Origin of the sequence: Methylobacterium sp. WL64, assembly GCF_008039945.1 — a bacterium.
Lineage (GTDB): Bacteria > Pseudomonadota > Alphaproteobacteria > Rhizobiales > Beijerinckiaceae > Methylobacterium.
This window is the reverse complement of record NZ_VRVA01000029.1, coordinates 1-53548: the sequence shown is the minus strand read 5'-3', so window position 1 is coordinate 53548 and position 53548 is coordinate 1. Positions and strand designations below refer to the sequence as shown.

48 protein-coding genes are annotated in these 53548 nt (G+C 70.3%); 24 read left to right on the top strand and 24 right to left on the bottom strand.

The features are described from left to right. The first annotated feature begins 78 nt into the window (after positions 1 to 78). The 3 genes from FV242_RS14880 (at position 79) to FV242_RS14870 (ending at position 2411) form a co-directional block, all read left to right on the top strand. Positions 79 to 1509, top strand: a complete 1431-nt coding sequence (locus FV242_RS14880) for a protein adenylyltransferase SelO (RefSeq protein ID WP_147939456.1) — start codon at positions 79 to 81, stop codon at positions 1507 to 1509. Positions 1510 to 1819: 310 nt separating this feature from the next. Further along, positions 1820 to 2047 (top strand): hypothetical protein, encoded by a 228-nt coding sequence (locus FV242_RS14875; protein WP_147897275.1) that lies wholly within the window; start codon positions 1820 to 1822, stop codon positions 2045 to 2047. 7 nt (positions 2048 to 2054) lie between these two features. Beyond that, positions 2055 to 2411 (top strand): hypothetical protein, encoded by a 357-nt coding sequence (locus FV242_RS14870; protein WP_147906495.1) that lies wholly within the window; start codon positions 2055 to 2057, stop codon positions 2409 to 2411. Here the strand turns inward: FV242_RS14870 and FV242_RS14865 are convergent. The 4 genes from FV242_RS14865 to FV242_RS14850 all read right to left on the bottom strand — a co-directional run bounded on the left by FV242_RS14865 (position 2383) and on the right by FV242_RS14850 (position 7872). After that, positions 2383 to 3546 carry a GNAT family N-acetyltransferase gene (locus FV242_RS14865; RefSeq protein WP_147939455.1) on the bottom strand — a complete coding sequence of 388 codons (1164 nt, stop codon included), beginning with the start codon at positions 3544 to 3546 and terminating at the stop codon, positions 2383 to 2385. The genes FV242_RS14870 and FV242_RS14865 overlap by 29 nt on opposite strands. Before the next feature lie 10 nt (positions 3547 to 3556). Then, complete coding sequence (locus FV242_RS14860; protein WP_147906497.1) at positions 3557 to 4972, bottom strand: lipopolysaccharide biosynthesis protein; 1416 nt, start codon at positions 4970 to 4972, stop codon at positions 3557 to 3559. A 104-nt stretch (positions 4973 to 5076) separates the two neighbouring features. Then, positions 5077 to 6576 carry a 2,3-bisphosphoglycerate-independent phosphoglycerate mutase gene (gene gpmI, locus FV242_RS14855; RefSeq protein WP_147939458.1) on the bottom strand — a complete coding sequence of 500 codons (1500 nt, stop codon included), beginning with the start codon at positions 6574 to 6576 and terminating at the stop codon, positions 5077 to 5079. Positions 6577 to 6792: 216 nt separating this feature from the next. Beyond that, positions 6793 to 7872, bottom strand: a complete 1080-nt coding sequence (locus FV242_RS14850) for a glycosyltransferase family 2 protein (protein WP_147939454.1) — start codon at positions 7870 to 7872, stop codon at positions 6793 to 6795. A 433-nt stretch (positions 7873 to 8305) separates the two neighbouring features. Here FV242_RS14850 and FV242_RS14845 point away from each other — a divergent pair, with 433 nt between their 5' ends. The 3 genes from FV242_RS14845 to FV242_RS14835 are packed head-to-tail and all read left to right on the top strand — an operon-like array spanning position 8306 to position 12039. After that, entirely contained in the window at positions 8306 to 9124 is an 819-nt protein-coding gene (locus FV242_RS14845; RefSeq protein ID WP_246692058.1) for an ABC transporter permease, read from the top strand. After that, positions 9124 to 10356, top strand: coding sequence for an ABC transporter ATP-binding protein (locus tag FV242_RS14840; protein WP_147906500.1), 1233 nt, complete (start codon positions 9124 to 9126; stop codon positions 10354 to 10356). Before FV242_RS14845 ends, FV242_RS14840 begins: the two co-directional genes overlap by 1 nt. 15 nt (positions 10357 to 10371) lie before the next feature. After that, a complete protein-coding gene (locus tag FV242_RS14835) occupies positions 10372 to 12039 on the top strand; it encodes a glycosyltransferase (RefSeq protein WP_147939453.1) in 1668 nt (555 codons plus the stop codon). A gap of 168 nt (positions 12040 to 12207) precedes the next feature. Here the strand turns inward: FV242_RS14835 and FV242_RS14830 are convergent, their stop codons facing one another. Genes FV242_RS14830 through FV242_RS14800 form a run of 7 tightly spaced genes read right to left on the bottom strand, consistent with a single transcriptional unit; the run spans position 12208 to position 18803 of the window. Then, positions 12208 to 13176, bottom strand: coding sequence for a glycosyltransferase family A protein (locus tag FV242_RS14830; RefSeq protein WP_147939452.1), 969 nt, complete (start codon positions 13174 to 13176; stop codon positions 12208 to 12210). Next, entirely contained in the window at positions 13173 to 13973 is an 801-nt protein-coding gene (locus FV242_RS14825; RefSeq protein ID WP_147939451.1) for a polysaccharide deacetylase family protein, read from the bottom strand. Before FV242_RS14825 ends, FV242_RS14830 begins: the two co-directional genes overlap by 4 nt. After that, positions 13970 to 15106, bottom strand: coding sequence for a DegT/DnrJ/EryC1/StrS aminotransferase family protein (locus FV242_RS14820; protein ID WP_147939450.1), 1137 nt, complete (start codon positions 15104 to 15106; stop codon positions 13970 to 13972). Before FV242_RS14820 ends, FV242_RS14825 begins: the two co-directional genes overlap by 4 nt. Further along, the gene (locus tag FV242_RS14815) at positions 15103 to 16086 is read right to left on the bottom strand and encodes an SDR family NAD(P)-dependent oxidoreductase (protein WP_210248934.1); all 984 of its coding nucleotides are present in this window, start codon (positions 16084 to 16086) and stop codon (positions 15103 to 15105) included. The genes FV242_RS14820 and FV242_RS14815 overlap by 4 nt, the downstream gene beginning before the upstream one ends. 31 nt (positions 16087 to 16117) lie before the next feature. Continuing rightward, positions 16118 to 17233: a DegT/DnrJ/EryC1/StrS aminotransferase family protein gene (locus FV242_RS14810; protein ID WP_147939448.1), complete on the bottom strand. Its 1116-nt coding sequence runs from the start codon at positions 17231 to 17233 to the stop codon at positions 16118 to 16120. Further along, the gene (locus tag FV242_RS14805) at positions 17230 to 18258 is read right to left on the bottom strand and encodes a Gfo/Idh/MocA family protein (RefSeq protein ID WP_147906507.1); all 1029 of its coding nucleotides are present in this window, start codon (positions 18256 to 18258) and stop codon (positions 17230 to 17232) included. Before FV242_RS14805 ends, FV242_RS14810 begins: the two co-directional genes overlap by 4 nt. Positions 18259 to 18272: 14 nt before the next feature. Beyond that, a complete protein-coding gene (locus tag FV242_RS14800; RefSeq protein WP_147939447.1) occupies positions 18273 to 18803 on the bottom strand; it encodes an acyltransferase in 531 nt (176 codons plus the stop codon). 350 nt (positions 18804 to 19153) lie between these two features. On the opposite strand from FV242_RS14800, the gene FV242_RS14795 reads away from it, so the two are divergent. The 4 genes from FV242_RS14795 (at position 19154) to FV242_RS14780 (ending at position 26032) form a co-directional block, all read left to right on the top strand. After that, the gene (locus FV242_RS14795; protein ID WP_147939446.1) at positions 19154 to 20464 is read left to right on the top strand and encodes a polysaccharide biosynthesis/export family protein; all 1311 of its coding nucleotides are present in this window, start codon (positions 19154 to 19156) and stop codon (positions 20462 to 20464) included. A 137-nt stretch (positions 20465 to 20601) separates the two neighbouring features. Further along, complete coding sequence (locus FV242_RS14790; RefSeq protein WP_147939445.1) at positions 20602 to 23010, top strand: polysaccharide biosynthesis tyrosine autokinase; 2409 nt, start codon at positions 20602 to 20604, stop codon at positions 23008 to 23010. 59 nt (positions 23011 to 23069) lie between these two features. Next, positions 23070 to 24248 carry a glycosyltransferase family 4 protein gene (locus FV242_RS14785; RefSeq protein ID WP_147939444.1) on the top strand — a complete coding sequence of 393 codons (1179 nt, stop codon included), beginning with the start codon at positions 23070 to 23072 and terminating at the stop codon, positions 24246 to 24248. Between the two features lie 956 nt (positions 24249 to 25204). After that, complete coding sequence (locus tag FV242_RS14780; RefSeq protein ID WP_147939443.1) at positions 25205 to 26032, top strand: response regulator transcription factor; 828 nt, start codon at positions 25205 to 25207, stop codon at positions 26030 to 26032. A 104-nt stretch (positions 26033 to 26136) separates the two neighbouring features. Here FV242_RS14780 and FV242_RS14775 read toward each other — a convergent pair whose 3' ends face one another. Further along, positions 26137 to 27495 carry a UDP-glucose/GDP-mannose dehydrogenase family protein gene (locus tag FV242_RS14775; RefSeq protein ID WP_147939442.1) on the bottom strand — a complete coding sequence of 453 codons (1359 nt, stop codon included), beginning with the start codon at positions 27493 to 27495 and terminating at the stop codon, positions 26137 to 26139. A 320-nt stretch (positions 27496 to 27815) separates the two neighbouring features. Here FV242_RS14775 and FV242_RS14770 point away from each other — a divergent pair, with 320 nt between their 5' ends. Both FV242_RS14770 and FV242_RS14765 read left to right on the top strand, forming a co-directional pair. Further along, positions 27816 to 28037 (top strand): hypothetical protein, encoded by a 222-nt coding sequence (locus FV242_RS14770; protein ID WP_147906513.1) that lies wholly within the window; start codon positions 27816 to 27818, stop codon positions 28035 to 28037. 72 nt (positions 28038 to 28109) lie between these two features. Next, positions 28110 to 28331 (top strand): hypothetical protein, encoded by a 222-nt coding sequence (locus FV242_RS14765; RefSeq protein ID WP_147939441.1) that lies wholly within the window; start codon positions 28110 to 28112, stop codon positions 28329 to 28331. A 154-nt stretch (positions 28332 to 28485) separates the two neighbouring features. On the opposite strand, the gene FV242_RS14760 is transcribed toward FV242_RS14765, so the two are convergent. After that, positions 28486 to 30183 (bottom strand): methyl-accepting chemotaxis protein, encoded by a 1698-nt coding sequence (locus FV242_RS14760; RefSeq protein WP_147939440.1) that lies wholly within the window; start codon positions 30181 to 30183, stop codon positions 28486 to 28488. A 483-nt stretch (positions 30184 to 30666) separates the two neighbouring features. On the opposite strand from FV242_RS14760, the gene FV242_RS14755 reads away from it, so the two are divergent. After that, a complete protein-coding gene (locus FV242_RS14755; RefSeq protein WP_147906516.1) occupies positions 30667 to 30942 on the top strand; it encodes a hypothetical protein in 276 nt (91 codons plus the stop codon). A 431-nt stretch (positions 30943 to 31373) separates the two neighbouring features. After that, the gene (locus FV242_RS14750; RefSeq protein ID WP_147906517.1) at positions 31374 to 31682 is read left to right on the top strand and encodes a hypothetical protein; all 309 of its coding nucleotides are present in this window, start codon (positions 31374 to 31376) and stop codon (positions 31680 to 31682) included. A gap of 22 nt (positions 31683 to 31704) precedes the next feature. Here the strand turns inward: FV242_RS14750 and FV242_RS14745 are convergent, their stop codons facing one another. After that, a complete protein-coding gene (locus tag FV242_RS14745) occupies positions 31705 to 32730 on the bottom strand; it encodes a glycosyltransferase family 2 protein (protein ID WP_147906518.1) in 1026 nt (341 codons plus the stop codon). A gap of 200 nt (positions 32731 to 32930) precedes the next feature. Here FV242_RS14745 and FV242_RS14740 point away from each other — a divergent pair, with 200 nt between their 5' ends. Then, positions 32931 to 33767, top strand: coding sequence for a family 16 glycosylhydrolase (locus FV242_RS14740; protein WP_147906519.1), 837 nt, complete (start codon positions 32931 to 32933; stop codon positions 33765 to 33767). Between the two features lie 367 nt (positions 33768 to 34134). Here FV242_RS14740 and FV242_RS14735 read toward each other — a convergent pair whose 3' ends face one another. Beyond that, on the bottom strand, positions 34135 to 34872 hold the full coding sequence (locus FV242_RS14735; protein WP_147939439.1) for a sugar transferase: 738 nt from the start codon (positions 34870 to 34872) through the stop codon (positions 34135 to 34137). A gap of 187 nt (positions 34873 to 35059) precedes the next feature. On the opposite strand from FV242_RS14735, the gene FV242_RS34560 reads away from it, so the two are divergent. Together FV242_RS34560 and FV242_RS14730 are read left to right on the top strand one after the other, a co-directional pair. Next, positions 35060 to 35212 (top strand): hypothetical protein, encoded by a 153-nt coding sequence (locus FV242_RS34560; protein ID WP_187193450.1) that lies wholly within the window; start codon positions 35060 to 35062, stop codon positions 35210 to 35212. 385 nt (positions 35213 to 35597) lie between these two features. Next, complete coding sequence (locus tag FV242_RS14730) at positions 35598 to 36677, top strand: acyltransferase (protein ID WP_147939438.1); 1080 nt, start codon at positions 35598 to 35600, stop codon at positions 36675 to 36677. Between the two features lie 3 nt (positions 36678 to 36680). Here the strand turns inward: FV242_RS14730 and FV242_RS14725 are convergent, their stop codons facing one another. Next, positions 36681 to 37934: an acyltransferase gene (locus FV242_RS14725; RefSeq protein WP_187278427.1), complete on the bottom strand. Its 1254-nt coding sequence runs from the start codon at positions 37932 to 37934 to the stop codon at positions 36681 to 36683. A gap of 801 nt (positions 37935 to 38735) precedes the next feature. On the opposite strand from FV242_RS14725, the gene FV242_RS14720 reads away from it, so the two are divergent. Continuing rightward, on the top strand, positions 38736 to 39482 hold the full coding sequence (locus FV242_RS14720; RefSeq protein WP_147939436.1) for a hypothetical protein: 747 nt from the start codon (positions 38736 to 38738) through the stop codon (positions 39480 to 39482). Here the strand turns inward: FV242_RS14720 and FV242_RS14715 are convergent. Further along, positions 39454 to 39693, bottom strand: coding sequence for a hypothetical protein (locus FV242_RS14715; protein WP_147939435.1), 240 nt, complete (start codon positions 39691 to 39693; stop codon positions 39454 to 39456). The genes FV242_RS14720 and FV242_RS14715 overlap by 29 nt on opposite strands. Before the next feature lie 405 nt (positions 39694 to 40098). Between FV242_RS14715 and FV242_RS14710 the strand changes: the two genes are divergently transcribed. Both FV242_RS14710 and FV242_RS14705 read left to right on the top strand, forming a co-directional pair. Beyond that, positions 40099 to 41148 (top strand): glycosyltransferase family 2 protein, encoded by a 1050-nt coding sequence (locus FV242_RS14710; protein ID WP_147939434.1) that lies wholly within the window; start codon positions 40099 to 40101, stop codon positions 41146 to 41148. Between the two features lie 5 nt (positions 41149 to 41153). Continuing rightward, positions 41154 to 42086, top strand: coding sequence for a glycosyltransferase family 2 protein (locus FV242_RS14705; protein WP_147939433.1), 933 nt, complete (start codon positions 41154 to 41156; stop codon positions 42084 to 42086). Between the two features lie 484 nt (positions 42087 to 42570). Here the strand turns inward: FV242_RS14705 and FV242_RS14700 are convergent, their stop codons facing one another. From FV242_RS14700 to FV242_RS14675, 7 genes are all read right to left on the bottom strand, one after another. Next, a complete protein-coding gene (locus FV242_RS14700; protein ID WP_246692443.1) occupies positions 42571 to 43647 on the bottom strand; it encodes an alpha/beta hydrolase in 1077 nt (358 codons plus the stop codon). A 312-nt stretch (positions 43648 to 43959) separates the two neighbouring features. Further along, complete coding sequence (locus FV242_RS14695) at positions 43960 to 44784, bottom strand: heme ABC transporter ATP-binding protein (RefSeq protein ID WP_147939432.1); 825 nt, start codon at positions 44782 to 44784, stop codon at positions 43960 to 43962. Then, the gene (locus tag FV242_RS14690; protein ID WP_246692712.1) at positions 44777 to 45775 is read right to left on the bottom strand and encodes an iron ABC transporter permease; all 999 of its coding nucleotides are present in this window, start codon (positions 45773 to 45775) and stop codon (positions 44777 to 44779) included. Before FV242_RS14690 ends, FV242_RS14695 begins: the two co-directional genes overlap by 8 nt. 132 nt (positions 45776 to 45907) lie before the next feature. Further along, the gene (locus tag FV242_RS14685) at positions 45908 to 46798 is read right to left on the bottom strand and encodes a hemin ABC transporter substrate-binding protein (RefSeq protein ID WP_147939431.1); all 891 of its coding nucleotides are present in this window, start codon (positions 46796 to 46798) and stop codon (positions 45908 to 45910) included. After that, complete coding sequence (gene hemP / locus FV242_RS14680) at positions 46795 to 47037, bottom strand: hemin uptake protein HemP (RefSeq protein ID WP_147939430.1); 243 nt, start codon at positions 47035 to 47037, stop codon at positions 46795 to 46797. Before hemP ends, FV242_RS14685 begins: the two co-directional genes overlap by 4 nt. 378 nt (positions 47038 to 47415) lie before the next feature. Beyond that, positions 47416 to 47574: a hypothetical protein gene (locus FV242_RS34555; protein ID WP_187278425.1), complete on the bottom strand. Its 159-nt coding sequence runs from the start codon at positions 47572 to 47574 to the stop codon at positions 47416 to 47418. Between the two features lie 205 nt (positions 47575 to 47779). After that, on the bottom strand, positions 47780 to 48832 hold the full coding sequence (locus FV242_RS14675; RefSeq protein WP_147939429.1) for a PAS domain-containing protein: 1053 nt from the start codon (positions 48830 to 48832) through the stop codon (positions 47780 to 47782). A 622-nt stretch (positions 48833 to 49454) separates the two neighbouring features. On the opposite strand from FV242_RS14675, the gene FV242_RS35480 reads away from it, so the two are divergent. The 4 genes from FV242_RS35480 to FV242_RS14660 form a co-directional block, all read left to right on the top strand. After that, positions 49455 to 49694, top strand: coding sequence for a hypothetical protein (locus FV242_RS35480; protein ID WP_246692711.1), 240 nt, complete (start codon positions 49455 to 49457; stop codon positions 49692 to 49694). A gap of 45 nt (positions 49695 to 49739) precedes the next feature. Further along, on the top strand, positions 49740 to 51386 hold the full coding sequence (locus FV242_RS14670; protein WP_246692710.1) for a methyl-accepting chemotaxis protein: 1647 nt from the start codon (positions 49740 to 49742) through the stop codon (positions 51384 to 51386). 31 nt (positions 51387 to 51417) lie between these two features. Next, on the top strand, positions 51418 to 53016 hold the full coding sequence (locus FV242_RS14665) for a chemotaxis protein CheW (protein WP_147939428.1): 1599 nt from the start codon (positions 51418 to 51420) through the stop codon (positions 53014 to 53016). A 64-nt stretch (positions 53017 to 53080) separates the two neighbouring features. Next, positions 53081 to 53548: response regulator (locus FV242_RS14660; protein ID WP_147939427.1), on the top strand; the 468-nt coding region annotated here is incomplete at its 3' end.

Sequence of the window (53548 nt, the reverse complement as noted above, 5' to 3'; positions counted from 1 at the left end):
ACCGGCTTGATTGGGGCGGGGCATCATGGGGGCGGGTCCTCGGCAGCACCCGCGCCGCCAGCCCGGGAGACGCGCCGCGTGACCGAACCCAGACCCTACCGGCCGTCCCGGCGCCACGCCGATCTCGGATCCGCCTTCTACGATCCCGTGGCGGCCGCGCGCGTCCCGGCCACGATCCTGCGCTACCGCAACCAGGCCTGGGCCGCACGCGTCGGCCTCTCCGGCTTGTCGGATGAGGACTGGATCGCCCATTTCGGCCGGTTCGCGCCGCTGCCCGGTAGCTTCGAGACGCCCCTGGCGCTGCGCTATCACGGCCACCAGTTCCGCTCGTACAATCCGGAACTGGGCGACGGCCGCGGCTTCCTGTTCGCGCAGCTGCACGACCTGGAGGACGGGCGGCTGCTCGATCTCGGCACCAAGGGCAGCGGCACGACGCCGTGGTCCCGCGGGGCCGACGGGCGGCTCACCCTCAAGGGCGGCGTGCGCGAGGTGCTGGCCACGGCGCTGCTGGAGGCGCAGGGCGTCTACACGTCGAAGAGCTTCAGCCTGATCGAGACCGGCGAGGATCTGGTGCGCGGCGACGAGCCTTCCCCGGCCCGGTCCAGCGTGCTGGTGCGGCTCTCGCACGGGCATATCCGCGTCGGCAGCTTCCAGCGCTTCCTGGCGCTGGGCGAGCCGGACAACATCGCCCGGTTGCTCGACCACACCATCGAGACCCACCGGCCGGACCTCTGGCGCGAAACCCTGGAGGACCGGGGCGTCGCCTTCCTGGAGGATGTGGTCGCCCGGGTCGCCCGGCTCGGCGCGCAATGGGCGGCCGCGGGCTTCGTCCACGGAGTGCTCAACTCCGACAACATCAACGTCACCGGCGAGAGCTTCGATTACGGCCCCTGGCGCTTCCTGCCGCATTACGACCCGGACTTCACCGCCGCGTATTTCGACGAGACCGGGCTCTACAGCTTCGGCCGCCAGCCCGAGGCGCTGTTCTGGAACCTGGCCCGGCTGGCCGATTGCCTGCTGACGCTCAGCCCGCAGGCGCGCCTGGAAGCGGCCCTGTCCGGCTTCGGCCCCGCCCTGCAGGACGGGTTTGCGCAGGCGCTGTTCGGCCGGCTCGGGTTGGCTGAGGCGCCCCGGCCCGAGACCGACCGGCTGGTCTCGGCGGTCTGGCGGTTCCTGGCCGAGACCCGCGCGCCGTTCGAGCGCTTCTTCTTCGACTGGTACGGCGGCCCGGCGAGCGCCGGCCAGGCGGAGGCCGGCCCGAGCGCCGGTCATTACCGGTCGGAGGCCTTCGCGCCGGTGCGGGCGGCGCTCGACGCGCTCACCCCGGCTCCGGGCGCGCGGCTCGACCATCCCTATTTCGCGGGGGAGCCCTGCACGATGCTGATCGAGGAGGTCGAGGCGCTCTGGGCCCCGATCGCTGCGGCCGACGACTGGTCGCTGTTTGCGGCCAAGCTCGCCGCGGTGGCGCAGATGGCCGAGGCCTGCGGCACCGCGCCCTCGGCCGCCTGAGCCTCCTCTTCGGCCAGCCGCCGCTGCTCCTCGGCGTAGCCGCCCGCGATCGCCATGTCGACGAGGCGCCGGGTCAGCCGGAAGGCCAGCCAGAACAGGACGAGGCAGACGGCAGTCGCGGCGGCAGCCTTGAGCGGGTCCACGGGACTCCTCGAACAATCTCCCCTATGTCGGGGCGGGCCCCTCTTAGAGCCGCCCCGGATCGCGTGGCAATCGGACTTGGCTCCGAGGCCGTCTCCCGGGACGGGTTTCACCCTGCGCCGAACCGGGCCCGCTCCGGCGGCGGGCGCTCACGATCAGGCAGGTGCCGTTGCGCGAGACGTTCCATATCGAAGTCCTCGGTCCGGAATCCGGCGAGGTCCAGACGCGGATCTCGGTGCGCGTCGGCAGCCTGGAGACCGCCCAGGAGCGGGCCCTGCGCCTGTTCGCCCGCGCCCGGGTGCCGCAGCGGTCCGGTGAGCCGGCCGAGGCCGTGCGGGTCATCGACGGCGCCGGCCGCGAGGTGTTCTTCCGCAGCCGCTTCGACGCGGCGGATTGAGGGGCCGATGCGCGCCGCCCTGATCCTGCCCGGGCTCGTCCTGCTGAGCTGCGGCCTATTCCTGCGCAGCTACACCCTGGCGCCCGCCCCCGACCGGCGCGGCGGCACGACGCTCCAGCTGACCTGGCCCAACCGCCCGGCGTTCGGAAGCCCGCGGGCCGACTGCCTCGGAACGCCCGCGGACGAGCCGGTCGTCCCCTGCCTGATCGCCTCGGTCGCGCGCGCGCGGAGCGAGGGCATCCCGGTGATCCAGTTGCCGTTCTGCGCGACCTGCTACGGTCTGTCCGAGCGGATCGCACGCATCGGCCGCGACGACGCGGCGGTGCAGGCCCGGCTCACGCAGATCGCCCGCTTCGGCTGGTGAGGCGCGCCCGCGCCACGCGCTCGCGGGCGCGCTCCAGAGTGCGGGCCAGGGGGAACAGCGGGTCGCGGCCGGCCTCAACCAGCAGGTGGGCGATCGGGCGCCGTTCCGTCCAGAATGTCGAGCCGAGGGCGAAATCCGGCGGGGCGCAAGAATCGATCCGATCGATCCGGTCGATGCCCTCGCGGGCCAGCACCGTCTCGGTCAGGCGGTGGACGAGTTGCACCCCGGGGGCGGCCTCCGGGTCCGCCTCGTCGTGGGCGATCTTGAGGACCCAGGCCTCGGCGCCGGTGATCGGCAGGATCGCGGAGGCCAGGACGCGGCCGTCCCGGCGCAGCCGCACCACGCGTAGCCGCCCCTCGGATCCGAGATCGGCCAGCACGGCGCGCAGGAACGCCACCTCGTCGGGCCGCTCCCCCAGGCCGGTGCCGGCCCGGCCCTTCCAGCCCGCCGCCTCAAGGGCGACGTGGTCGTCCAGGGCGCGGTCGAGCGCCGCGGGGGCGTCCAGGATCTCGAGCGCGACCGGCCCCGCGGCCTCCAGGCGCTGCCGGGCGAGGCGCAGCTTGCGCCGCCGCTTGCCGGATAGGTGGTCGAGATACGTCGCCCGTGCCTGCATCGACCGGCCGGTCACGTCGAGCAACCCGCGTTCGTGCGGCCAGTAGGCGGCCCGTCGCACCCCGCACGCGGACAGCAGGTCGGCCAGGGGGCCGGTTGCGGGCGCGTTCGGCAGCAGCAGCCGCGGCGGCAGGCCGAGCGCCCGCGGCGCGGCGAGCAGTCCCGCGAGCGCGGCCCCCGGGTCGGCGGCGTCGAGCAGCGGCGCGCCGAACGGGCCGTATCCGTGGGTCCAGCCCATCAGCACGGGCAGCGGCAGGCCCCAACGGCGCCACAGCCGGCGGAACGGCCAGGCGGCCAGGATCCGCGCCCCCGGCGCCTCGGGGGGACGGTCGGCCACGATCAGGAGCCGCACGCCGTCGCCGAAGGGGGCTCGGGCCTCCAGCGCGTAGCCGGCCTCGTAGAACGGGTTGCGGACCGCGGCGCGCGCACCGAGCGCCCGCCAGGCCGGGATCCAGGCGGCGGCCGGATCGAGGAGACGGACCGCCGCCACGAGGCCGCCGGCAAGGGTCGCAGTGTCCGGCATGGCGCGCCCCTCAGGCCGCGAGCCGGTGGCGGATCGCCCCGGCGAACCCGAGCACGTCGTAGCGCCACGCGGTCGCCCCGGCCACGGTGAGGAGCAGGACCAGCCGCAGGGCCTGGCCGGGCGGCATCAGGCCACCCGGGATCAGGCCGATCCCGGCCATCACCGCGCCGCAGACCAGGGCCGCGCCGGCGATCCCCGTCATGTCGGCGAGCGGCAGCGGCATCGTGGTGCCGGCTCGATAGGCGCCGAGCACCAGCACCAGGCAGGCCGCAGCCTGCCCGCCCGCGAAGGCCAAAGCCGCCCCGGCGGCGCCGAGCGTCGGGATCAGCAGCAGGGAGAGTGCCGCCACCGCCGCCAGGGTGGCGAAGGCCGCCCCCGCCTCGAGCCGGCTGGTGCGGGTGAAGTAGATCACCTGCCCGAAATAATAGGCGCGGAACATCATCAGGATGCTGGCCAGGATCAGCACCGGGGCGAGCGCGCGGGCCTCCGCCCGGTAGGCCGGCCCGAGCAGCACCGCGACGACGAGGTCGTCGAAGCAGAGGAAGAACACCGCCCCGAAGGCGGCGATCAGGGTCATCGCCCGGGCGGCGTCGCTCAGCACCCCGGAGGCCGCCGCGATGCCACCGACCCGCGCCTCGCGCTTGGCGATGGAGATCAGCGACAGGGCGATCGCCTCGCCGAACACGATGAAGCTCTGCTTCAGGAAGTCGGCCAGCGCCCCGTAGGCGCCCAGCCCCGCGGGCCCCACGGTCTTGGCGATGATCAGCCGGTCGAGGCTCTGGGCCAGGGCCGCCGTCCCGAAGGACAGCACCAGCGGCCAGCCATAGGCGAACAGCCGCAGAGCCTCGGCGCGGCTGCCGCGGCCGGGCATCATCGGGGCGATGGTGATCGCGGCCGGCAGCGCCGCCAGGGCGTTGGCGGCGGCCACGGCAAAAGCGAGGTGCAGCGGATCGGTCGACAGGTGCAGCGCCAGGCTGCCCAGTGCGAGCATCAGCACGGCCCGGCTCATCACCGAGGCCGCCACCGCACCGGCCTTCAGGCGCGTGCGGGCGATCTCGGTGGAGCCCTCGAACAGGGTGGTGCCGAAGGCGAGCGCCAGGATCGCGGCCGCCATATCGGCCGGGACCAGCCCGAGCCCGGCCGCGAGCGCGCTGCCGAGCCCGGCGAGCAGCAGCGTGCCGCCCAGGATCCGCACCACGGTGCCGACCTGCGCCGGCTCACGGGCCTCGTCGTAGAGGGCGAAGAACGCGAATTTCGGCCACTGGCAGGTCGCCCCGTAGAGCACCAGCGCCCAGGACAGGACGTACAGGTAGATCCCGTAGCTCTCCACCGGCGCGAGGCGCGTGAACACGGCCACGGAGGCCATGTTCAGGGCGGCGGCGAAGCCGCGCGAGCCGACATAGATCAGGCTGTGCCGGGCAATCATGTCCTACGCATCATGCGCCATCCGGGTCGCCGCTTCGGCGATATCCCTTATGCGGGCGCAAGCGTTAGGGCATCGTTCCGGCGGGTGCCGTGTGGTCGGCCCGCTCAGCGGCGGATCAGCGACCGCCCGGTCATCTCGGCGGGCTGTTCGAGGCCCATCAGGTCGAGGAGGGTCGGCGCGACGTCGGCCAGGCGGCCGTCGGCGAGCGTCACGCCATCGACGCCGACCAGCATCGCCGGCACCGGGTTGAGGGTGTGGGCGGTGTGCGGCTCGCCGGTCTCCGGATCGCGCATCATCTCGCAATTGCCGTGGTCGGCGGTGACGAGCAGCGCGCCCCCGCTGGACCTGATCGCGTCGACCACCCGGCCGAGGCAGGCATCCACCGTCTCCACCGCCTTCACGGCGGCGGCGAGGCTGCCGGTATGGCCGACCATGTCGGGATTGGCGAAGTTCAGCAGGATCATGTCGTAGCGGCCGGAGCCGATCGCCTCCACGGCGCGGTCGGTCAATTCCGCGGCCGACATCTCCGGCTGCAGGTCGTAGGTCGCCACCTTCGGGGACGGCACCAGGATCGCGTCCTGGCCCTCGAACGGCGCCTCGCGGCCGCCGTTCATGAAATAGGTGACGTGCGGATACTTTTCGGTCTCGGCCATGCGCAGCTGGGTGCGCCCGGCCCGGGCTACGGTCTCGCCGAGGCCGTTCGGCAGGTCGAGGGGGCCGAACAGCGTGTCGGCGAAGGCGTCGATCTCGACGCTGTACTGGACGATGCCGAGGGCTGCGGCGAACCGGACCGTCCGGGTCCGCACGAAGCCCGCGAAGGCCGGATCGAGCAGGGCCTCGAGGATCTGCCGGGTCCGGTCGGCGCGGAAATTGAAGCTCAGCACGCCGTCGCCGTCCTGCATGCCGGCATAGTCGCCGATGATGGCCGGCCGCAGGAACTCGTCCGACAGGTCGAGCACATAGGAGGCGGCGATCGCCTCCAGGGCGCTCGCGAACCGGGCGCCGCGCGCCGCGGTCATCGCGTCGTAGGCGATCGAGACCCGCTCCCAGCGCCGGTCGCGGTCCATCGCGTAGTAGCGGCCGCACAAGGTGGCGATGCGGGCGCCGTCGGGGAGTGCGGCCTCGACGGCCTCCAGGCAGCCGGCCGCGGAGCGCGGCGGCATATCGCGCCCGTCCGTGAAGGCGTGGAGGCGGACCGGCACGCCGGCCTCGACCAGCACCCGCGCCAGCGCCACCGCGTGGTCCTGGTGCGCGTGGACGCCCCCGGGCGACAGCAGGCCGACGAGGTGGCAGGTCCCGCCGCTCGCTCGCAGCGCGTCGATGAACCGGGTCAGGGCCGGGTTGCTGGCGAGCGAGCCGTCCGCGACGGCGGTATCGATGCGTGGCAGGTCCTGCATGACCACCCGGCCCGCGCCGATGTTCAGGTGCCCGACCTCGGAATTGCCCATCTGCCCCTCGGGCAGGCCGACATCGGCCCCGAAGGTCTGCAGCCGCGCCCGGGGACCCTCGCGCATCAAGCCGTCGAAGACGGGCGTGCGGGCCTGGTGGACGGCATTGTCGGCGACCGCGTCCCGGAGTCCCCAGCCGTCGAGGATCACGAGCATCACGGGGCGCGGGGTCCTGTCGGGCACGGTCACAACACTCCAAGGCCTGCACGGCACGGCGCGGGTACTCCGGACCCTCGAGGTCCGGAGAGATGCGCGTGTCGATAATCGGCTTGGCCGCGCGAGACTACAGCCCAGGGTAGGAATTGGCGACGGAAGGGGAACGGCGACCGGTATCTGACACGGGATTCGCGGGGCCCGTTCGCAGAATCCCGGTCAGTTGACGCTCGCCGGATCCGATCCGGGTGCGACGCCGAGCAGGGGCGGCTTCCGGCGCAAGGCGGTCCGCAACAGGGTCCGGCGATAACCACGATGCGACAGGAAGCCGGCGGCCCAGGCCAGGTGCATCGCGATCGCCGCCGGGCCGCTCATGACCAGGCCCGGCTCCCGCGCCTTCAGGGCCAGCGCGAGGCCGCTGAGGCCGCAGCCCCCCGCATAGACCGCCAGCAGGATCAGCAGCATCGGGGCAACCGTGACGAGGGCCAGGGCGGCAACGCCGTAGAGCAGGACCAGGGGCGGCAGCATCTGGCGCATCCGCGGCAGGCTGGCGTGCTTCTCCAGGGTTCGGGCGCAGCCACGGCCGTACAGGAAATATTGCCGGGTCAGGCTGAACAGGGTCGCGCGGGGGTAGTAGGTCACGACGAGGTCGGCCGCGAGATAGATCTTGCCGCCGGCCGCGCAGAGCCGGCGGTCGAGTTCGGCGTCCTCGTTGTGCGAGAAACTCTCGTCGTATCCGCCGACCCGCAGGAACTCGCGCCGGTCGAAGATGGCGTGGTGGCCGTGGGCGACGTAGCCCGAGATCCCGCCCAGGCGGTGCGCCGAGCCGCCGTTGCCGAGCCGGCTGTTCTGGGCGGCCGCGATGGCACGCTGCAGCGGCGTCACCCCGATGGTCCGCAGGGGCACGACCACCGAGACGGCGTCCCACTGGCGAATCGTCCGCATCAGGTCCTGCACCCAGTTCTCGGGATAGGCCGCGTGGCAATCGGCGCGCACGAGATAGGTCGAGCCCGGATGTGCGAGGCGGGCCGCTAGGTTGAGCGCCGAGGCCTGGATGCGGCGGGCATTGTGGATCAGCTGGATTCGCGGATCCTTGTCGCTGAGCGCCTGGACGATGGCGCAGGTCGCGTCGCTGCTGCCGCCGTCCATCACCAGCAATTCACACGCGAGCGACCCTGGGGCCGGCATCACCGAGCGGATCGCCTCGGCGATGTGCTGGGCCTCGTTCAGGGCCGGCATGGCGATCGTCACCAACGGGATGCCCGCGCCGTCCGGGCCGTCGACCGAAGCGTCCTTCATGGCGGTTCTCCTGAGACCCGAGCCCGATCTTGCGCCGGCCCCGCGGTGGCCCCGTTCCGGAGGAAGCCCAGCGCCTCGGTGAGGACGGCTCGTTCGCCCGGCACGCGTGTCCGGGCCGGCCGAGCCGGCATCGACAGAGACGACGTCCCGCGCCCGGGGTCTCTTCTGTCCTCATAAGCAATCAATACGGTGGTCAACGACAACCACCTCTTCAGTCGGGAGGCTCGGTACGACGAAAGATGTAATTCGTGCCGGATGACCGCGGTGATAGCCCGGCTCAGTGGGATCGCCGATCCGGCAGCTGATGCCGCGAACGGATCCAGCAAGCACCGATCGTCGTGCGGGATCGCTTCGAATGATGGACTCTTTGGACGCGCTTGCGCTCGATGCGCCGAAACATGGCCTTGGCGGGCCCAGATCGGAACCGACCGCGATGCCGGTCACCGAAATCCTTCCCGACAATCAACTCGTCGCCTTCGATGCCGCGGGGGTCTGGCAGTATCGCGGGTTGCTGTGGGTCCTGATCCTGCGCGACCTGAAGGTGCTCTATCGCCAGACCGCCCTGGGCGCCTGCTGGGCGATCGCGCAGCCGCTTTTCACGGTGGCGATCTTCACCGTCATCTTCGGCCATTTCGCCAAGATCCCCACCGACGGGGCGCCCTATGCGCTGTTCGCCGGCAGCGCGATCATCCTGTGGACCTACTTCGCCGAGTCGGTACGCCGGAGCGCCACCGGCCTCGTCACCGAGGCGGAGCTCATCCGCAAGATCTACTTCCCGCGCCTGGTGATACCGCTCGCCACCGTGGTGTCGCCGATGGTGGACTTCGCCATCGCCCTCGCGGTGATGCTGGTGCTGATGCTCTGCTACGGGGTGATGCCGAGCTGGCACATCGTCCTCGCGGTGCCGACGCTCGCGGTCACCGCGATGCTGGCGCTCGGGGTGAGCCTGTGGCTCGGGCCGGTCAACGTCCGCTTCCGGGACGTCAAGCACACGCTGCCGTTCCTCATCCAGATCTGGATGTACGCCTCGCCGATCGTCTACGCGGCGAGCATCGTCCCCGACTCGGTGCGCTGGCTCTACGCGCTCAACCCGATGGTCGGGCTGATCGAGGCGTTCCGGTTCGCGATCCTCGGCGGTACCACGCCCGACCTGTTCGCCCTCGCGGTCTCGGTCACGGTGTCGTCGCTGCTGCTGTTCACCGGACTGATCTTCTTCCAGCGCATGGAGCGCTCTTTCGCGGATATAATCTGATGTCGATGGCGATCAGCGTACAGGATATCGGCAAGCAATACTGGCGTGCCCCGCGGGCCACGCACGACAACTCCCTGCGCGAGGCGCTCATCGACGGCGCGCGGGGCCTGCTGACGCGCCGGTCCGAGGCACGCCCGACCAAGGAGGGGTTCTGGGCGCTGAAGGATGTCAGCTTCGGCATCAAGCACGGCGAGAACGTCGGCATCATCGGGATGAACGGGGCGGGCAAGAGCACCCTGCTCAAGCTGATCTCGCGGATCGCCGCCCCGACCACCGGCAGCATCCGGCTGGTCGGCCGGGTCGGCGCCCTGCTCGAAGTCGGCACGGGCTTCCACCGGGAGCTCACCGGCCGCGAGAACATCTTCCTCTACGGCTCGATCCTGGGCATGCACCGCCATGAGATCGCCGAGAAGTTCGACGCGATCGTCGAGTTCTCGGAGATCGGCGACTTCATCGACATGCCGGTGAAGCGCTATTCCAGCGGCATGTATGTCCGGCTGGCCTTCTCGGTCGCCGCCCATCTCGAGCCCGACATCCTGCTCCTCGACGAGGTCCTGGCGGTCGGCGACTACACCTTCCAGAAGAAGTGCATCGACTTCGCCCGCCGCCTCCAGAGCAAGGGCTCGACGATCCTGCTCGTCTCGCACAACATGTTCAGCGTGAAGACCATGTGCGAGCGGGTGATCTACATCAAGAACGGCCGCGTCGCCTTCGACGGCCCCACCGACGAGGGGCTGCACCACTACGAGCGCGACAGCTACCTGGCCGACGCACCCTGGTTCCGGCCCGAGGGCGGCCACCACCCGGTGGAGATCCAGGACGTCACGGTCGCCGACGAATCGGGCGCTCCGAAGACGCTGTTCCGGCACGGCGAGCGGATGCGGATCACGGCGCGCTACACCGCCTCGGAGCCGATCACCGACCCGCATGTGCTGTTCTCGATCACGCGATCGGACGAGCTGCTCTGCTGCAACTTCAGCACGATGACGGATCGCGCCAAGCTGCAGACCCTGTCGGGCGACGGCACGATCGAGCTGCTGACGCCGCCGCTGACCCTCACCGCGGACACCTACAAGGTCTCCGTGGTGGTCCGGCAGCGGGGCTTCGAGCGCCTGCTCGCCGCGCGGATCGGCGCCCGCTTCCACGTGGAGCACCCGGTCTTCGCCCCCGACGTGTTCGGTGTCTTCCACACTCCCGGCACCTGGACGGCGGATCCCGCACCGCATCGCTGAAGCCCGGAGGGCACGATGGCCATTGTTGCGTCAGAGCTCCGCCATGACGGACGCCGAGACATCGACGACGAGACCGCCCGGCGCGCCGGGCGGATCCAGGCGAATTTCTCGGCCTTCGATGCCCGGGTGCGGGAGGCCGAGCGCCGGGCGGCTGCGGGCGACCTCGAAGGCGCCGCCGTCGAAGCCGCCATTGCGGCGACGATGGCGGCCCATCGCCATTGCGGCGTCTTCGCGAGCCCGCGCCTGGAGCGTCTGACCGCCGAGATCGGCCGGCGGCTCGAGCCGGAGGCCGGCCCTCGCACGGCCCCGGAGCCGGCCCCGTTCCGGCGCGTCCTCCACGTCTGCACGCAGCTCGCCCCGGTGGGCGGCCTCACCAAGATGCTGGCGTTGTGGATCGGCGCCGACGCCCACCGGACCAACGGCCTCGCCCTGACCCAGCATCGCGGCCCGGTCGATGGGCGGATCGCCGAGGCGGTCCGCGCCAGCGGCGGCGCGATCCACCACCTGAACCACCGCCAGGGCGGCAAGCTCGCCTGGGCGCGGGAGCTGCGCCGGGTCGCGCGGGATTACGACGTCGTCGTCCTCCACATCCATTGCGAGGACGTGGTCCCGCTGATCGCCTTCGCGGATCCGGGCAAGCACCCGCCGGTCCTCCTCCTCAACCACGCGGATCACCTGTTCTGGATCGGGACCCGGATCAGCCACGCGGTGATCAACTTGCGCGAGGCCGCCCGCCGGCTCGCGATCACGCGGCGCGGCGTCGATCCGGCCCGGAGCTTCCTGCTCCCGACCCTGATCACGCTGCCCGAGCGCCAGCGCAGCCGTGCGGCCGCCAAGCGCGCCCTCGGGATCCCGGACGACGAGGTCCTGCTGGTCTCCGTGGCGCGCGGCGCCAAGTACCGCAACGTGGGCGACGTCACCTACGCCGACCGCCACGTCGATCTGCTGGCTGCGCATCCGAAGGCTCGCCTGATCGTGGTCGGCGCGGGCGAGCGCGCGGACTGGGCCCGGGCGCAGGCCGCGACGGACGGGCGGATCGTGGCCTATGCCGAGCAGTCGGATCCGCGGGCCTTCTTCGAGGCGGCGGACATCTACGTCGATTCCTACCCGTTCGTCTCGTCGACCTCGATGCTCGAGGCCGCCGCCTATGGGCTGCCGCTGGTGACGCGGTTCGAGGCGCCCGCGGCGGCCGAGATCGTCGCGATCAACCATCCCGGGCTCGACGCCACGGCTCGGGTCGCCCGCGACCAAGCGGAATACGAGGCTCACCTCACCGCGCTGATCACCGACGCGGAGGACCGCCGGACCACGGGGGCCGAGATCAGCGCCGCCATCGCGCGCCTCTACGCGCCGGCGAGCTGGGCCGCCGGGCTCGACGCGGTCTACGCGCAGGCCCAGGCGCTGCCCCGGCTCGCGCCGGGTGCCGGGCCGGTGACGGTCGAGGCGCCTCATCTGGGCGAACCGGACCTGCGCCATCAGGACATGTTCGGCTCGGACTTCCCGATCTCCGGCATGACCAAGAACTACATCGGCATGCTGCCGCTCCGGCAACGCGTCGCCTCCTGGGCGGCCCTGCGCCGCGCCGGCGACTTCTCCAGCCCCTGGGAGCGGGTGCGCCTGCTGCTGCCGGAATGGCTGGTGCGCAACGTGAAGGACCGGCCGGGGCTTCTGCGGGCCGGTTGAGAAGGCGTATCCATCGGATCACGCAAAAACAGGCCCGGGAAACCCTGCGGTTTCCCGGGCCTGTTTTCTTCTCCGTTCCAATGCCCTCGTCAGGTCAGGAACCCGCAGCGGCGCCCGGAATCACGGGTTGGATGCCTGGACGTCCCTGCGACGGGCAAGCCCGATCCGTCAGCGCGTCCCCGGCCCGGCCGCCGCGAGGGGGCGGCTTGCCTGGGCGACGGCCACCAGGGCCGCGCGCAGATGGGTCGGCCGGATCGCGTCCTTGACCGCCCGGTGCGGCATCAGCCGGAAGGCGGAGAGCAGCGCGCCGGCGGCGGCGCGCCGGTCGCCCCGGGCCGCATGGGCCTGGGCGCCGTCCAGGAAGGCGTCGTAATACCCCTGCACGGTCGCGAAATAGAGGCGCAGGGCCTGAAGGCGCGAAACGCCGAGGGCCGGCGCGTGCCGCCGGAAGACCAGCCGCGTGAAGCGGATCCGGCGGGCGATCAGGCTGTCGAAGGTCCCGGCCGGCCGTTGCCGGAAATGGACACCGGGCACGGCCACGAAGGCGGCCCCGTGCCGGCGCACCGCCCGGATCTGCCAATCCCAATCCTGGTCGCCGAGCAGCGCCTCGTCGAACAGGCCGACGCTGTCGACCAGGCTCCGGCGCACCACGGTCGCGCCGACCTGCGGGAAGTAGCCGCTCAACATCCGGCGCAGCAGCGCGGCCCCGTCGGCCGGGAGCTCCGCCGGCCAGGGACCGTAGACCGGCTCCAGTTCCGGGGAGGTGGTGATCACCTGCCCGAAGACGATGCCGAGACCGGGCTCCGCTTCGAGCCGGCGGAGATGGGGGCGGATGTGGCCGGGCAGCCAGACATCGTCGTCATCCAGGAACGCCACGAAGGGCGCGCTCGCCCGCAGCAGCGCCGCGTTGCGGGCGGCCCCCGCTCCGGCACGCGCGACCGGCACGTGGATGGCGCCGAACGCGGCGGCGACCTCGGCGGCCGGACCCGCCTGACCGTTGTCGCCCACGATGATCTCGAAGGCGAGATCGGGCGCCTCCAGGGCGCGGATGCTCGCGAGGGCCTCGCGCAGCAGGGCGGGCCGGTTGCAGGTGGGGACCACCACGGAAACCGTGGCGCGGGGCGCGGGCTGCATCATGTCCATTCTTCCCAGGCGTCGTAGACGCCGTTCAGGAGGGCCCCGAAGACCAGGTCGTTGTCGAAATGCGTGACGAAGCTGCGCCCGATGGTCCCGAGCGGCCGCGTCTCCACGGCCTGCGCGTAGACGATCCGGTAGCCGGCCTGCTGGGCGGCGCGGGCGGCAGCCGGTGTCCAGTTCGCCGACTGCCCCAGCGGGATCGCGAAGCTGTCGGGCCGGATGCCGAGCCGGGCTGCGATCGCCCGGCGCGAGCCGTCGAGCTCCTCGGCCGCCCGCTCGGCGCTGAGGCCCCCGAAATTCGGATGGGTGATGGAATGGCTGCCGATCTCGGCGCCGGCCGAGGCCAGGGCCTCGACCTCGCGCCAGCCCAGGATCCCGCGCGGGCCGGTCCCCGGCCGGTCGAGCCACCCGGAGACAACGAACAGCGTCCACGGAATCCCGTGATCCCGCAGGATCGGCTCCGCGGCGTCGAGCACGCTGCGCCAGCCGTCGTCGAAGGTGATCGCGAGGTCACAGGGCTCGCCGTTTCCCTCCGCGATGGCGGCGGCCGGCACGAAGCGGTAGCCGAGGCGCAGGGCCAGCTCGATCTGGTGCCGGAAGCGCTCGGGTGTGACGTCGTTGACGCCGCATTCGGGCTGCCCGAGCGAGTGGTAGCAGAGGATGCGCCCGCCCGGCCGCTCACGGCGCGTGCCGGCAACCGCCAGGGTGGTGCGTTCGTAGGCCATCCGGGCGGCCGCGAACCGCGGACGGGTGAGCCCCACGGTGCGGGCGAGGCTCTTGACCGGTCCGGGGATCATCGCAGGGCGTCGCGCAGGCCGGCGACGACCTGGTCCTGCATCGCGTCGTCCATGCCGGCGTAGAGCGGCAGCAGGATCGCATGGTCGCGCGCCCGCTCCGATGCCGCCAGGGCGAAGCGCCGGGGCGCCTCGGCGTAGGGCGGCTCCAGGTGGGCGCACATGATGCCCCGGCGGGTGGCGATGCCCTGATCGAGCATCGCCTGCATCACGGCGCCCTGGTCGGCCGTCTCCGGCAGGCGGATGCAGAAGCTCTGCCAGTTGCTGCGCGAGCCCATCGGCTCGGGCGGCGGCGTCACCTCCGGCAGGTCCGCGAGCCGCGCCCGGTAACCGTCCGCGAGGGCGCGCCGACGGGCGATCAGGCCGGGCAGCCGGGTGAGCTGCGCACGGCCGATGGCCGCCTGCACGTCCGTCATCCGGTAGTTGAAGCCCGCGACCGTGTATTCCTCGGCCACCACCCGGGCGCTGCCGTGGCGCGCCACGTCGGACACGCTCATCCCGTGCTGGCGCCACAGCCTGAACTTGCGGTCCCATTCGGGATTGGCCGTCGTGATCATGCCGCCGTCGCCGGTGGTCAGGACCTTGCGCGGGTGGAACGAGAAGCAGGCGACGTCGCCTGCGGGTCCGCCGATCGGCCGCCAGACGTCGCCCTGGAGCCGCTCGGAGCCAATCGCGCAGGCCGCGTCCTCGATCACCGGGATGCCGGACCGGCGCCCGAGCGCCACGATGGCCTCGAGGTCGCAGGGCATGCCCATCTGGTGGACGCAGACGATCGCCCTGGTCCGCTCGGTCACCGCCGCGGCGGCGGCCTCCGGGGCCATGTTGAAGGTCGCCGGGTCGATGTCGACGAAGATCGGCGTCGCCCCGCACTGGGCGATGGCGTTGGCGGTGGCGATGAAGCTGTGGCTCACCGTCACCACCTCGTCGCCGGGTCCGACCCCGGCGGCGAGGAGCGCGAGATGCAGCGCGGTGGTGCAGTTCGAGACCGCGCAGGCATGGGGCGCGCCGACGATCGCGGCGAACTCCGCCTCGAAGGCCGCGACCTGCGGCCCCTGGGTCAGCCAGCCGGACCGGACGACGGCGGCGGCGGCCTCCGCTTCCGGCTCGCCGACATCGGGTTTCGCGATCGGGATCATGCCAGCGCCCGCCTCAGGTGATCCGAACCGGCCTCGTCGCTCCACCAGGACACCAGGTCGGCGAGGCCCTCGGCCGCCCCGATCTCGGCCTCGAAGCCGATCAGATCCCGGGCGAGGCTGGTGTCGCACAGGCGCCGGGGCACCGGGTTCACGGCGCGCTCGGCCTCATGGATCAGCGGGGTGCCGTCCCGGCCCATGATCCGGGTGAGATGGCCGGCGAGATCGACCAGGGAGGTCTCCACGCCGGTGCCGACATTCAGCACCACGTCGGTGGCCGGTGCGGTCGCCGACAGGATGTTGGCCCGGGCGATGTCGCGGACATGGACGAGGTCCATGGTCTGCAGGCCGTCACCGAACACGATGGGGGACTGACCCTCGGCCAGGCGCTGCATCCAGCGCACCATCACCTCGGTGTAGCGGCCGGTCAGGTCCATGCGCGGCCCGTAGGCGTTGAAGTAGCGCAGGGCGACGTAGTCCAGGCCGTACATGTCGTTGAACGAGCGCAGCAGGCCCTCGCCGAACGACTTGGCCGCCCCGTAGAGGGTGCGGTTGTCGTATGGGTGGTGCTTCTCCGTGGTCGGGAAGCTCTCGGCCATGCCGTAGACCGACGCGGACGAGGCCATCACCACCTTGGCGACGCCGGCCTCGACGCAGCGCTCCAGCAGGTCGAAGGTCGCGGTCGCCATCACCTCGAAGGCCTGACGCGGCTCGGCGGCGCATTGGGTGATCCGGAGGGCCGCCTGGTGGAACACCACGTCGGAGCCCTTGACCAGGCCGTCCATCAGGGCCCGGTCGCGGATGTCGCCCTGCACCAGCCGGACACGGCCCGAGCCGAGGGCGTCCTTCAGGTTCTCGGGCCGCCCGCGGACCATGTTGTCGACGGCCACGATCTCGTCGCAGCCGGCCTCGACCAGCAGGTCGATGATGTGGGATCCGATGAAGCCGGATCCGCCGGTGACGAGGATCCGGGTCCCGCGCAGGTCGCCGGCGAAGCGGCGTCCCTTGCTGACATCACGCAGCTTTTGCATCGGCGACCTCGCAGTAGCTCGAGACGGCCCGGCAGACGCTGTCGATCTGGCTGGACGTCAGTTCCGGGAACATCGGCAGGGACAGGGTCCGGGCGGCCAGGCGCTCGGTGACCGGCAGGCGGCCGGTCCCGTCGTCGAGGTGGCGGTAGGCGGGCTGCCTGTGGACCGGGACGGGGTAGTGGATCCCGGTGGCGACGCCGGCCTCGGCCAAGTGCTGGCGCAGGCCCTCGCGGTCGGGGGTGCTGACCGCGTAGACGTGGAAGGCGTGGTCGCGTCCGGCCGCGCCCGGCAGGTCGAGCCCGAGGCCTGCGAGCCGCGCGCCGTACTCGGCCGCCACCGCCTGCCGGGCCCGGGTCCAGCCCTCCAGGTAGGGGAGCTTGGTGCCCAGGACCGCGCCCTGGACCCCGTCCATGCGCAGGTTGAAGCCGTGCCGGACGTGGTTGTACTTGCCCTGCTGGCCCCAATCGCGCAGGCACCGCGCCGCCTCGGCGAGGTCGTCCCGGTCGGTGACGATGGCACCGCCCTCGCCGTACGCGCCCAGGTTCTTGCCGGGATAGAAGCTGAAGCAGCCGATATCCCCGATCGTGCCGGCTTTCCGGCCGCCGCGCTCGGCGAGATGCGCCTGCGCGGCGTCCTCCACCAAGGCGAGGCCGTGGCGCCGGGCGATAGCCCCGAGCGCGTCCAGATCGGCCATGCGGCCGTGGAGGTGCACCGGCAGGATCGCCTTGGTGCGGGGCGTGATCGCCGCCTCGACCAGGGCCGGATCCATGGTCCAGGTCACCGGGTCGATGTCGACGAGGACCGGCGTCGCGCCGGCGTAGAGCACCGCCGCTACGGTGGCCACGAAGGTGGCCGAGACCGTGATCACCTCGTCGCCCGGGCCGATATCCAGGGCCAGCAGCGCGAGATGGAGCGCCGCGGTGCCGCTGCTGACGGCGACCGCGTGCTTGGCGCCGCAGGCCTCGGCGAAGGCCGCCTCGAACGCGGTGACCGCCGGTCCGAGGACGAAGTCGCCGCTGCGCAGGACGTTGAGGACGGCGGTCTCGACGTCGCCGCCGATGGCCGCGTATTGCGCCTTGAGGTCGAGAAACGGGATCACGAGGCCCTCGCAAGTGGCATGAGGTCGATCGGGTGGCCGTTCTGGCGCAGGGAGCGCATCGCGGCCTCGAGGAGTTCGACCACGCGCAAGCCGCTGTGGCCGTCGGTCTTCGGCGCCTTGCCGGTCTCGATGCAGTCGACGAAGTGCTCGATCTCGACGACGAGCGCCTCGCGGAAGGAGAGGTGCGGCGACCACATGTCCCCGGTCCGGTAGGAGACCATCAGCTCGGTGATGTCCCCGGAGCCGTCGCCGACGGTGACGCCGCGGTCGTAAACCTTGACCTTCTCGATCGGGTCCAGGTCGTTGTAGACGATCATCTTCTTGCTGCCGCCGATCAGCGTCTGCCGGACCTTCACGGGGGCTAGCCAGTTGACGTTGATCTGCGCGACGACGCCGCGCGGGTAGAAGATCGTCAGGTGGGCCATGTTCTCGGGGCGGCCGCTGAAATGGCCGGTGCCGCTCGCCGAGATCGCCACCGGGGCGAGGTCCAGGACATGGTCGAGGATCGCGAGATCATGGACCGCGAGATCCCAGATCACGTTCACGTCGCGCTGGAACAGGCCGAGGTTCACCCGGGTCGAGTCGTAGTAGAAGACCTCGCCGAGCGCGCCGTCCTTGATCAGGTCGTTGATCTTCTCGACCGCGCCCGTGTAGACGAAGGTGTGGTCGACCATGAGGGTCAGGTTGCGCTTGGCCGCCTCCTCGATCAGCAGCCGCGCCTCGAAGGCCGAGGACGTGATCGGCTTCTCGATGAATACGTGCTTGCCGGCCCGGAGCGCGTTGATGGCGATCTCGAAATGCGAGCTCACCGGGGTCGCCACCATGACGGCGTCGATCTCGGGATCCGCGACGAGGTCGCGCCAATCCTGGTGAAGCTGAGCGGCGGGATACCGCTTGCCCGCCCGGGCGAGCGCCGCGGCCGACTGGTCGGCGATGGCCGCGAGCCGGCACTGCTCGGTCTCCGAAGTGCAGCGGGCAAGGTTGGGCCCCCAGTAGCCGTAGCCGACGATTCCGATGGCGATCATGTGCGTGTGTCCCCTCAAGCAATCTGCAGAGGCTCGGCCGCCGCCGGCCGGGACGGCCGTTGGGACCGCGCGCGCTTCTGGCGCGTGTCGCCGATGACCCGGGCGGGGCATCCGGCGACGATGGCGTAGGGTGGGACGTCGCGGGTCACGACCGCGCCTGCGCCGACGAGGGCGCCCTCCCCGATGGTGATGCCGGCCACGATGGTGGCGTTGGAGCCGATCGAGGCGCGATCCCCGACCAGGGTCTCGACGAGCTCCCAGTCGCCGTCGCGCTTCAGGCTGCCGTCCGCGTTCGTGGCCTCCGGATAGCGCTCGTTGGTGAAGACCACGCCGTGCCCGACGAAGACTTCCGCGCCGATCGACACGCCTTCGCAGATGAAGGTGTGCGAGGAGATCTTGCAGCGGGGGCCGATGGTGCTGTTGCGCTGGATCTCGACGAAGGGCCCGATGCGCGACCCGGTCTTTATTGCACATCCGTAAATATTAACGAGATCCGGGTAGAAGATACCCACGTCTCGCTCAATATCCGCATCGGTAATCGGCATCCCCGCAACTCCTTCTGCCGAACTTCTGTGCGGCAAAACTGCGCGGACCTGCGGACGATCGGGAACCCAGGCTTTCGATACCCGTCCCTCCCCCGAAAGGTGCACCGCCCTTCCCCGGGGCGGCGCGGCCCCCGGGGGCCTACCTCGAAAGGCGCAAGGCGCCGCGCCGGAGCGGAACGCCGGCCTCCTTTTGGACGAGTCCCGGCGAACTGCGCCGCTGCGCATCATGCCGGCTGAGCTGTGCCCGAGCATGAAGGGACGACGCGTTGAACACCTGGTCCCATCCGGCCTGCCCCAAAGTCTTCGCGGCCAGTGCGCTTGCCGCCGAAGCGGATACCGGTTCGACGACAGTGAGCGCGTCGAATCACAGACCCAGAGCCGTCCGCAGGGGGGCGTCGCTGCGAAGTGTCTTCGCAACGGGCGCGGCGATCCTGCTGACGCTGGCCGCGCAACCGGCCTTCGCCGAATACCGGATCGCGGCGGGCGATTCCCTCGAGGTGACGGCGCTCAGCATTCCCGGGTTCAAGCAGGAGGCCACGGTCGGGATCGACGGCACCGTCATGGTGCCGCTGCTCGGCGAGGTGCCGGCGGTCGGGCTGACGGTGTCGGAGTTCCGCAAGACCCTGCAGAAGGCGCTGCCGGCCAAGGCGGTGCGGCAGCGCAACGCGGAGGGCAAGGAATCGATCGCCGTGATCGAGCCCGACGAGATCGGGGTGCGGATCGCGAAGTACCAGCCGGTCTACCTGAGCGGCGACGTGACCAAGCAGGGCGAGCACCCGTTCCATCCCGGCATGACCGTCCGGCAGGCGGTGGCGCTGGCGGGCGGCTACAACCTGCTGCGCTTCCGGATGGAGAACCCGGTCGTCGAGAGCGCCAACCTGCGCGCCGAGTACGACAGCGTCTGGGCGAGCATCGCCCGGGAGAGCGCCAACGTCTGGCGGCTCAAGGCGGTCATCGCGGCGGCAAGGGCCGACAAGGCGGCGCCGGCCGGGGCGGACCCGAACGTCCCGCCGGTCCGGGCGAGCGTCGCGCAGAAGCTCGCCGAGCAGCAGCTGCGCGTGCAGATGTCCGACGTCGCCAAGGAGAAGGAGTACCTGCAGCGCTCCCTCACCCGCTCCCAGAACCAGCTGGTCAGCCTGACCGAGCAGCAGGCCAAGGAGAAGGAAGGCGTCACCGCCGACGCGGACGATTACGACGCGGTGCGGGCACTGTTCCAGCGCGGCGCCGTCGTGACGACGCGGCTGACGGATGCCCGGCGGGCGGTGCTGCTGTCCTCGACCCGGGCGCTCCAGACCACCGTCCAGGTGGCGCAGCTGGAGCGCGACAAGGGTGAGCTGACCCGCAAGCTCGAACGGGTCGACGACCAGCAGGCCATGGATGCCATGGAGAAGCTGCAGGTTTCGGAAGACAACCTGACCGCGCTCCGCTCGCGCCTGAACAGCATCAACGACAAGCTGGTCTATACCGGCGCGCTGCGCAGCCAGCTCCTGTCCGGCAGCCGCGCCCGGGCGTCGATCGCCGTCTTCCGCCCCAACAGCACCACCCCGAACGCGGTCGACGCCGCCGAGGACATGGAGCTTCAGCCGGGCGACGTCGTGGAGGTGGTGCTCAAGCCGGACCCCGCCATGCGGGGGATCGGCGACGGCGCCGGCCAGAACTGACGCCACCGGACGCCCATCGCGCCGGACGGCGACCGCCGGCCTTCGGGAAAAAATATTCCAGAACAAACGCTTAGCCCGTCGTTCAGGATCCGGGATCCGAGACGATGCGCAAACCCCGCCCCGGTGAGGGACACGCCATGAACAGACACTCGACCAGCGCGGCCTTCCTGCGGGCCGACCCCGTGGGCACCGGCGCCGGCAGGCCGTGGCGGGACGCGCCGCGGACGCCCGATCCCGATTCCCAGGTCGCGATCCTGACGATCATGCGGCGGAACTGGCGGTCGATCCTGGCGCTTAGCGGCGTCGGGCTGATCGCCGCGATCATCTACGTCGCCACCGCGCCGTCGATCTACACCGCCAGGGCGCGGGTCTACATCGAGAGCCGGTCGAGCCCGGTCACGGCCCGCGACACGCCCGGCGCCGCGACCCCCCTGGAGATCCCCGAGGTCGAGAGCCAGGTCGAGTACATCCGCTCCGAGAAGATCGCCCTGGCCGCGGTGCACCGGCTCGGCCTGGCGCCGACGCAGGACCTGTCGGTGCCACCGCACCCGCTGGTGGCACGGGTCCGGGAGGGCATCGGCGCGGTCAAGCTGTTCGTCGCCGGCCTGATCGGCCTCTCCCCCGCTCCCAAGCCGGGCGTCGCGGTGGGCCCGGACGAGCGCCAGGCCGCGACCGTGCGGGAGAACCTGGAAGCCGCCCGCATCGGCGCGGCCTACGTCATCGAGGTCGGCTACAGCCTCGACAACCCCACGACCGCGGCCGCCGTCGCCAACGCGGTGGCGGACGCCTACGTGGCCACGCAGCTGGAGAACCGGTCGCAGATCTGGAAGGTCGCCGGCGAGTGGATCCTGCCGCGGCTGAAGGAGATGCAGCAGCGCGCCAGCGCGGCCTCCCGCGAGGCCCAGACCTACAAGGCCGAGCACGCCATCATCGATCTCGGCAAGCGCGGCCTGGTGGGCGAGCAGCAGCTGGAGGAACTCAACACCGCGGTCGCCTCCGCCCGATCCAGGACCGTGGACGCCCGCTCGACCCGCGACCAGATCCGCGCGCTGCTGGCCTCCGATATCGCCGATCCCGGCATCACCGAGGCCTTCAAGGACACGGTGATCATCCAGCTGCGCAAGCAGTATATCGATCTGGTGCAGCGCGCCGACGACCTGCAGCGCCGCCTCGGCCCCGGCCACGACGCGGTCCTGGCGGTCCAGAAGGACGTGCTGGCGGCCAAGCACACCCTGCGCACCGAGCTGGAGCGCCTCGCCGCCTCGCTGGACCGCGACTACGAGGTCGCCAAGGCGCGGGAGACCAGCATGTCGACCACCTTCGACCAGCTGATCTCGAAGACGCTGGTGACCAGCGAGGCGCGGGTCAAGGCGAAGGAGCTCGACCGGGCGGCCGAGACCTACGACCAGATCTACACGAACCTGCTCAGCCGCTACATCGACGCGGTCAACCAGCAATCCTACCCGCAGCCCTCCGCGCACGTGATCACCCCGGCGAGCGTCCCCGAGCGCCCGAGCGCGCCGCGCGGCGGCCTGATCGTGATGCTCGGCATGCTGGTCGGGGCCGGCCTCGGCGTCAGCGGCGCCTTCGCGCGGCACTGGTTCGACCGGACCCTGCGGTCGCCCGGGCAGATCACCGGCCAGGGCCTGTCCTGCCTGGCCGCCCTCCCCGAGCTGCGGCGCGAGCCGGGCTACCGGGCCGCCCTGGCGCTGGCGCAGAGCCACGCCGACGAGGCCCTGCGGCCGGCCAGCGTCGAGGCGTTCAAGGCCGGCGCGGTGCGGTACATGCCGCAATCGATCTTCGTCGAGCGGCTGCACAGCCTGAAGTCGCACCTGATCGGCAACGACCGCCGCGGCCCGGTCTTCGCCATCGGGGTGACCTCGGTGGGGGCCGGCAGCGGCAAGACCACCTTCGCGAGCAACTTCAGCCAGTTGCTGGCCCGGTCGCGCGCAGCCTCCGCGAGCCGGATCCTGCTGATCGACGCCGACGTGCGGCAGGCGACCCTGTCGCGGCTCAGCCAGGCCTCGGACCAGCGCGGGCTCCTCGACGTCCTCGCCGGCCGCTGCTGCGCCGAGGAGGCCGTCCGGCCCCAGCCCGGGGACGTGCGCCTGCTCGCCTGCGGCAGCCTCCACCCGGGCGACCCGCATTTCAGCGACCTGATGACCCCGGAGGCGATCGCCAGCCTGGTCCGCGACGAGCGCACCAACCTCGACCGCATCGTGGTGGACCTGCCCCCAGCCGACGATCTGCCGACCCTGCGGCCGCTCCTCGATATGCTGGACGGGGTGATCCTCGTGGCCGAGGCGGGCAAGACCAACATCGACGACGTGATCGCGGCCGTCCAGGACCTGGAATCGAGCGGCTGCACCGTCCTGGGCGTCGTGCTCAACAAGACGAACGCCACGCCGGCGGTCCGGCGCGGCACCCTGGTGGACGCCCTGGTCCGCCGCGCCGCGGCGATGCGGCCGTCCGCCCAGCCCCGGGTCGCCCGGTCCTGGCGCCGCCGCCCGGGCGCCGAGGCGACGGATGCAGGAGCCTCCGTGTGACGGCGTTTCGCGCGGCGTCGGGTTCGCGGTCGCAAGGAAGGTTGAATGGGCCGCGCGCCATGACGCCGATTGCGCCGGATGCCGCGTTGCCCGGCGCCGGGCCGGTGGGCCGGGTCGCCTTCTTCGGCCACGACCGGATCGAGCCGACGATCCGGAAGCGGGTCGGCGCCATCCGGGAGACCGGCTGGTCGGTGGTCGAGTACATGTTCGTGCGGGCGCGGGTCGGCCTCGCCGATCCCGGGACCGCCGGCGACGTGGTGCCGCTCGGGCAGACCGTGGATCGGCAGTACGGACGGCGTCTCCCGATGCTCGCGCTCGCGATCGTCCGGGCGCTCGCCCGGTGGCGGGACCTGCGCGCCGCGGACGTGGTCTACGTGCGCAACCTCGACATGGCGCTGGTGGCCTGGGCCTCGACCCGGCTCGCGGGCAGCCGGGCGCCTCTGGTCTACGAGGTGCTCGACATCCAGCGCCTGATGGTGCGGCCGGACCGGGTCGGACGGGTCGCCCGGGCGGTGGAGCGCTGGATCCTGGGCCGCAGTGCGCTGCTGGTCGTTAGCGCGCCGGACTTCGTGGGCCGCTACTTCGGGCCGGTCCAGGGTTTTTCGGGCCCCTGGCACCTCCTCGAGAACAAGGTCATGGCGCACCGCCTCGCCGAGGTGGCGCACCGGATCGACCGCGACCGCAGCGCCGGGCCGCCCTGGGTCATCGGCTGGTTCGGCACGCTGCGCTGCCGCCGGAGCCTGACCATCCTGGCGGCGGTGGCGCAGGCGCTGGGCGACGCGGTGCGGGTCGTGATCGCCGGCCGGCTCTCCGAGGAGGATATCGACCCGCAGGCCTTCGCGGAGACGCTGCGCCGGCATCCGAACATGTCGTTCCGCGGCCCCTACGCCAATCCGGAGGAGCTGCCCGACATCTACGGCGGCGTCCACTTCAGCTGGGCGGTCGATTACTTGGATGACGGCCTCAACTCGGACTGGCTGCTGCCGAACCGGCTCTACGAGGGCGGCCTGTGCGGGGCGCTGACGCTCGCGCGCGCCGAGACCGCCACGGGCCGCTACGCGGTGGCCGAGCAGCTCGGGTGGGCCTTCCCGGAACCGCTCGAGGACGCCGTCATCGCGTTCCTGCGCGGCCTCGACGGGGCGACCTACGCGGCGATGCACGGCGGGCTCGCTACCCGGGCGATCACGGACTTCGTCGACGTCCACGGCATGCGCGACCTGCTGGCCCGGGTCGCCTGATTGGTTTTCTCGCGCGCCGCGGCGATTTACGCCGCGCCGCCGGACGCGGGCTGGGGCCGGATTCGGGCGCATCGTCTCCGCCCCGCGACCGGGCGCTGACGGACTCACACATCCGGTGGTGCGCGACGGCCGCACGAGGAAGCGCGGATCCTCGCCCGTTGCGGGAAATGGGGCCTGTCGCGCTCTGAAAGCGAGACTGCCTCGAGCCTGTGGGGCCCGCAGCGGACGGGCACGCCCGGATCGGGGGGCGCCGGTTACGTAGTTCCGACAGGCGCCCCGCGCGGGGGCGAATCGATCGGCTCAGGATGCGGCGTGCCGGCCACCGAAAGCCCTGATTCGGGGGTGATTCGCCATCGGACCGGCGGTTCGAGCCTCCAAACCGTCATCATATCTACAAAATCAGTCCATCAACTCAGTTTCAGCGGCGAAAACTGGATTCGCCACCGTGCTGGAGCGCGAGATAGGCGGGGCAATTAGACATCAGTCGAATAGGCTAAACAATTTGGCCAAGGCCGCATCCGGTGACGGAATCCGATCCCCGAACCGGCAGGCCGCCGAGGCGGAAATAGCCGCCGCGACATTTCAATTCTTTGGTTGCCAAAAACTTGCGATCGACCGCCTGGATACGGTCGATCGACCGCAATGAACCGGGCCAGACACCAGAAGATCGCACGGATGCAGGACGAGATCTACGATCCGGATCGGCGGCCACTGCATCAGTAGCTACGTACGTAGTTTGTGACTGTTTTGATATGCGTTGAAATTTAATCAACCCGGAGCAGATAGGGTATTTACAGCCGATTTTACGAAAGTTAGCATTATATCCACGGTCATCGAGAGCCTTTCAATAAGGCGCCGAACAGACCGCCATCCGCTAGTGTCATGTCGACGGCGAGTTCGTGGGTTTCCACGCCCTCGCCTGACAACGGGCTTCCTGCGAAAGGAGGTAATTTCCTATGGCCAGTCTTGGTACTCGAGACGAGCGCGTCATCGTCGAGCGGGATAGTCCCAGGAGCCGCAGCGGCTTTCCGGGAGCGCAGGGCGGTGACGGTTCGGCCGTCATCGAGCAGCGGGACCCGACCCTGGTCCGCACGAACCGCATCGTGATCATCGATCGCCGGCAACTCGTCGGTCGATGCCTGGCCGCATCCCTCCGGGAGGCCGACAAGGACACCGTGTTCGAGGTGTTCCCGGACATCGAGTCGTGGAAGCGCCAGACCCCGTTCGCGGCCGCCAACGTGGTCGTGCTGTGCCGGCCGGACGGCAACCTGTCGGAGACCGAGTGGGCCGAGGTCACCCGGGAGCTGGCCCTGCTGCAGGGCGAGGTCGACGCGCCCCCGGTCGCGGTCATCTCGGACGGGGAAAACCTCGACCAGATCGTGCGGACCATCAAGCTCGGGGTGAAGGGCTACATCCCGACGACGACCTCGGTCGACATCGCCCTGCAGGCGCTCCAGCTCGTCCAGGCGGGCGGCGTCTACATCCCGGCGGAGTGCCTGTTCCCACTTCTCGCCAGCATCAAGGTCGAGGAGCCGGTCGAGCCCGGCGAGGACGAGATCTTCTCACCGCGCCAGCTCTGCGTCGCCCGGGCCCTGCGCAAGGGCACGCCGAACAAGATCATCGCCTACGAGCTGAACATGTGCGAGAGCACGGTGAAGGTTCACGTCCGCAACATCATGAAGAAGCTGAAGGCGAAGAACCGCACCGAGGTCGCGTACCTGACCAACAAGTACTTCCTGCGCGAGGATTCGAGCCTGGCCGCCGTGAAGGCCCCGGCGGCCTGAACGCCGCCCGGCCGCGCCGGCCCCGACAGAGCGCCGTGCCCGATCCATCCGCGATCTGGCACGGCGCTCTGTTTTGAGCCGGACCGCCCCGCAGGGCGGCCGCCTCAGCCGACAGCCAGCAGCGGCCGGGCCGCGGGCTCGACCCGGGGCGCGGCAGGCTCCTCGGCGCGGCCGACGCTGGTATAGGCGAACCCGTGCAGCCGGGCCTCCTCGGGCCGGTAGACGTTGCGCAGATCGACCAGGACCGGAATGCGCATCGTGGCGTGGAGCCGCGGCAGGTCCAGCGCCCGGAACGCGTTCCACTCGGTGACGATCACCAGGGCGTCCGCACCCTCCGCGCACGCGTAGGCATCCTGCGCGAAGTCCACGCCCGGCAGGAGCGGCCGGGCCTGCTCCATGCCCTCCGGGTCGTAGGCGCGGACATGGGCGCCGGCATCCTGCAGGCCGGCCACGATCGCGAGGGCGGGCGCATCGCGCATGTCGTCGGTGTTCGGCTTGAAGGTCAGCCCCAGCACCGCGATCGTCTTGCCGCGGACCCCGCCGCACGCCTTGATGACCTTGCGGGCCATGCCGCGCTTCCTCTGGTCGTTGACCGCGACCACGGTCTCGACCAGCCGCAGCGGCGTCCCCGCATCCTGGGCGGTCTTGACCAGAGCCAGCGTATCCTTGGGGAAGCACGAGCCGCCGTAGCCCGGCCCCGCATGCAGGAACTTGCCGCCGATCCGGTTGTCGAGGCCCATGCCACGGGCGACCTGCTGCACGTCGGCGCCGACCTGCTCGCACAGGTCGGCGATCTCGTTGATGAAGGTGATCTTGGCGGCCAGGAACGCGTTGGCGGCGTATTTCGTCAGCTCGGCGGTGCGCCGCGACGTCACCAGGATCGGCGCCTCGTTGAGGTAGAGCGGCCGGTAGACCTCGCGCATCACGGCCTCGGCCCGGGGATCCTCGGTGCCGACGACGATCCGGTCCGGGCGCTTGAAGTCGGAGATCGCCGCGCCCTCGCGCAGGAATTCCGGGTTCGACACCACGGCGAAGTCGGCGTCCGGCCGCAATTCGCGGATGATGCGCTCGACCTCGTCGCCGGTGCCCACCGGGACCGTCGACTTCGTCACCACCACGGTGAAGCGGGTCAGCGCCCGGGCGATGCTGCGGGCCGCCTGGTACACGAAAGAGAGGTCGGCGAAGCCGTCGCCGCGTCGCGAGGGGGTCCCCACCGCGATGAACACCGCGTCGGCCTCCGCGACGGCGAGCTCCAGGTCGGCGACGAAGGACAGCCGGCCCTGGCGGACGTTCTCCGCCACGAGGGCACCGAGCTCGGGCTCGTAGATCGGGATCTGCCCGGCATTCAGTGCATCGATCCGGTCGCGGTTGGTGTCGACGCACACGACGCTGTGGCCGAAATCGGCCAGGCACGCCCCGGAGACCAGCCCGACATAGCCCGACCCGACCATCGTGATGTTCATGCTCGCCTCGTCGCACCGCGCGCCCTGTGAGTCCGGTCTACGGCGGCGGCGGCGGGGCGGCACCTCATGACTTAGGCGTAGGGCCGGTCGGCGGGACGGGGTACGGGCGCGGTCGCGGGGCTGCCCGGCCCCAAGGCCGGCCGGATACCTCGCTAGGCTTAGGTCCGGCCGCTCCCGCGGTGTTCCCCGGCCACGCAAGAGACCAGGCAGCCTAAAAGCTAAGTCTTTTTCCCTTCTATTAGGCCGGATCTCATGGGGTTTAGACGGAGACGATCGCAGGGACGAACTCTCTCGGGAATTTTCGCAGGGGGAGAGCCCGTTTGGCCGCACGCTTCTACTTCGAGCTTGCCAACGCCGAGATCACGCTCCACGACCCGACGGGCGTCGAGGCCACCGACCTCGAGGAAGCCCTGTTCGAAGCGCGCAGCGTCATCGCCGAGATGGCCGACGAGATCGCCGACGCGCATCCGGGGCCGCCCTGGACCCTGCTGGTGCGGGACGAGGCCGGATGGCTGGTCGGGCGCTTTCCGATCCGCAAATGACCGGACGCGCGGCCTTTACCGGTTGTTAACCCTTCGTTCGGAGGATCGAGACGCCTTCGATCAGGGACAACCATGGCCAGACCGACGTCCTCGCCCGATCCGCGCGTCGCCGCGCTGGCCGACGCCACCGCCGCCGGCCTGGCGCAAGCCGCACAGGCCCTGGCGGAGCGCGGCGATCCCGAGACCGCCGAGACCCTGCGCGCGATGGCGCGGCACAACCGGGTCGCGGCGCTCAAGCTGCGGACGATGCGGGGCGTGGCGCAGGACCGGATGGGCCTGGCGCGTACCGCCTGAACCCGGGCGATCCGATCGTCCGGACGACTGCTCTCCAGCACTCCCGCACGACGGATCGGGCCGGACGCCCCTCCCTGCGGGGAAGGGCGTCCCGGCGGGGCGATGGGTGAGGGACAGCGTCGGCGGCCTGCGGCGCTCGAACCGGCGGGAGCCGTCACGCCGCGCGCATGGTGGCCAGCAAGCGGTCGACCTCGGCGGTGAGACGCTCGGACTGGCGTGACAGGCCTGTCGCGGCCGAGAGCACCTTGCCGGCGGCTTCCCCGGTCTGCTCGGAAGCACCCGCGACACCGACGATGTTGCCGGTGACCTCCCGGGTCCCGGCGGTGGCCTGGGCGATGTTGCGCACGATCTCCTGGGTCGCCGCGCCCTGCTGCTCGACCGCGGCGGCGATCGAGCTCGCCACCCCGTTCAACTCACGGATCCGGTTGGTGATCGTGCCGATCGCGCCGACGGCCTCGCCGGTGACGCCCTGGATCCGGCCGATCTGGCTGGCGATCTCCTCGGTCGCCTTGGCGGTCTGGCCGGCCAGCTCCTTCACCTCGGAGGCCACGACGGCGAAGCCACGGCCCGCCTCGCCGGCGCGGGCAGCCTCGATCGTGGCGTTGAGCGCCAGCAGGTTGGTCTGGCTGGCGATCGCCGAGATCGTCTGCACCACGTCGCCAATCCGCGTGGCCGCCGCACTCAGCTCGGCAACCAGGGCGGCGGTCTGGTCGGCCTCGCCGACGGCCCGCTGGGCCAGATCGGTGGACCCCTGCACCTGCCGGCCGATCTCCTGGATGGAACCACCGAGTTCCTTGGTGGCGGCCGCGACCGTGTTGACGTTGGCGGCCGCTTCCTCGGCCGCCATCGCCACCGCGCCGGATTGGGTGCCGGCCTCCTGGGCGATGTCCGTCATCGCCCGGGCGGTGACTTGCAGCTCCGTGGCCGAGGACGCGACCTGATCGACGATGCCGGCGACCGCCTGCTCGAAGCCCTGGGCCAGGTCCAGCCGGGCGCGCCGGCGCGCCGCGGAGGCCGCGGCATCGGCGGCCAGCTTGTGCTCGGCTTCCTCGGCCGCGCTGCGGGCGACGCTCTCCTTGATGCGCTCGACCGCGCGCCCGACCGCACCGATCTCGTCGCCACGGCGCGCCTCCGCGATGACCGCGTCGATCTCGCCTTTCGCCATCCGCTGCAGGACGGCCACGAGGCTGCCGAGGGGCCGGGTCACACCGAACACGATGATGGCGCCCGAGAGGGCCAGGGCGGCGAGCAGCCCCGCCGCGGCCGAGCCGATCAGGACCAGCCGCGCCTGCTTGGCCGCGGCCTCGGTGGCGTTCTTCCCGTCGGAGAGGCGGGCATCGACCCGCCCCTCGTAGACCCGCGCGGTCCGGTCGAACCGCTTCGCGACCTGCTGGCTCGTCCCCATGGCCAGCTGCGTGGCGGCGGCCTGATCGTTCTTCAGCGCGAGCGCGTTGGATCTGTCGAGGACATCGTAATACTCGCGCGTGATCGTACCGATCTCGAGCAGCAGGTCCCGCACCTCCTTCTTCAGCGCGCCCTCGGCGAGCGTCGCGATATCGTCCGCTGTGCCCTTCACCGCATCGCGATACGCCTTCTCGAAGTCGGACATCTCGTTCTGCGGCTGACCGATGATGATCGCGCGGTTCATGAGGCCGGCGGTCTGCACGTTCTGCCGGACCCGCGCGAACGCCTCCAACCGCGCGACGTAATAATCCACCAACACGTGGTTACGCTCGGTGACATCCCCCAACATACTGAGCGTATAATAGATCGTTCCAACGCTCACGAGCGCCATGATTAAGATCGGCACAAACATCTTGTGCAGTATTCTTAAGCGTTCGAAGATTTTCATATGGAAAGATTCTCTAACCCGGCATTGTGCCGACCTTAAAAACGTGCCCTGAAATTAATCAAGTGGGTTGACATGATCATTTGTTACGTACCAGTATATAAAAAAATTTACCGGCAGATCTGAATCATATAACTTTACACAAGAACGTCCATCGTTTCGGATCATAAATTCTAATAGTGCGGGTGATCGAACCATATTTCGGGCTGGCTGAGAAATTGAGGTGTTAAATCTTATGATGACGGTCCAGCCACTTGGCACACACGCACAAGGCGGCTGCGCATCGCGCATACTTGGGCCCGACGTCATCCAGCGGCCACACGAGGAACAGTATCCGGCCGGCTTGCAAGCGATCAACAGCTAAAAATTCAATAAAAGCACCCGCACAAGTGTTTTTGCTGATTGTTTACACCCGAACAGCCTGGTAGATTTGCAAGATAGAGCTTGACAAGGAACTCACGCGCCGTGCCCCCGACAGACAGCGAGATGAGCGCCGGCCTCGCGCTCGACATGGTCGGTCGCGCCTATCTCGCCCTGGCCCTCCTCTACGAGACAGCGCACCCGGGCGAGTTCGATGGCGTCCAGCAGAAGATTCGCGCGTTCGTCGAAGACAATTTCCGTATCATCCAGGAGACCAGCGGCCGCGAGACCCTGGCGGCGGGAACGGTCGAAGGCGCGGCTCACCTTGTGAACGGCGTCCTGCTCGAGGTCGAAAGCAAGATCGCGACGATGATCCGGCCGACCCGATACATGCGTGGCTGAGCCGCGCGCGGGACACGACGGGGTGCCATCGAATCGTACCGGGCCGATCGACCGCGCCCGCTGAGGCCTGCCTTCGGGTGTGGACAGAGCCATACAGAATGGGGACGATCCCGCGCCCCTCCCCGCACGCGGACGCCTCGAAGAAGCCCTCCGGCCGGCTGCGCGAACGCAAAGGCCTGCGCTTCGCTCCCTCACCCCCGGATGACGGGAGTGGGGTGGAACCGCGCCAACCCGGACCAGGCGAGCCTCCGCTCTGTACCGCGCACGGGGTATCCGAAGGCCGAATACCGGACTGTTGCAGTTGAGCCATGAGGCCGCGCTAAATCTCTCACCACGCTAGGGCGGCGACACTGGCCCTAGCTTGAAGCATCGACAGTGTTAACGGAGCATGTTAGTCCCCAACTAGGGATGGAAACAAGATTATCGGCGCGATGAAGATCAGCGATGATTGTGACCAGGGCTCACGTAGTGCGGATGTTGCACTCGAGGTTTTGGCGCGAGCCTATCATGCCCTGGCAGTCGTCTATGAACTCTCGAACCCCGGCGCCTACCTGGCACTTCATGGAAAGATGATGCCGTACCTGCTGGACAGTTTCCGGAACGCCGAGGCGGCGCGGACCGGCGATCCGCACACCACCGCGTTGTTCAGCGCCGCGCTGGAGCGGGTCCGCTGCGCGCTGGACGACGTCCAGTGCGACGTGTCGGCCGTCCGGCCCCGGAGCGGCGAGCGCGATCACTGACGAAGCCGGCGGCGGCGCGTTCTCAGGGCGCCGGCCGCAGGCGCTCGCTCGGCCCGAGCAGCAGGCGCGGAGCCGTATCCCCGGTCGCGGCACGGTTCGGGATCAGCCGGGCCAGCTTGGCCTCCAGGGTCTCGGACGCGATGTGCCGCCAGGCCCGCGGGGCGTACAGCAGTTCGCGCAGGGCCGCCGCGTAGCCGTGCGAGCGCCGGCGGTCGAGGACGCGCCGGTGCTGCCATTTCCGCATCGTGGCGTCGCGATGGGACCGCAGGGCCTTGCGGGCGCCCGGCGCGAGGTCCGGACGGGCCAGCATCGTCTCGTCGAACGCGATGATCGCCGCGAGGTCCTCGGTCCGGTGCTGCGCACTCAACGAATCCGCGCGCTCGACCGCCACGTAGCCGCATGGCGCCGTGACGGCGAACACGGCGCCCGCCGCCAGGGCCTCGACGTAGAGGGCGTAATCCTCTCCGAGGCGCAGCCGGGCGTCGTAGCGCAGGCCGTGGCGCTGCAGGAACGAGCGCCGCATGATCGGCTTGAGGAACCCGAGTTCCCGCCGGTGCTCGCCCGCGCGTCCGATGTTGCCGGAGACGAACCCCGCGAGCGACAGCAATTGTGGCCGGCCGGGCCCCGTCACGAGGCTCCCGGCCGCGGCCGCCGCGCTCCCCCGGACCAGGATGATGTCGTCGGCGATCAGGTCCCAGCTGCGGGGGGCCGACAGCAGGCGGCCCAGGCGCCCGTCCAGGAAAGTGTCGTCGGCATCGAGGACGCAGAGCAGCCGCGCGGTCGCCACCGCCAGCGCCGCGTTGCGGGCAGCGGCCGGTCCGGCGTTGCGCGTCAGCCGGAGCAGCTTCAGCCGGCCGGTCCCGTCACCGGCGGCCTCGGCGGCCGCGCTGGTCCGGTCCGTCGAGGCATCGTCGACGACGATGACCTCGGCGACCTCCGGCTGGCGCAACGCCGAGGCGACCGCGGTCGCGATGGTGGCCTCGGCGTTGCGCGCCGCGATGATGACGCAGACATCCGCTCCGTCGCTCTGGGCCTGGACGCTTCGCACCGGACGACTCCGAAGACTCCCCGCCCGGCAGGGGCCGGACGGCCATCCCGCACCGTAGGCGGCCCGCGCGCGGCACGCGACATCGTCCAAAAGGAGGGCGCGGGCGCCGGATCCGCTCGTCCGAAAGATCACCGCCGCCGCGGCCGGACGCGCCGATACTGCGCCGGAATCCGTGAACCGGCCAAAGCGAGACGATGAGCATGACGAGACCGCGCCGCCCGATCCGCACCGGCTGCCTGGCCGCGGCCCTGTTGCTGCCGGTCCTGCCGGTCGCGGCCGGGGACGATCCCGCCCCGGCTTCCGGCGACGCGCCGGCGTTCCGGGGCGGCGGCTCCTTCGTGGAGACCTTCGCGACCCTCGGCGATCGACGCTGGTACGTGGCCGACGGCTGGGTCAACGGCGACTTCCAGAAGTGCACGTGGTCGCGCCAGCGCGTGCAGATCCCCAGCCCCGGGGCGCTGACCCTCACCCTGGCCGACAGCCCCTACAAGGAGCGCGCCTTCAGCTGCGCGGAGATCCAGACCAAGGAGCGCTACGGCTACGGCACCTACGAGGTCCGGATGCGGCCAGGCGCGGCCTCCGGCCTGGTCTCGGCGTTCTTCACCTATAACGGCCCGGACGACGGCGACCGCCGGACGAACGACGAGATCGATTTCGAATTCTTGGGCAAGGACACGAAGGGCGTCCAGCTCAACTACTTCACCGGCGGTACCGGCCAGCACGAGAGCGTCGAGGCGCTGGGCTTCGACGCCGCGACGACCATGGCCGACTACGCGCTCGAATGGCTACCCGACCGGATCCGCTGGTCGGTCAACGGCCGGCTGCTGCGTGAAGTGCGGGCTGCGCCCGACCGGCCGATCCCGTCGCATCCCGGGAAGATCATGCTCAGCATCTGGACGGGCCAGGGCCGCGACTTCGAATCGTGGCTCGGGCCGGCCACCTATCCGGGACAGCCGGTCTCGGCCGCCTTCGAGCGCGTCGCCTTCACCAAGCTGGGCGACCCGTGCGGCTTCAAGGGCTCGATCGTCTGCCGGTAGGGCGGCACGACGCCGCCGGCTTATCGCGGAACCCTAACGAAACATTAACCTTGTCCCCCGCACGTTCACGATTGCGGTCACTACGGGGCCAAGTTTGATGTCCGGGTTCAGCCTTCTCATCGCTGTGTATGCGGTCGGCTTCGTGGAGTTCTGGCGCCTCTGCGTCGTGGCGCCCCTGGACCAGGACGACCCGGCCTGAGGGCCTGCCCGACCCGACGCAGCCCACACCCGACGCCGAGAGCCGTCCCGGATCGCGTTGCAATCGCCAACAGCTCTCAGCCCTTGATGCAACGCGCTCGCTGACGCCAAACCGGGATCCACCTCGGCGGCGAGCGCTCTCGCGGCGTCCCGTCGTCGGCTCGCGGCGCTACTTGCTGCCGCGCTGGGCCAGCACCGCCGGAATGGTGCGCAGCATGATCGCGAGATCCCGGCGCAGGCTCCAGCGGCTGGCGTAGTCCAGGTCGAGGGCGACGCGCTCGGCGTAGCTGGTGTCGGAGCGGCCCGAGACCTGCCACAGACCGGTGACCCCGGGCGGCACGGAGAAGCAGAGCGTGAACGCCGTCCCGTAGCGGACGACCTCCCCCTGCACGATCGGGCGCGGGCCGACCAGGCTCATCTCGCCGCGCAGCACGTTCCAGAGCTGCGGCAGTTCGTCGAGCGAGGTCTTGCGCAGCACCTGGCCCAGGGTGGTCACCCGGGGATCCCGGGTAAGCTTGTGGGTCGCCTCCCACTCGGCCCGGGCCTCGGGATGCGCCGCCAGGTGCGCGGCCAGGACCGCGTCGCCGTTCGCGATCATGGACCGGAACTTCAGGCACCCGAACGGACGCCCGTTCCGGCCGAGCCGCCGATGCCGGAAGATCGGCGCGTGGCCGTCGCTGGCCCAGATCAACAGGGCGATGAACAGGAGCAGCGGCAGCAGCAGACACAGGGCCGTCAACGCCACCCCGGTATCGAGCGTGCGCTTGGTGGCCCAGCCGAGCCGGAGCCCGAAGCGCGCTGGAGAAGCCGTCGGCAGCGTCATGACCAACGCTTCGTTGATCGTCTCGACCATATGGTGCGGCGACGACGGGGTGATGGAGGTCGGGGTCCCAACCGGACGCAGCATGGCGGCGGCTCCTCACTCGGTGCGAAAGGTGGATGCGACAGTGCGAGATGCGATCGAAACCCGCGGGCCGGTGCGGCCGGGACGGGGACAATATTTGACACGCGAAAGTCTTGAGCCGTTGGCAGAGCGGAAAACTTGCGGGATAAAGCCGGGGCAGGACCACCGAATCACCAGTGGAGATAAGTAATTGCTGGTCCTTCTGGTCTTTGCTGCGCTGATCGGGGGCGCGATCGGTTTCGCGGTGGGCCTGCTGCAGGGCTGGCTGGTCGCGTTGCTGGCGGCCCAGGCCGGAGCCGCGATCGGCGTGGGCCTCGTGGTCCTGCTCGGGATGCGTCGGTGAGCGCCCCGGCCGGGCGGAGCCCCGAATCCGCGCCGCGTGCGGCGGGCCCCCGGGACGGCCTGTGGCATGGCGTGGCGCGAGACATCGCGCTGCACGGCATCGCGTCGTCTGCAAACCGGTGCGTGTGAGCGATGACCGTTCACATCAGTGTTCCACCCGGAATCGGACGGGCCATCGCGACCATACCCCACTTCGATATTGTTAAACAACCCTAAACACGAAGGGTCTAAGGCCGAATACAGCAATGCGGCAGATGTTCAGGCGACCCGGCCTACGCCGATCGAGGTAGGCCGCCCCCCGCGTCCGGCCGGCCTAGACCGGGCGCTCGATCCGCTTCGACCGCGCCCGCGCGGCGGGACGGGCTCCGGCATCGGACGAGGCGTGCATGGTCCCGGCAGAGCGCCGCATCATCGGGTTCGACGGCCTGCGGGCGGTGGCCTTCCTGATGGTCTTCGTCAGCCACAAGGCGCCGAGCCCGCGCACCGAGGCGCTGGGCAGCGCCGGGGTCTGGCTGTTCTTCGTGCTGAGCGGCTTCCTGATCGTCCGCATCCTGGCGGCGGCCCGCGGGCGCATCGAGGCCGGCGCGGCGACGCCGATGGACAGCCTGCTTGCGTTCTACCGGAACCGGCTCGCCCGCATCGTGCCAGTGTATTACGTCTTCCTGTTCGTGCTCTACACCACCCGACTGGGCGGCCCGCTGAACCTCGGCGACGACGCGTTCAAGTTTTCGACGTGGCTGTACCTGACCAACGTCTATATCGAGCGGAACGGCTGGGGGACGGAGCTGGGCCATCTCTGGAGCCTGGCCGTCGAGCAGCAGTTCTACCTGCTGTTCGCGCCGGCGGCCCTGTTCCTGCCCCGGCGCCGTCTCGGGGCGCTGTGCGGCGCGCTCGTGGGCGCCAGCGTGCTGATGCACGTCGCCCTGTGGTCGGCCGGCGCCTGGCCGGTGAGCTTCGACGTCGACACGGTGGCCAATCTCGGGCTGATCGCCCTGGGGGGTCTGGCCGGCCTGCGCACGCAGCCCCTGCCGGGCTGGCTCCGGAGTGACGCCGCCCTGCTCGGCGCGCTCGCCCTGTTCCTGGCCCTGCCGCTGCTGGCCGGGGAGACCGGCCGGTGGCTGATCCTCGGGCGGCTCAGCGGGGTCCTGGCGGCGCTCGTCCTGCTCCAGATCGTCCAATCCCCGGGCAACCGCATCGTCGCGCTGCTGGACACGGCCTGGCTGCGCCGGATCGGCGTCATCAGCTACGCCGCCTACCTGTTCCACGTGCCCCTGCACGCGGAGCAGGTGCTGGCAGCCGTCGGCCTGCATCTAGCCGGGCCGCGCTCGGTCACCCTCGCGCTCGACCTGGCACTGACCCTGCTCCTGGCGGAAGCGTCGTGGCGGCTCCTCGAATCCCCGGCCCGCCGGATCCTGCGGAGCCCGCCCCGGGCGGCCCGGCGTCCCGCGTTGATCCATCCGCTGTAGACGTCACGGATTCAAAAGGTCCTCGACCTTTTGCGGGTGCACGGCGGAGCCCTGCGGTCGTGCGAAGCCGCGCTCCAGCGGGGCGCTGTTCCGAACCCTGCCAAAGGGCTCGCCCTGTGGGATCCGGCGCCTTTCCATGAGACGGCCGACCAGGGCCGCAGCGACCGGGGCGAGGCGCTTTCGCGCGCGCAAGGCCGGGCTCTCGATGCCGTGCCACGACGCGGCGGCGGCGAGGAGCGTCGGGCCGATGGCCAGCAGGACCAGCGGGGCCGTCGAATCGATCCCGGGGACCAGGGAATAGACCGCGTTGAGGATCGGGCAGTGAGACAGGTACAGCCCGTACGAGTAGTCGACCTTGTACGGCCCGAACCGCCCGCCGAAATCGCTGACGCCGATCGCGACGGCGATATAGGCCAGGCAGAGCCCCGACAGGGCCGGATCGGCCAGGTGCCACCGGTCCGGGCCGAGCCCGTAGACGAGGCCGCACCCGGCCACCGCCGCAGCGAACAGCCGGCCATCGAGCGGCACGGCGTGTCGCCAGACATACAGCAAGCAGCCGCTCAGGAAGGTGGAGAACAGGATCGCGCCGCGGCCGAGGAAGAACAGGCGGAACAGCCCGTTCCGCTCGAACAGGGGCAGCCCCCCGCACGCGGCCAGCAGGGCGGGCGTGACCGCCAAGGCGACGAGTACGGCCAGGAGCACCCGGGGCCGCCGCAACAGCCCCGCCACGATCAGGGCCGCCGCCAGCCCGTAGCAGGCGAGTTCGTACGCGAGCGTCCAGAGCGCGGCGTTAACGATGCCGGGCTGCCCGTTCTGGGTGAACACCCCGGGCAGCTGCGCGCGGAACAGGCCGATGCTGTTCGCGCAATACTGCCAGACCCCCGCCTGCGCGAAGTAGGCCGCCGGAGCATCGGTGGAAAACACCGGGCCGATCACGAAGGCCGTGACCAGGGTCACGGTGGTGAGGGCGGGCAGGATCCGCACGGCGCGGTTGATCAGGAACGGTCCGGCCGGGAGCCGCGACGCGCTTCCCGCGACCAGGAAACCGCTGACGCCGAAGAACAGCGGCACGAGGCTGCCGGTCAGCGGCGACAGCGTATCGGTCCAGAGCGTGCTGCCCACCGTGGCGCCGGCATGGAACAGCATCACCAGCAGCGCGAGCACCAGGCGCAGGGTATCGAAGCCGGCGCCGTAGCCGCCGCCGGCCGCGAGCGTCCCTCCGATCGTCCGCCCGCGACGGGGCATCTGTTGACGCATGAGAGAGCCTCGTACGGACACGCGCCGGGGCGCGGCGCCTCCGATCCATGCCACCGGTTCGCCCGGGGCGAGGGACGGCCGCAGCCGCGCAAAAGGAGGGATCCCGCGCCAGATCCGCCGCCTGGGGTGCGGCTGCCGTCCACCCTTGGCGGGGCGGGCCTCCTCCGAAGGGCGTAGCCGGACGGGATTTTGCCCGGACGAGCGACCGCGTGGCGCAATCGGCTTGCAGGCGCCCCTGTTCCAATCGGGGCCACACCCGATGGCGACGGGCATCGACCCTGCATATGAATAGAAAATACGCAGCCGGGACACAGGCATGAGGCGGCACAACCCTCAGCAACGCCCAAGATCTGTCAGGACGCGCAGCCGAAAAAGCCAAATCTCGATCCGGCCGACATCTTTTTCTTGACTCGCGAAAGCTTCGCACCCCCTATGGACGTCAGCGAGGTACGGAGCCGCAAGCCGGCTCGTCCTGGATCATGATGATCCTGAGCGCGGCGTTGACGCGGGATCTCCCCTCCCCTCCCCTCCCCGACCGTGGTCCTGACCTGCCGCGCCCAGTCGCGGCGGTTTGGCCGCCAAAGCGGGCGCATGGGCATGCGGGAGGGATCGATAGATCCGTCGATCTGACGCGTCGTCGATCGAGATCGCACCATCGCGCGGTCTCGGAGACGGGAACGTCCCCGCCTCTGCGTCGCGGGTCGATGGACCGATGACGGCGTCCGAGGACCGCCCGCATGTCTTTCACGACGAGAAGGGCACGGTCTCCGTGCCGGAGCGGAACCGTTCGGAGGCGGGGCGATGACAGCGGTCGGGTCTGTGACGTCCTATCCATCCACCGCGCTGACGCTGTTGCAGGTGGACACGTCCCTGAAGCCTCGCTCGGCACAGGAGGAGGTGGAGACCGATCCGGTCTCGTTGTCAGCTGCGACGGCGCTCCACGTGCTGGACCCGCGCTCCGCCCTGACCCTGTCGACGCAGGCCAGCGATGCGATCCTGTCGGTGCTGCACAAGCATCCGCGGCACGCGGGCAACGTCCACCTGGTCGGCGGGATCGACGAGAGCGCGATGCTCACGGACGAGGTTTTCGCCCAGACGATCGCGGATACGCCTGCGCACTACACAGAGGTCATGAAAGGCTTGGGGGCGACGCGCTGGGTCTGGCGCCCCGAAAGCCACCTCACGGGCATCGACTTCTTCAAGGGCCTGTCCGGGGCCATTCCGCGCGACTACAAGAATCCCGATTCGATGTCCTATGCCCTATTCGTGAACAAGGCCGCGAAAATCGTGGATGCGATCGACACGCCGAGCGCCAAGATCGTGTCGGGGTATTACGACATGTACAATGACAAGAACGAATACATCGGAACGGTCCGGCGGACCGAGTGCGATCCCGCCTATCTCGAAGCCTTCAAAGCCGAGAACCCCACCTTGCACATCGCGCCCGTCTTTTTCGGCAACGATGCCGTTCTCGTCATCTGGCCCGAAGCGTCCGCCAGCGTGAGCGGCCTCGAATCGCTCAGGCGTCTGAGGCAGCGCTCCAGCTGATCGGCAACCGCGCCACCACAATCCCGGTGGCGTCCCGCACCACGAGCGTCCAGCCGCCGCCGAGGTCGTGGGCGCAGACCTCGTCGGCCATCTCCCGGATGACGCTGCGCGCCTCGGCCAGGGCCTCGGTGAGATCGGCGGCGTCCACGCCCTCGTGGTCGCGGATCGTCTCCCTGCCGTTCTCGACGTCGAAGTAGAACCGGATGGGCAAAGACGATCCCCCGTGATTGATGCCCTCGGAGGGCCGTCCCGTCCTGGATGCGCGGCCCGACGCGCCCGACGGAAATCATCTGGAGACATAAAGTTTAATAAATATCAAAGCTGATTTCGCCTGGTCCGTTGCAATAATGTCTGATTTTTTCTGCACTCGAACAATATAGGTATCGATCATTACCCATTTGATCATGGTGGTGTGGCGAAAGGCGGTACCGCGCTGCGCCCGCCCTGGCCCCCCGGTCAGCCACGGGGATCCCGGCCGGGGCGCATAAATCCGCCGCCCTGGGACGGTGCGGCGCGCGCCTACGCCCTTTTAGTGTCGTGCGCCGGGCGCGCTTCACGCCATGGTCGGCCTGGGCCCGGGAGACCGCGAATCCCGGGGGCGGCGGCAGGACGAGCGATGGCGAAGCAGATCGAGGCCGATGCGCGGACGGCGCCCGTGGACATCTCGTTCCTCATGGCCGCCCACAATGCCGCCCCGTGGATCGAGACCGCGATCCGCTCGGCCCTCGATCAGGCCGGCGTCGCGGTCGAGGTGCTGGTGGTGGACGACGGGTCTACGGACGGGACCGCTTCCGTGCTGGCGCGGCTGGCGGCGGCCGACCCGCGTATCCGCCCGATCCCCCTCGACGCCGCACGCACGCACGCGCCGCGGGGCCCGTCGGCCGCCCGGAACGCCGCCCTGGCCGCCGCACGGGGACGCTGGGTGGCGATCCTCGACGCGGACGACCTCATCGTCCCGGACCGGAGCCGCACGCTCCTGGATCTCGCCGCCGCCACGGATGCCGACCTCATCGCCGACAACCCGATCCCCTTCACCGGGGCCTTCGATCCGGGCGGGGCCGGCATGCTGGACCGCGGCCGCGAGCCCTACCTGTTCACGGTCGAACTCGCGCAGTACCTGACCTGCAACCGGATGCTCACCCCGGGGGTGAAGCTCGGCTATCTCAAGCCGATGCTGCGGGCCGACGTCGTGCGCCGGCACGGCCTGCGCTACGTGGATACGGTCCGGGTCGGCGAGGACTTCCTGTTCTGCGTGGCGGCCCTCGCGGAAGGCGCCCGCTTCGTCGTGAGTTCCTATGCGGGCTACGGGTATCGGCGGGGCCCGGCCTCGCTGTCCCACCGGCTGCGGCTCGCCGACATCGAGCACCTCGACGCGGCCTTCGCGGCCTATGCCGAGGGCGGCGCCCTGGCCGGGCACCGGGCGCGCTCCGCCGGGATCCGGCAGGCCAGCCGCGCCTATCGCGACAGCCTCGCCACCGCGCAGGTCATCGCCCGGGTGGTGGAGGCCGCGGAGGGCGGCCGGTGGCTCCGGGGCGCTGCCCTGGCGCTGGCCCGGCCCCGGGCCTGGCGGTTCCTGACCAGCTCGCTGATGGCCGCGGCGGGCAAGCGCGCCGGCCGTCGCCTGCGCCCCGCGATGCCGGACGCCCTTCCGGCCGGACCACGGTGAGCCCCATGCGCCTGTGCCTCTGCATCTGCACCTGCGAGCGTCCGGCGGGCCTGGCGCTGCTGCTCAAGGCCATCGACCGGCAGCGGCTAGGCGACCTCGCCGAATCCGCCCTGCGGATCCTGGTGGTCGATAACGGCCGCAGCGACGCCGCCATCCCGGTGGTGGAGGCCTACCGCACCGCCGGCCGCTTCCCGATCACCTACGCCCGCGAGGCGGTCCGGGGCCTGGCGGCGGTGCGCAACCGCAGCCTCACGGCGGCCGCCACGCTCGGCGCCGACTGGATCGCCCTGATCGACGATGACGAGGTTCCGGACCGCGACTGGCTGCGCAGCCTGCTCGACACGGCGCGGCGGACCGGCGCCCCGGCCTGCGTCGGCCCGGTGGTGCCGCTGTTCGACCGGGTCCCCCCGGCCTGGGCGACGACCGGGGGCTTCTTCGCCAAGACCCTGCCGGTCCGCGATGGACTGGTGGCGGACGCCTACACGGCGAACGCGCTGCTGGACCTCCGGGTGGTGACGGCGCTGGGCCTGTCCTTCGACATGCGCTTCAACACCCTGGGCGGCGAGGACACCATCTTCTTCCGGTCGCTTCTGCTTGCCGGGCACAGGATCGCCTGGGCGCCCGACGCGATCGTGTACGACAGCATCCCGGCGCACCGGATGCGGGTGCGCTGGCTGCTGGCGCGCTGGTACCGCAGCGGCAGCGTCGAGGCCTATCTCGGCCGCCTCCGGCCGGAGACGGTGAGCGGGCGGCTCAGCAACGCGGCCCGGGGCCTGGCCCGCCTCGGCGGGGGCGCGCTCCGTCTCGGGATCGCCGGGCTGTCGCTCCGGCCCGCCACCCTGGTCGGCGGCTTCTACACCCTGTGCCGGGGCGCCGGGCTGCTCGCCGCCGTGCTCGGCCTGAGCTACCGGGAATACCATCCCTCCCGGCACCGGTAAGTACGGGCTTCCAAGGGGTTCGGCCCTTTGGCGGGGTGATGGGGCGGCACGTTGAAGGCGCGCGCGGCGGTGTCGAACGCCGACGCGGCCGATGCCGCCTGCATCATGCCCGCCTGCGCCATGTCCCCTCGCGTCATGCCCGCGCGCAATCGTTCCGCAATGCAGCGTGTTTGATCGCACCGCACGCACCCGGCCGAACCGGCATCATCGTTGCAGATGGTTCGCAGGGCCTCACCCGAGGCCCGCCGCACGATGAAAGGGGTGCACGCTATGGTCCTGAAGGGTTACTCTTACGCGATGATCGGCGCCTTCGCGGGCGGTCTCGCCATGACGGTGGCCGGTTCGGCCGGAGTTCTGTTCGGCCTGTAAGCCCGCACGGGCGGCCGGCCACGACGCAACGGATCCGCGGCGGGGTGAGAGCCCCGCCGTTTCCATGAGCGGAGGCAGGATGAGGCGCGCCTGCCGAAGCGGTCCGCGTTGCGGCTCACGGATGGATCGGCCCGCCGTGCTCAACGACGATGGGTATCGCAGCGCAGGAGCCGTTGTCGAACAGCGCGAAGACGCCACATTGCGAGCCAAAGATTTGAGAACTGTGGTGGCCGACGCCCGGCACCTCCAACAAGGATTGCCGCAGCGCCCCGGCCGCAGCCATCGTCTTCACAAACGCGATCCCGCGTTGGAGCCGGCTCAGACCTTGCGCTTCAGCCGCACAGCTTCGGTCTAGTTGAGGATGATTTGGATCGTTGTCGTCTGTTCCAAGCAGATAAACGATGTCTTTGGCTAGATATTCCGTCCATAAAGACTCTGGATCTGACAACTGAGTCGCGTAGCGCGGCAAGCCAGTGTCCAGTCCGTATGCCCAGCGGTTGACGGCGCTGCATCCTGGCGCGGGTGCGAAGGGCCGCGCGGCATCAAAATAAAGGTAGTCGGAAGGATTGGCGACGACGTAGCGGATGTGGACACCGGCTGTCCGCAGTGGGGCCTGCCCATGCCCGACGGCCGCGTAACGTTGAACGAACCTGCCACCGGCCGAATGACCGGCGACGACGACCTTTCGCAAGTTCGGGAAAGTCTGCCGATCTGCGAGCCGGTCGAGGATCGCATCGAGAACATCGAACGAACTGATCGAGGCCGGTGCCGCGGCGTCCCGTCCGATCGCCCAGTCATTAGGCCCCCAACGCAGGGTCGTGTCCGGGAGATGGTGGGCTGCGATATCGGCCTGGATCAGGAACTGTGGCGTGATGACGAGTGCATCGTCAGCAGCCATCCCGGCTCGAGCGACAGCATACTCCCCCGAGCGCAGGTCGCGACGTGGCCACCCATGGATGACGATCACTGCGCGCCGGATGCCGGGCTGCGACACGGTCCAGTCTTGCGTCACATGCAGCGGGACCACTCCAACGCCCTGCCGCGCCCTGACTTCCAGCCGAGCATCTTGCACGACTGGCACAGGCGTCAGAACTTCCGGGTCCATCTCGGCCTGGGCCGATTGTAGGGCACTCATCACCCCCACAATCAGCATCAAGGGCGTGAGCAGACAGCGAGGTGAGCGCATGGGCATCGCCAAGTGAGCCTTGTCCTGGACCGAGTCCTGCTCCGACCGCCCACTACCTGTAAATGTCCGGCGACGCAGTCCTGCTGCTGAAGGCCGAGATCTTGCGAAAACTCCAGCGTTCTGCACCGAGGCAAAACAGCCATCTATGGCGGCGCATTGAAGATTCACCTCGGGCCTGAAACGGCTCCAGAGTGGTTAAACTGAGGCGTATACGGACGCGATATTTTAATTCAACCGTCTATACGGCAAATCAGCTTGCATGCATTCCAACTTTCCTCGGGAATATCTTGAAACATCTCCAGATCACCCGATCGCGAATCAGTTTTGTTGCCAACCTGCAACAGTCCGGTGCGGCAGGATGAACGGCTGGTCCGGGCCGGGGATTTTTCCGACCGGCCAGCGCACCCCGAACACCCGGGCGATCAGGTCGTCGCGGAGCACGTCCGCGGGCCGCCCGGTGGCGACCAGCCGGCCGGCTTCGAGCACCAGCAGCGTATCGGCGTAGGCAGCCGCGAGGTTGAGGTCGTGCAGGATCGCCACCACGGCGACGCCCGAGGCCGCCAGCGCCGCGGCGGCCTCGAGGAGAGCGCCCTGGTGGTTCAGGTCGAGGCTGGCGGTGGGCTCATCGAGGAACAGCACTTGGCCGTCCGCGACCGTGCGGCCGGCCTCCATCTGGCACAGCACCCGGGCGAACTGCACCCGGGCCTGCTCGCCGCCCGACAAAGTCGGGTAGGCCCGGGTCGCGAGATGGGCGACGTCGGCCCGGTCGAGGGCCCGGGCCAGGATCGCGTCCCGGTCGCGGGCCTTGAGGCCCCGCCCGATGCCGTCGAGGCCGATCCGGGCCACGTCCGCCGCGGCGAACGGGAAGGCGAGGCGCGTGGCCTGCGGCAGCACCGCCCGCATCGCGGCGAGCCGCCAGGCCGGGATCCGCTCCACCGCCTCGCCGCCGTAGGCGACCTGCCCGCTCGTCGGGCGCAGCTCGCCGCAGAGCAGGCGCAGCAGGGTCGACTTGCCGGCGCCGTTCGGGCCGACGATCACCTGCAGGGAGCCGGCCGCCACGGACAGGGACACGTCGCGCACGAGGTCGCGACCGGCCACCGTGACGGTGAGGTCGCGGGCACGGAGCAGGGTCGGCTCAGGCATCGGCGGCGACCCGCGCCCGGCCGAGCAGCAGCCACAGGAACACCGGTGCGCCGACCAGAGCGGTGACGATCCCGATCGGGAGCTCGGCCGGTGCCGCGACCAGCCGGGCGACGACGTCGGCCAGCACCAGGAACGCGCCGCCGAGCAGCGCCGAGGCCGGCAGCAGCAGGCGGTGCTCGGGGCCGATCGCCAACCGCAAGGCGTGCGGCACCACGAGGCCGACGAAGCCGATCACCCCGGCCCCCGCCACGCTGGCGCCGACCGCGATGGCGACCAGAACGATGCAGGTGCGCTTCAGACGCTCCACCGGGATCCCGAGATGGAACGCCTCCGCCTCCCCGAGCACCAGCGCGTTGAGGCCGCGGCCTAGGAACGGAACGGCGAGCAGCACCGGCAGGATCAGCGGCGCCGAGGCCGCGAGCTTGCCCCAGGTGGCACCACCCAGGCTGCCCAACGACCAGAACGTGAGATCGCGGAGTTGCCGGTCGTCGCTGGCATAGGTCAGCAGGCCGGTGAGCGCGCCGCTCAGCGCCCCCAGGGCGATGCCGGCGAGCAGCATCGTCGCCACCGCGGTGCGCCCGGACCGCGTCGCCAGCCCGTACAGGATCAGGGTCGCGCCCAAGCCCCCCACGAAGGCCCCGGCCGGCAGGACCAGGTAGGGCAGCGGCCCCGGCAGGCCGAAATGGGCGAGCAGCCGGTCGCCCAGCACGATGATGCAGGCGGCGGCCAATCCCGCCCCCGACGAGACCCCGACGAGCGCCGGGTCGGCCAGGGGGTTGCGGAACAGCCCCTGCATCAGCGCCCCCGAGACCGCGAGCCCCGCGCCGATCATCAGCCCCAGCAGGGTCCGGGGCAGCCGGATGTTGAGCACCACCAGGGCGTCGCGCGCCAGCGCCGGATCGCTCCCGCCCCCGGTCAGCACCGCCAAGACCCGCTCTGGCGGGATCCGGATCGCCCCGAGGCTCACCGACAGCAGCGCGATTGCCAGCATCAGCCCGGCGAGCGCCGCCAACACCCACGGCAGGGCGGCGCGGCGGCTCAGCATCCCAGCGGCCCGCTCACGACTCGGGACGCCTTGCGGGACATCCGCTCCGCTCTCTCAGGCAAAACAAGCGCGGCCCCCTCACTCACCCGGCAGGCCCGGGTAGATCGCGCGCATCAGCTCGGTGGCGGCCTGCGGGGTGCGCGGGCCGAAGCCGAGGAGATAGAGGCCGTCCATGGCGATCAGCCGGCCCTGTGCGGCGGCCGGGGTCCGGCCCAGGGCCGAATCGGGGGCGAACACGGTCTCGGGCTTGGGCGGCTCCGGGCCGTTCTGCATCATCACCACGGCGTCGGGGGCGGCGGCCACGATGGCCTCGTCGGTCATCGGCTTGAACCCGGCGACGCCCGCGGCCGCGTTGGTGATGCCGGCGAGCGCCAGCATGCCGTCGGCCGTGGACCCGGTGCCGCCCACGACCGTGCGGCCGTCCTGGAGGGAGAGGACGAGGATCCCCCGGGCCGGCGTCTCGATCCGCGCGCGCCTTTTCGCGACCTCGGCGAAGCGGGCGCGGACCTCGGCGGCGAGGGATCCGGCCTCCCGGTCCAGGCCGGCCAGACGCCCGATGACGGCGATCTTGTCGAGGACGCCCTCGGGGTTCGGCGGCTCGGTCACGGTCTCGACGCGCAGGCCGGCCTCGCGCAGCTGCGCCAGCACCGCGGGCGGGCCGGCGCCCTCGGCAGCGATCACGAGGTCGGGTCCGCAGGCGAGCAGCCCCTCGGCGGAGAGCGCCCGCAGGTAGCCGACATTCGGCTTCTCGCGCAGGGCCTCGGGCGGATACAGGCTGGTGGTGTCGACCGCGACGATCCGCGGGCCGGCGCCGAGGCGATACAGGATCTCGGTGACGGCGCCCCCGAGGGCGGCGATGCGGCCGGCCGGCGCCGGATCGGCTTTGGCGGCGCCCCCGCGCGGGGCGAGCGCGGTCGCGGCGGCGGCGGCCAGGAGGAAGCGGCGCGACCAGGCGGGGGATGGCGTCATTTGGTCAGGATCAGCTTGTCGTTGGCGGTGATGCGGAGCCGGTATCGCTGGCCGGCGTGGCGGATGACGAGCTCGCGGCGCCCCTGCACGAGGCTCGCCGGGACGATCTCGCCGTCCCGGTCCAAAGCCAACGCTTCAAAGGCCAACGCTCCCGTGGCCAACGCCCGAACCCCGGTCCGCGGATCCCCGCGGCCCGGGACGCGTGCGCCCAGATTGTCATCCCCGTCCGGACCGGACATCTTTGGAAGGCCTCGGCTTCGTTCTTTGTAACACTTCAAAATACAAAGAGACATGGCAGAGATCGAACCATAGGGGCGATCAGCGGCAGATACCAGAGCCTTCCCGGCCAGGATAAGCTTGCGCGGATATCAGTCTCATCTGTCCGATCTTCGCCGCGATCATCGCGGCACGTCCGGGCCGGAACGGCTCAAGACTGGACCACGCGCCGCGAAGCGCGTCCCGTGGTCGGTCGATACGGCGATGCCGGCGTCGAGGACCGCCGCGGTTTTTCCGGCGCACGCGGCCCATCAAGGCGCGGCGCAAGCGGGCTCGACAGAGATTCGCGGCCGCAGGTGGCGGGGCGGCGCCGGGACGCTGACGGACCGAGCGGCGCCGCCTCAGCCGAACAGGGGCAGGCCCGCGCCGATGATGACGAGCCCGAGCACGATCAGGCTGCCGCCCGCATTCTCCAGGGCCGCCTGCTGCACGGAGCGCTTCGGGGCGATGCCCGCGAGGGTCGCACCGGTCACCAGGCAGATCACGCTCAGGATGGTCATGACAGCTGCCCCGGCGGCCGAATTGGACACGCGCAACGGTTTCGGTGCCGATATGGATGCAGAGCCGACGTTAACGAATGGCCTACACCGGTTCCCGGGTGCGGGGCGACGGCCCGGTCCGAGGGCCGGCATAGCGCCTCGATCCGGCGGGCGGTTTTGCGGCCGGATGCGGCTAGAGCCGGTCCCCACTTCGGCGGCGCGCGCCCTAAGCTGGCGGGAAGCGCCCGGGATCGACCTCGATGGCGACGCGGTCGGCGCCGAGCGCGGAGAACCGGATGCCGGCGCCCTCGAAGGCCTGGCGCACGGCCTGGCGGATCTTCGGACGCGGGCCCTCGCCGAACTCCTCCATCCGCCGGACGCTGGAGCCCGAGACCCCAGAGGCCGCGGCGAGGTCCTGGATCGACCAGCCGAGGACCGCCCGCCCCCCCCGGATCAGCGGCCCGATCGCGGCATCCGGCACCGCGTCGCGCGCGTCGTCCGGCACGGCGAGCACGAGGCCGAACCATTCACGCACCGCTCCGTCGGGCCCGGCCTGCGCCGCGCCGCGGCTGCTGAACCGGCGATACGTCCCGTCCGCACCGCGGACACGGTACTCCGCGCGGTAGGGCGCGCCGGTGGTCCGGGCGGCCTGCCAGGCGGCCAGGGCGACGCGGCGGTCGTCGGGATGGAGCGCGTCGAGCCAGCCGAACCCCGCCATCTCGGTGGCCGTCTGCCCGGTCAGGCGCTCCCAGCCGGCCGCCATCTCGATCTCCCCGGCGGGATGGGCCGACCAGGTCGCGGCGGTGATCGCGCGCAGGACGCCGGTCTGGCGCCCCTGCATCCAGGCCGCGATCTGCCGGGCTTCGTGGGTGGCCGTGGTGTCGAGCAGGACGCCGTCCGTGCGGGCGGGCAGCGCATCCGGTCCGAGCACCACGCCGGTCTTCAGGGCGACCCACCGGACCGTCTGGTCGGGCCGGATGATCCGGAATTCCCGGTCGACCACGTGGCCGAGCTGGATCAGGTCCCAAAGGTCCGCCTGGGCGGCCTGGTCGTCGGGATGGATCAGCCGGCGGAACAGGCCGCGCAGGTCGTCCGTGGCCGGAAGCCCGGTCACCCGGTGGAAGCCGGGGGAGCCCCACAGCCCCCGGGTCGCGATCTCGAGCGACCAGAAGCCGACCCCGCCGCGCTCCTCGACCAGCTTCAGCATCTGGTAGGACGACAGAGGAATTCCCTCGATGATATTATCGTTGTCGAACGCAGAAACAGGATCATGCTTCATCTAAAATAACTCAAACTCAGCATTTAACGATCAGATCAGACCGTATAAAGGTCTATATTTAGCGCACAGCGATGTCCGCCGAACAGTATTTCGTCCCTGGATCTAGTAACGCAGCCACGACCGTCTCCGCTAGCGCAAGCTGAGCAGTGCTTCGCTGCGGTGCCGGCATGCCCCCGGGTGCCCCATCCCATGAGGTCCGGGCGGGTGGCTCGGCCGAGGCCGGCCGACGGGCCGTCTACTTAAAGTTCCCGATCGCCTCCAGGCCGCAGCAATCTCCACCAGTGATCCGGAGCGGTCACGTGTGCCGTTGGCTAAGTGAGCCGATTCTGATCAATCTCAAGGGGGGACCAACATTTTTATGAACCGTCTGAGCAGATTTCAATCAGAAAAAAACTTGTGACTCAGCGCATTCTGGATAAAGATTATGAGGTCATTAGTTTATGCGTGTCACATTATATTCACGTAACCGTAATTCTCGACAATATGTATTATGTACCGGTAAATATAGCTTCAGAACCAGCCGAAAACTCGCACACCCGTCACGCGTCTACTTGAATACCAGCACACCCGCTTCTTCCGAGGAGCGGGAAACCCTCTGACCCCGATACCAAGGCGTCGACACATGGCTCTCGCGAAGAAATCCGCCATCCACTCCTTCCCGGCCGCGACTGCCCCGCGGGAGAACGTGCCGGCCTCCGCGGGTCGATCGCACCTCGTCGCCGAGGCGGAGAAGCGCAAGGCCCGGACCTTCGCGCGCCAGCAGAAGGCCGCCGAGCGGATCGCCTCGGCCACCGCCGAGCTGTCCAGCGGGATCGCCGAGGCGGCGGCCGCCGCCGAGGAGCTGCGCAAGGCCTCCGAGTAGATCGGCGTCGGCGCCGAGGAGGCCGCGGGCGCCGCCCAGGAGACCATGAAGGCGGTGAGCCAGGGCGGGGCCCTGATCCAGGCCGCCAAGGAGAACGCCACCAACTCCCTGCGCAAGACCGAGGCCCTGTCCGGTCTCGTCGTCGAGACCGCCGCGCAGATCGGCGCGTCGGTCGCGGCCATCGTCAAGGCGTCCGAGCGCCAGGAGGCATCGGTGAAGCTGGTCGAGGAGCTCGACCGGCAGGCCAGCGCCATCGGCGAGATCGTGAAGGCCGTGGCCCGGATCGCCGACCAGACCAACCTGCTGGCGCTGAACGCCGCCATCGAGGCGGCTCGGGCCGGCCAGCACGGCAAGGGCTTCGCGGTGGTCGCCGACGAGGTGCGCACCCTGGCCGAGACCAGCGAGAAGTCCGCCCGCGACATCCAGGCGCTCGTGGCGCAGATCCAGGCCGACGTGAAGGTCGCGGCCGACGGGATCAGCCAGTCGGCGAGCTCGGCCCGCTCTCAGGTCGAGACCGGCCGGGCGGTCAGCGGCCAGCTCGCGCGGGTCCGCACCGACATGGCCGAGATCATCGAGGGCTGCAACGAGCTGGCCCGGGCCGCCGAGGAATCGGCCACCGCCGCCACCGAGGCGCAGAAGGGCGCGGAGATCATCGCGGCCGCCGCCGAGGAGCAGAGCGCGGCCTGCCAGGAGGCCGGCAAGATGGTCGAGCAGCAGACCACGGCGCTGTCGCAGAGCGAGGATGCCGCCCAGGAGCTGTCCGGCCTCGCCGAGGAGCTGAAGAACAGCACCAATATCGGCAAGAGCGCCGAGGAGGTCGCCTCCGCGGCGGAAGAGCTGTCCAGCGCCGTCGAGGAGATCAACCGCGCCGCCGGACAGGTCACGATCGCCCTCGACGAGATCACCAAGGGCGCGCAGCAGCAATCGGCCGCGACCCAGCAATCCTCGGCGGCGATCGCACAGATCGAGCGGCGCGCCCAGGTGACCCAGACCCTGGCGGCCGCCGCCGTGGAGAAGGCGCAGGTGATCTCGGAGTCGCTGGCCGAGAACAAAAACCTGGTCGACGCGATGATGGAGGGCCTGCAGCAATCCGTCGAGGCGGGCCGCGTCAGCCGCGATCAGGTCGCCGCGCTGGAGCAGGTCAGCCGGCGCATCGACAAGATCGTCGACGCGATCACCACGGTCTCGATCCAGACCAACATGCTGGCGGTCAACGGCTCGGTCGAGGCGGCCCGCGCGGGTGAGTTCGGCAAGGGCTTCGCCGTCGTCTCGACGGACATCCGAAACCTCGCCCGGGATTCCGCCGAGAACGCCGAGCGGATCAAGGACACGGTCAAGGCCATCCAGGACACGATCGTGTTCGTGCGCGGCGATATCCAGGAGATCGCCGACGGCGCCGCCAGCGAGGTCGAGAAGAGCGGCGCCATCTCCCGCAACTTCGACACTGTGATCAAGGACATGGCCGAGGTGCTGGGCGGCAACCGGGAGATCCTGAGCGGCGCCGACGGCATCACCCGCATGGTCCGGGAAGTCCAGACCGCGATCGAGCAGGTCGCCGCCGCGGCCCAGCAGGCCGCCCGCACCTCCGCGGAGGCCGGGATCGCCGCCAGCGAGCAGGGCAAGGGCGCCGAGCAGCTCGCCGCCGCGATCGAGGAGATCGCCTCGCTCGCCGACGAGCTCCAGGCCGCCTGAGCCGAACCGCCCGGGGAGCGAGAGACCGACCATGGCAAACGCAGCAGCTCAGGCGGTGCAGGCGCCGGATTCCGGGTTCACGCCCGATCCGGGGGAGGCCGCCGCGCAGCCGGACCACGCGGACGGCCGCAGCGAGGCCCGCCAGTTCGTGATCTTCCACGTCGAGACGGAGATGTTCGCCGTCGCGCTGGCCGACGTGCAGGAGATCATCCGGATCCCCGAGGTGGTGCGGGTGCCGTTCAGCCCCGCCTCGCTGCTGGGGCTGGCCAACCTGCGCGGCACGGTCCTGCCGGTGCTCAACCTGCGGGACGTGTTCGCCTTCCCGCCGGTGCTCAACGACGACGCCACCCGGGTGGTGGTGCTCGACCAGGGCAATCCGATCGGCCTCGTGGTCGACCGGATGGCGAACGTGGTCACGGTCGATCCCGAGCGGATCGAGCCGACCTCGGCGATCGAGGGCAGCGTCGACACCAGCCTCCTGACCGGGATGATCAAGGGCGAGGACGGCCGGTCCATGGTGATGATCCTGGACGCGGCCCAGCTGGTGAGCCGCGAGTTCAGCCAGATCGCCACCAAGGTCCGCCGGGCCGCCGGCCAGGTGCAGGGCGCCGACCCGGCTTCGTCCGCCCGGGCCGAGGTCGAGGCGGACGAGGACCAGCTCGTGAGCTTCGAGGTGGCGGGGCAGGAATACGCCTTCCCGATCGAGCGGGTGCAGGAGATCGTGCAGCTGCCCGAGCGCCCCACCCACGTCCCGAACGCACCCTCCCACGTGCTCGGGGTGATCACCCTGCGCAACCGCCTGCTGCCGCTCGTGTCCCTGCGCGAGATGTTCGGCCTCCCGGCCAAGGAATTCACCGAGACCAACAAGGTCGTGGTGGTGTCGCTGGGCGAGGGCGGGACCCTGTCGGTCGGCGTCGTGATGGACAGCGTCAAGGAGGTGCTGCGGGTCAGCCGCAACCTCGTCGAGGCGATGCCGGCCCTGCTGTCTCAGGACGGCGGCATGGACGAGATCCAGGCGATCTGCCGGCTGCAGGAGGGTCGGCGGCTGGTCTCCGTCCTGTCGGTCGAGAAGATGTTCGACACCACCGAGCTGCGCAAGCTGGCTGCCACGGAGAACGAGGGCATGAGCGCCGACGGACGACAGGACGGAGACGAGCGCCAGGACGCCGCCGACGAGGAGCAGTTCGTGGTGTTCCGCCTGATGGGCGAGGAATACGGCGTGCCGATCGAGGCCGTGCAGGAGATCGTCCGCGTGCCGGACGAGCTGACCCGGATCCCGAAGGCGCCGGCCTTCGTGGAGGGGGTGATCAACCTGCGCGGCATCGTGCTGCCGGTGGTGGACCAGCGCCGCCGCTTCAACCTCGCCGAGGCGGAGCGCAACGACCGCCAGCGGATCATGGTCTTCACCGTCCGCGGCGTCCAGACCGGCTTCATCGTCGATTCGGTCTCGGAGGTGATGCGGATCTCGGCCAAGGCGATCGGCGACGCGCCCAACCTCTCGGACACGCAGACGCGCCTGATCCGCCGGGTCGCCAACCTGGAGAGCCAGAAGCGCATGGTGCTGCTGCTCGACACGATGCAGCTCCTGGACACCCAGGAAGCCGCCGCCGTCCGGCTCAGCACCCATTGAGCGCGGGTCCGGGCCCCGGCTCGGCCCGACGCCCCCTCATCCCGTCACCCTGGCGAGACCCCGCATGATCCGAGCCCTCGTGGCCGATGATTCCGCGTTGATGCGCAGGCACCTCACGCAGCTCCTCGAGTCGGCGGGCGGCTTCACGGTCCAGACGGCCCGCAACGGCCTCGAGGTCCTGGAGGCGCTGCGGACCTTCGATCCGCACGTGATCACCCTCGACGTCAACATGCCCGAGATGGACGGGATCACCTGCCTGTCGCGGATCATGAGCGAGGATCCGCGGCCGGTGGTGATGGTCTCGTCGCTGACCGAGCAAGGTGCCGAGACGACCCTGCAGGCGCTGAGCCTCGGGGCGGTGGACTTCGTGCAGAAGCCCGGCGGCACGATCTCCCTGTCGATCGACCGGATCCACCGCGAACTCCTGATGAAAATCCGCAGCGCCGCGACCACCCGGGTCCGCCGCAGCACCGGCCTGCGCGGGCGCCTGGCCGCCCAGCGCCGGCGCGCCACGCCGGAGCCGCCGCCCCGG

Excerpts from the sequence above, each read along its gene's own strand:
- FV242_RS14870 (WP_147906495.1), top strand. The coding sequence starts at position 2,055 with ATGCGCGCCGCCCTGATCCTGCCCGGGCTCGTCCTGCTGAGCTGCGGC.
- FV242_RS14865 (WP_147939455.1), bottom strand. The coding sequence starts at position 3,546 with ATGCCGGACACTGCGACCCTTGCCGGCGGCCTCGTGGCGGCGGTCCGT.
- FV242_RS14860 (WP_147906497.1), bottom strand. The coding sequence starts at position 4,972 with ATGATTGCCCGGCACAGCCTGATCTATGTCGGCTCGCGCGGCTTCGCC.
- gpmI (WP_147939458.1), bottom strand. The coding sequence starts at position 6,576 with ATGCTCGTGATCCTCGACGGCTGGGGACTCCGGGACGCGGTCGCCGAC.
- FV242_RS14850 (WP_147939454.1), bottom strand. The coding sequence starts at position 7,872 with ATGAAGGACGCTTCGGTCGACGGCCCGGACGGCGCGGGCATCCCGTTG.
- FV242_RS14845 (WP_246692058.1), top strand. The coding sequence starts at position 8,306 with ATGCCGGTCACCGAAATCCTTCCCGACAATCAACTCGTCGCCTTCGAT.
- FV242_RS14840 (WP_147906500.1), top strand. The coding sequence starts at position 9,124 with ATGTCGATGGCGATCAGCGTACAGGATATCGGCAAGCAATACTGGCGT.
- FV242_RS14835 (WP_147939453.1), top strand. The coding sequence starts at position 10,372 with ATGGCCATTGTTGCGTCAGAGCTCCGCCATGACGGACGCCGAGACATC.
- FV242_RS14830 (WP_147939452.1), bottom strand. The coding sequence starts at position 13,176 with ATGATGCAGCCCGCGCCCCGCGCCACGGTTTCCGTGGTGGTCCCCACC.
- FV242_RS14825 (WP_147939451.1), bottom strand. The coding sequence starts at position 13,973 with ATGATCCCCGGACCGGTCAAGAGCCTCGCCCGCACCGTGGGGCTCACC.
- FV242_RS14820 (WP_147939450.1), bottom strand. The coding sequence starts at position 15,106 with ATGATCCCGATCGCGAAACCCGATGTCGGCGAGCCGGAAGCGGAGGCC.
- FV242_RS14805 (WP_147906507.1), bottom strand. The coding sequence starts at position 18,258 with ATGATCGCCATCGGAATCGTCGGCTACGGCTACTGGGGGCCCAACCTT.
- FV242_RS14800 (WP_147939447.1), bottom strand. The coding sequence starts at position 18,803 with ATGCCGATTACCGATGCGGATATTGAGCGAGACGTGGGTATCTTCTAC.
- FV242_RS14790 (WP_147939445.1), top strand. The coding sequence starts at position 20,602 with ATGAACAGACACTCGACCAGCGCGGCCTTCCTGCGGGCCGACCCCGTG.
- FV242_RS14785 (WP_147939444.1), top strand. The coding sequence starts at position 23,070 with ATGACGCCGATTGCGCCGGATGCCGCGTTGCCCGGCGCCGGGCCGGTG.
- FV242_RS14780 (WP_147939443.1), top strand. The coding sequence starts at position 25,205 with ATGGCCAGTCTTGGTACTCGAGACGAGCGCGTCATCGTCGAGCGGGAT.
- FV242_RS14775 (WP_147939442.1), bottom strand. The coding sequence starts at position 27,495 with ATGAACATCACGATGGTCGGGTCGGGCTATGTCGGGCTGGTCTCCGGG.
- FV242_RS14765 (WP_147939441.1), top strand. The coding sequence starts at position 28,110 with ATGGCCAGACCGACGTCCTCGCCCGATCCGCGCGTCGCCGCGCTGGCC.
- FV242_RS14760 (WP_147939440.1), bottom strand. The coding sequence starts at position 30,183 with ATGAAAATCTTCGAACGCTTAAGAATACTGCACAAGATGTTTGTGCCG.
- FV242_RS14755 (WP_147906516.1), top strand. The coding sequence starts at position 30,667 with ATGAGCGCCGGCCTCGCGCTCGACATGGTCGGTCGCGCCTATCTCGCC.
- FV242_RS14750 (WP_147906517.1), top strand. The coding sequence starts at position 31,374 with ATGAAGATCAGCGATGATTGTGACCAGGGCTCACGTAGTGCGGATGTT.
- FV242_RS14740 (WP_147906519.1), top strand. The coding sequence starts at position 32,931 with ATGACGAGACCGCGCCGCCCGATCCGCACCGGCTGCCTGGCCGCGGCC.
- FV242_RS14735 (WP_147939439.1), bottom strand. The coding sequence starts at position 34,872 with ATGCTGCGTCCGGTTGGGACCCCGACCTCCATCACCCCGTCGTCGCCG.
- FV242_RS14730 (WP_147939438.1), top strand. The coding sequence starts at position 35,598 with ATGGTCCCGGCAGAGCGCCGCATCATCGGGTTCGACGGCCTGCGGGCG.
- FV242_RS14725 (WP_187278427.1), bottom strand. The coding sequence starts at position 37,934 with ATGCGTCAACAGATGCCCCGTCGCGGGCGGACGATCGGAGGGACGCTC.
- FV242_RS14720 (WP_147939436.1), top strand. The coding sequence starts at position 38,736 with ATGACAGCGGTCGGGTCTGTGACGTCCTATCCATCCACCGCGCTGACG.
- FV242_RS14710 (WP_147939434.1), top strand. The coding sequence starts at position 40,099 with ATGGCGAAGCAGATCGAGGCCGATGCGCGGACGGCGCCCGTGGACATC.
- FV242_RS14705 (WP_147939433.1), top strand. The coding sequence starts at position 41,154 with ATGCGCCTGTGCCTCTGCATCTGCACCTGCGAGCGTCCGGCGGGCCTG.
- FV242_RS14700 (WP_246692443.1), bottom strand. The coding sequence starts at position 43,647 with ATGCCCATGCGCTCACCTCGCTGTCTGCTCACGCCCTTGATGCTGATT.
- FV242_RS14695 (WP_147939432.1), bottom strand. The coding sequence starts at position 44,784 with ATGCCTGAGCCGACCCTGCTCCGTGCCCGCGACCTCACCGTCACGGTG.
- FV242_RS14690 (WP_246692712.1), bottom strand. The coding sequence starts at position 45,775 with ATGCTGGCAATCGCGCTGCTGTCGGTGAGCCTCGGGGCGATCCGGATC.
- FV242_RS14685 (WP_147939431.1), bottom strand. The coding sequence starts at position 46,798 with ATGACGCCATCCCCCGCCTGGTCGCGCCGCTTCCTCCTGGCCGCCGCC.
- hemP (WP_147939430.1), bottom strand. The coding sequence starts at position 47,037 with ATGTCCGGTCCGGACGGGGATGACAATCTGGGCGCACGCGTCCCGGGC.
- FV242_RS34555 (WP_187278425.1), bottom strand. The coding sequence starts at position 47,574 with ATGACCATCCTGAGCGTGATCTGCCTGGTGACCGGTGCGACCCTCGCG.
- FV242_RS14675 (WP_147939429.1), bottom strand. The coding sequence starts at position 48,832 with ATGAAGCATGATCCTGTTTCTGCGTTCGACAACGATAATATCATCGAG.
- FV242_RS35480 (WP_246692711.1), top strand. The coding sequence starts at position 49,455 with ATGGCTCTCGCGAAGAAATCCGCCATCCACTCCTTCCCGGCCGCGACT.
- FV242_RS14670 (WP_246692710.1), top strand. The coding sequence starts at position 49,740 with ATGAAGGCGGTGAGCCAGGGCGGGGCCCTGATCCAGGCCGCCAAGGAG.
- FV242_RS14665 (WP_147939428.1), top strand. The coding sequence starts at position 51,418 with ATGGCAAACGCAGCAGCTCAGGCGGTGCAGGCGCCGGATTCCGGGTTC.